The following is a 53,680-nucleotide window of genomic DNA, read 5'->3' on the forward strand; positions in this document are numbered from 1 at the left end:
CTCAGCCCCGGCCTCTGCTTCCAGGGCAGCATGCTTTTCCGCAAAGGCGTCCGAGATGTACTTGAGGAACAGAAGTCCGAGGACGACGTGCTTGTACTCCGCCGCGTCCATGTGGCCGCGCATCTTGTCGGCAGCGGCCCACAGCTTCTCCTCGAACCCAAGGGCTTGAGCAGGCGCAGGATCGCTGGTAGACACCTTCCTTCCACGGGCCACGGGCACTTCTCCTGACAACCAACTGCTCTCGCTGAGCAGGCAACCTCACGTGATTATCATAGCAGCCCAGGCAAGATCGAGACCAGGGCACAGCCACGGCTATCCGCTCCTGGCCCGGAAGGCTCCACTACCGACCATATGGACACAACAACGTCAGCGAAAAGCCGTATGCCATCGCTTGGACACCAGTCGCTCAGCAATGAGACCCACGAGGGCTCGCCAGCTGACCTCCCAACCCCGCAGACCGCTTGTTGTGGACGACAGGGAAAGAGTTGGCCACCGTGTAGATCCCCCGGCGAGGACGACTCACAAAACCGTCGGCGATCAAGTCAGCAAGCACTCTTCTGACCCACTGTGGTTGCTGAGAAATGATACTTCCAATGGTCGCAATAGTGGACTGGCCGCCCAGCTTGATGAGGAGGTTGAAGACATCCCGCATGGCATGGGCACGCTTCCGGTAGCGCCCAGAAGCCCGAAAAGACTGGACTCCAAGCCTGGGATGGGCTGCCGAGGAGCCACTCGCAACAGGATTGAGAGGCTCGACATTCGGCGTGTCTAGGATCGAGATTTCATCGGGGTGTGTAACTCCTCCCTCCAACACATGTCCATGGCCAACCCCATGCTGGAAACCTCCCAGGTCAACACCATGAGCTTGATCATCCGTCAGTGCTCCCAACCCCATAGTGTCTGGACCGTGACCAGGACCGCCAGCCCCCGCCTGGCCGCTTGGGAAAGCCTCATGCCGCCGGTCGGCGATCGCCGGATCGTCTTCAGCGCGGAGCGTGTGGATCACCACCAACCGCAGCAAGCCCTCCCCCTGGTTGATGCGATCGATCACCCAGTCGTCGATCAACCCGCTCTCGATCCGGACCCCTGCCCCAGCAGGGTCAATGTCCTTATGGACGAGGAGATGATCGCCCCTGCTGAGCACCAGCAAAGCCGAGAAAAGGTTGTTGAAGATCTGCAACGACAGGTGGTGGACCTCCCGCCAGTACTTACTGGGTGTCCCGCGCTTGTTCTTCAGATACTGCCGGGCCAGCGCCATGATGAGCCGGTGCAAGCGGATGTACCGCATGTCCATATAGGTGCTCGCGAGCTTGCGGGTCTGAGTTGCCTTTCTGACACCAACCACGTGCAGATAGGGGGCGCGTCCATAGTTGCCCCGCATGGCGATGACCGAGAAGATTTCGGCACTGGGATGCCGATCGACCAAGTCCTTGACCTCCTCGGATCGGACCAGGAAGACCTGAACCCACCGCATCCGCAGAAGCTCCCCAAGGACGAGGCCGAACCAAGCCTTCAGCCATTCGATTAGTTCGTCGTCTGAGGCGCTCGGGTCCAGGGCTGGAGGCCGAGAACTCCCCAGGGCTGCGACGGCTTTACGGCCCTGCTCGATCGCATACTGAACGACGTCGGCGTTCGGAGGGCGGCCAAGCCCGATGCAGTTCTGGACCGCGATGGTCCGGTAGATCTCCGGGACCTCGGTCGGCGCCAAGGTGTTGGGGTTGCAGGAATTGGCGGCCACGTCCACGCTCTCCGTACAGACGCCTCTCCCACGAGGGGCGCTTTACTTCGTAGACGTTCGCTGAGGAGCAAACGGGGCGGAGAATGTTGAAGACGAGAGGGGCTGGATGGTGCCGGATGCAGGGAGGCGGACTGTTGGGCACCCCACGTGGGCCTTGTTGACCGCTGCGTATGTCCAGGCGTTACCCAGAGAGGTAGGCAAGGGGCTGGCCACCGATGCCGACCGTACCCACGATATGAGGACGTCATCAAGCGACTAGGCACCAGGGACCAATAGAATCAATCAACCAGGCTACTGACGCGCCTGTACTGCTCCTACGGCTCTTGTCATCGGCCTGGCTGCCCCGGGGCGTTGCTCCAGACGGACTTGCCCTGCGTCCAGGCCATCCTCCGGCTCGAAATGACGACCAAGTGAAGCGGAGGGTGCTGTGGAACCTGCTGCCCGTTTACACCTACCTGATGAGCGTCATAGAGGCCGAACGCATGGGGCAGGTCGTAGGGTGGTGCAGGAGGCTGAACCGAGCCTCTGTCCTTAGCATGGCAGATCATGATCTGGCTCCTGGACGGGGGGCCTCTGATGCCTCGGGAGGTGTTGCCAAATCAGAACAATAGTTCGACATACTGCTGGCGTTCAGGCTTAAACGAGGGTTGGGAGGGAGTTCGAGCGAAACCATGCGCGAGTATGCGGAAGACTTGGGGGAGATCTGCCTTCATGCAACCCGTGATTCTGACTGAGCCATCTGAAGCTCGGCCTCAGCCTCAAATGCTCTGCCGCATTTCCGTGTTGTACAGCGCCTCGTTAGTTGGCTCACAGGATGAACTCAACCGCTACCGGTCATTCAGCAAGCAGAGCCTTCGACACCACCTCCATGAGATTCTCAAATAGGCTTGCATGAACCTGAGCAACCGTGTACACTTGGCTGCTGACTTGAATGGCGTTTTTTCACGGGGCGGAGCAATCCGCCCCGTTTTTGCTGTCTGGAGCGTCTACGTGATGAGGCCCCTCATTCACCTGAAAAAGGAGGATCATCATGATGAAGCCCAATGGTCACAAGTCCCTGGCTGTTCCCAGGCCCATGGCTGTTCCCACGCCGCCCGTTATCGGCCTGCGCCATCCCACGCAGCGTTATGAACAGAGCGTCCCTGAAAAGCTTCGCCCCTTTGCCTACTTCCAAGTGGTCATTCCGGAGCAGGTCTATGGCTGGATGGGGCGGCATCCGGACCCGCGAACGGCTTACGCTTCAGAGGCGATGCTCGCCTTCGTCGAGGCGATCGTCCTCCGCACTTTGCCCATGCGCGGCAACGTGCTGGTGGTCGTTGAAAACGTTGCCACTGCTTGGAAGTTGGACGGGCTGCTCCGGCTGCATGGGGCCGATAGTGCCGTTTCTCTCCATAGCGTCCTGCATACGGGTCTCAACCCCAATCCGAAACTTGACCGTGAGTCCTGGTTGGCCGAGGGGGAGAAAGTTGTTGTCGTTCCTCTGCGGAGTCGTGATGATGACATGCTGGAGCACCCTGGAATCGGAACCATCCTGTTCGCCATGGGCGGGCAGGCCCCTGAGACCTTCCAACAGCGGATCACCCAGGCCAGGAACCCCGAGAAGCATGACGGCGTCATCGTGGTGCTGGACCTCCATGACGAGGGCATCAGTCGGACGCCCTGGCTTCGCCGACTGGATGATGCCTCGGCCATGATGCCCTTCAAGGCTAACGTCTGTTCCTTTGACAGCCTGCAAACGCTGCTTTCTCAGTGCAACTAGGCGCCAGCCATCGCCATCAGGTGACGATGTGCGTGTCGTTTGAGTCGGCGATGATCGGTTAATCGGCCTGCAACTCACACGACGGAGAGGTCCTCAGCGATTTTCGAGGACCTCTCCGCCAATAGCATGCCAGGATGGCGATGAAGTGGTCTGGCCTGCCTCGATCACACGGATGTGCCTGCACCAGGTCGAATGTGACGCCGACGCCCTGGAGAGCGTCCTCATTACCAGATTCGCCCGCTGCCAATTATGGTCCACTCATTGGGCCGATCGTACTGAACCCGTCCCAGCCGAACGCGTGTACGGGAATCCCAGCCACCTTAACATCGTGGGCTACCTTTGCGATCTTCTGCTCCTGGAAGGCCAGTATGGGAAAGTGGACCACCAGGTCCGGAGGTGGATCGAGCGGAGCCTCTACGATCTCGACGTCGAGCTTTCCATAGGCCCTGTCCAGCGTTTCCAAGAGCGGCACGACAGACCAGGAGGCCAGAAGCCTTAGCAGGAGGGTTCCCCCGGTCGGACAAATCTGGAGTGTGATGTTGACATCGGGGTTTTGGCGAATCGCAAAGGCCACGAGCGTCGCCAGCACACGGGTAGGCGTCTCCAGCTCAGGAAACCGTTTGTCGCCGAGTATGAGTATGGTGAAGTTGGCGCCCACTCGACCCCTTGCCACCTCCTGCCACCAGTCATTCCAGGGGGATTCTGGGTCGGGGGCACCACATGGATCCTCGTAGGCTGAGGGATCGAGGTATGCGCCGTACTCGGCTTTCTCGAACTCGGGGTAGGTCATTGTTATCTCCGCATCAGGCTCGCCGCCGGCAGCCTGATGATTGCCGTTACCGCTGGTCGATGACTGGGAGTTGCTCCCACTTGAGACCGGGCACGGGGTATCGGGCAAAGCTTTTTAGACCTTTTTGGTCCCCCGAATATCGGTAGATCCAGTTGCCCTCCGGTAGCAGGAGGACCTCGCCCAAGTCGAAGTCAGCCGTCAACCAACGGTGACGGTCTTGGCCCTCAGTCATATAGCCCGCTAGCCCATGCGTCCATGCCGACAGACCCGACGGGGGCTCCCGATCGCCTTGGTAGATGGAGTTGCGATCGCTGGCAGCCATCCGGTTCTCCAAGGCCCAGGCATGGATGATCGAACGAGCCTGGTCTGGGGTGAGTTGCAGGTTTAAGCGCATATTGATACCTCCAGTCAGGGAATCGGAACACAATGGGTCAACGAGAGGTAACTATTGCGTCGGTCAAAGCAAGAGGGTAAGTTGCCCGGCCCCCTTGCTACTTCTTCGATGATACCCGTCTACCTCGACACAGGGACGATTACGGGGGAGATGGCATTTCGGACGCTCACGCGGAGGGCATGGGTCGGGCTTTCGCCCTGAGAGGCCATGTGGCCCCGGACCAGGTATAACCCGGCCTCGGTCTCGGTTGCAGTTGTCACCGATTGCCAGTTATCGCCCGTGACCCAGAAGTTCCCGGCCTTGAGCCCCGAGATTGGTTTCCCGTCCGAGCCCTTCACCCGGACGGCTAGGTCGACCGCAAACATCGTCGAAGGGGGGCTGTCATACTGGTCGAAAGTCCTGGTTCTGGTCGCGGGGAAGGTGTAGTAGTCGGTTTGGGTCACAGGGTCGTACTGGTTGGTACCGGAAAGCAGGAAACCCTCGGCCCCGTATTCGACTGGGGCGGTCGCAGTGTTCTCCGGGAAGAGGAGGGTGACCGAGTCGCTATAATTTCCCTCTTGGTACTCATACTTGACTACGCCGACGCTCTCGACTGACCCCATCTTTCCCTTTATCGCCTCCAGGGAGCCTTCAGGCTGGTAGGTGGCGACCGTGGCCTCGGCTCGGGGGCAGCGAACGTACCGGTCCTCGACCCCGCTCACGTGGGGCTTGTAGAAGTTAACGTTGGAAGCATTTGTGGGTAGCTCTTGGACCGGGACGCGCTTCACAGGGTAGCCTGCGATTGAGACCCCCACATACCTCCCTGCAACGCTCGCCGACACGACGGTGGCATTGGCGACCCCAAGAACGCTGAGGACAATGCCGTTGGAAGGGGGCGAGGGCTCGGTGGTAGAGGCCTGGGACGCGACCTTGGGGTCGAGGCTCGTGGGAGCCTGATCGCAACCCGTGAGGGGGAGGGCGACCAGTGAGGTCAGGGCGGCAATGTACAAGGCTTTCATGGTGGTCATTGTCTGCTCTCTTTCTATGGTGTCAGATCGCGTAGCATCCTGACTTCTTCGTTTCACATCGAGCGCCATTGTGGTGTTTGCTTGCTTGTACCCTGCCGAACAAAAACTATTCCACATGAGCAATTAGCTATTCCTTTACCCTTGGTTTGGTTGTGAGCCAAACCTGGAAGGGGAAATGCAGTGGCGGACCTTGGTGCGCGCCTCAAGGAGCTTCGGGAGGCCCGTGGGCTGAGCCAAAGGGCAGCTGCACAGAAGCTCGGAATCAGTCACACGGCCCTACGGAGCTATGAAGTGGGCCGTACACCGGATGGTGCTTACGTGGCGATCCCGAAGAGGGAACTGCTCATTCGCATGGCCGAGCTGTACCAATTCCCGGCTCACACCCTGCTCGCGATCGCAGGTCGCCCTGTTGACTTGATTGGGCCGCAACCCGTTCCTTCCGGAGTCGAAGCAGAGGCTCAGGAGGTTGCCGAAGTTTACCGCCGCCTTCCTGAAGATCACCGACGGATGCTACTGAAGGTGGTACGGGCCTATAAGGATGAAATCCCGGAGGCCGACACACCGCCACCGAACGCTACAGATAAGTAGCTCATTTCGCCCTCAGGCGGCCAGACCAATATCGATTCGCCCGACGGCAGCAGGACGACAAGAGGTTCCTTGAGTGGCATGGCACCTCCATGTTGTTTCATCCAAATGCATTGTACCCAACTGATTGGATTTTGGGATATGCAATCAGGTGTCCTACCCTCAGCAAAGAGGGAGGGCAGGGCTATTACCTACTGGCGAAAACAGACTGAACGTGAGCGTTCGGAGCTGGCATCAAGGCTGCGCCAAGCGCGCCAAGAGGCTCAACTGGGCCAGCGTGAAGTCGCTAAGCGACTGGGCATCCCTCAGTCGATTGTCTCAGAACTAGAGAACGGCCAGAGGAAGATCGATGTGGCCGAACTGAAGTGCCTCGCAGCCATGTATTCAAAACCACCTGGCTGGTTCCTTTCAGATCTGCCCCGTGGGCTGTGCGAGCAATCGCCGATGGAGGCCGGACTGGACCTGCTGCGCTTGGCCTCTGTTGCCGACGCCACCCGCAAGTTCAACCGGACCACTCTCCTGCGACAGGAGGATGTGGAGGGGCTAGAGACAGTCGCCTTCCTGAGCAATATCTCGTCCGCTAAAGTCATGTGGCTAGGCGATGTCCACCTCCTCCACTCGACAGTTTTGATCCCGCTGGTGTTTCGATCAGGGACGATGAAGCAGGAGCTACTGGCTGCTCTCCAGCGGCAGAGCACACAGCCAAGCAAGGCCGCCTCAATGGAGGCTGATGGCATGCTCGTCGCAGAGGTTGTCGAGGTTCGCATTGAGCATTGCCAGGCCCAGGGCGACTACCTGAAGTTTGGAGGATGGATGATTCTCAGGCTTGATAGCCCTACCCAGGTTCCGCTTACCGACCGGAAATTTGAAGCACGCATGAGCAGGACTCGAGACATCGAGATCACCTGGCTAGAGGAGGCACTCCAACCGAGCCGCTCGAACTCTCGACGGTCGGGTAAGAAGGGGCAACTGAAGCCAGAAGAATAGCAGGGCCAAGTCATCAATCCTCGGCATGTTTGGTCATACAGCGCCCCTCACTGAATGGCTCCTAGACCGTGGGAGGTAAAGTGAACCAGAGCAACATCACGCAAAATTCGCTTGGGTATGCACCTAGGAATCGTGCTCGCTACGATGATGCCTGGAACAAGTGCTGGACCTATGCCAACGATCTGCTATCGCAGGGAAGAGACCCGGACAATGACCTGGCCGACAAGCTGCATGGGGGGCTCATAGCCTGGGGAATGGCAAGGGTGGGGGTAAGGCCCAAGGAAAAGCTGCGTGTGCTGCTGAGTGGTGCCTGGCCTTACCTTCGGCGTCTTCACCAAGTGGACCTCGACACTCTTAATCAGAATCACCGAGCCGATCTGGCAGCCGCCTATGACGCTCTACGCGAGGTCACGGCGGCGCCACTCGTCACCGGCACGAGCAAAGCCCTCTTGTTGGTTTGGGGTGGTGCGCCTGCTTTCGATGCGAAGGTTCGAGCAAACGCCAGGGCTTCCAGGTCTAGCGCAGGTGAGGTCATCTGGCCCTATGCGAAATCTCGCACCCGCCTGGCAGGCTCAGAGTTTGCGGATGCCATCCTCGCCCTTGCTCGTGCCTACCAGTCGACCGCTACTCCGGACTTACTAACTACTAGCCCAGACACGCACGGACGACGCTTGGATCGAGCACTCCACTATAACCCCGTCTAACCCCTCATAGAACAGGGTGAGCGAACGAGCCGGACGTAACCCCCCGGCCCGCTAACCACCGATGCAACACTAAACGTTGATAGGGTACCCTATCGAGCCAGTGGACGACGGTCAAATATCTGATTCTTAACAGCCTTTTATGTAACACATGCTTGAACGACCGTTCTTGATGATGTTACAGTTAATTCGGAAAGCCGGATGAGAGGTCACCGAATTGGCAGACGGTCGGTATGTTGCCTATTACCGGGTTAGCACCCAAGGCCAGGGCTCCTCAGGTCTTGGCCTAGAGGCCCAGCAGGAGGCTGTCGTCAGCTACCTGAACGGGGGTGGCTGGGAGCTGGTCGGTAAGTACACTGACGTCGAGAGCGGCACCCGCAAGGGGAACGACCGCCCCGAGTTGAAGAAGGCCCTCGCCCACGCCAAGCGCGAGAAGGCCACGCTGATCATCGCCAAGCTCGATCGGCTGGCGCGCAACGTTCACTTCATCACCGGACTCATGGAGAGCGGGGTCGACTTCGTCGCTGTGGACAACCCCACCGCCACCCGCTTCACGGTCCAGATCCTCGCCGTACTGGCCGAGGAGGAAGCGCGGCTGATCTCCGTGCGGACCAAGGCCGCCCTCCAAGCCGCTCGAAAGCGTGGCGCAAAGCTGGGCAAGCCAGAGAACTTGACTGACAGTGCCCGACGTAAGGGAGCCGAGGCGGCAGGCCAGAAGGCTTCCCGCACTGCTCGCGACGAGTACACTGCCATCGTCCCTACGATCATGCGGTTGCGCGCTCAGGGCCTGAGCCTGCGTGCGATCGCCCAACATCTCAACCAGGCCGGTGAGGTCACCCGCCACAACAAGCCCTTCGAGGCCATGACCGTCCAGCGGATCATCAAGCGCCTCGGGCCTAACGCATAGAGCACTCTGCTAACCAGTACCTGGAGCGGTTAACCAAGATTTAACTGCATAGGCCGCCCCGTTCTCGCCCCGACGATCGTTTACGGGGTGAAGAGGATGAATGTGGGAGGTGCCTATGAAAGTGATGAAATTCGTGGACCAGGAGTTCCGCACGGTCCAGCAGGTGGCAGAGCAGCTCGCCGTCTCCCAGAACCTGATCTACAAGCTGATTGCCGAAGGGAAGATCGGTCACTCCCGGATCGGCACTTCGATTCGTATTCCGAGTGAGGCGCTGCGCGAGTATCTCGAACAGCAGTACACCGAGGCTGGCTAGGCAACGGCCTTCCCGGCCTCACTTCCACGGAAAGGAGGTTCCTATGGCACGGCGAGGCCGCAACGAAGGCCACATCACGAAGCGGCAAGACGGGCGCTGGATGGGGGTCTTGCATCTCGGGTACGAGGGCGGGAAACGTCGTCGTAAGCACTTTTATGGCAAGACTCGTGCCGAGGTGAGTGCCCAGTTGGTCAAGGCTCAGCGGGACCTTCAACTCGGTATTAAGCCCGCCGATGGCACCACGACGGTCGAGCAGTTCCTCGATCGATGGCTCGCTACGACAGCCAAGCCAAAGGTAAGGCCCTCGACATTTGCTCGTTATGCCGCACTGGTCCGTTTGCACATCGCTCCGCAGCTTGGGAACGTCAAGCTGGCCAAGCTCACCGCCGAGCAAGTTCAGCGATTCATGAACGACAAGCAAGCTGCTGGCTTGTCTCCTCGGACCGTCCAGTACATCCGAGCGGTGCTCTTCCAGGCCCTGAAGCAGGCCGTCGATTGGGACGTGATCGGGCGCAACGTCGTTGAGCGTACCAAGTCCCCGAAGCTTCCCCACAAGGAAGTGACCCCCCTGAGCAAGAGCCAGGTCCTCACATTCCTGGAGAGCATCAAGGGCGATCGCCTTGAGGTCCTGTACTCCCTAGTCGTTGCGACCGGGCTCCGCCAAGGCGAGGCGCTCGGATTGACTTGGGATGACGTCGATTTCCAAGCGGGTGTTATCCGGATTCGGAACAACCTCCAGTGGATCGAAGGCCAGTTTAAGCTGGTGGACGTGAAGACCGCCCGATCCCGGCGAACGCTGGCGGTCCCGGATGTCATCATGAAGAGCCTCAAACAGCACCGAGCCAAGCAAGCAGCCGAGAAGCTACGGTCAGGTGCTGCGTGGAAAGACACGCTGAAGCTGGTCTTCACCACACCAACCGGGGCGCCCATCCACGCCAGTAACATCACTCACCACTTCCAGCGATTGCTGGCCGACCTTGGCCTCCCTCGTCAGCGGTTCCATGATCTGCGCCACTGCTGTGCGAGCCTCCTGATAGCCGAGAATACCAACATGAAATTGGTGTCAGACCATCTCGGCCACAGCCAGATCGGGATCACCATGGATCTGTATGCGCACGTCCTTCCTGACACGAAGCGTGAGGTGGCCAAGACCATGAACTCGATCTTGACCGGGAACCACTGAGATCGACTTGGTCAGTCAGTTGGGCAGTCAGGCCCCAAAATGACGAGACCCCGGCGACCCTGAGATCGCCGGGAACCCACATAAAACCTAGATTTTAAGAGTGGAGGCACTGGGATTCGAACCCAGAACCAAGGGATTATGAGTCCCCTGCTCTGACCGTTGAGCTATACCTCCGGAAACTATGATTTAGTCTAGCATACCAGACTGCGAGCGACCCTTGGAGCGGCTATTCCTCCGGCTTTCCCAGCGGGACCTCGAACCAGAAGGTGCTGCCCTGGCCCGGCAGGCTGCGAACCCCGATTCGCCCCCCGTGAGCCTCGACGAAGGCCTTGGCCAGGCTGAGCCCGAGCCCCGTCCCGCCGGCCCGGCGCGTCGCGCTCATGTCGAGCTGCCTGAAGGGGTGAAAGAGCTTGCGGATGTCCCCGGGCGAAATCCCGATCCCCGTGTCCTGCACCTCGGTCACCAGCTCCCCTCGCCGCTCGAAGGCACGCACGCGAATAGCGCCGCTCGCGGGCGTGAACTTGATGGCGTTGTCGACCAGGTTGACCAGGACCTCGTGGATGCGTTGCCCGTCCAGGTGAAGCTCGCCCGCGAGATCCACCCGCGCCTCGAGGTGAAGGCCCTTGGCCTCGGCCAGCGGCCGCAGCTCGGCGAGGACCTGCTCGACCAGCGCCGCGTAGTCCACCCAGGAGGGAGAAAGCTCGAATCGCCCCGCCACGATCTCGGCCATGTCGATCAGGTTGTTGGCGATGCCGAGCAGGCGCTGGCCGCCCTCGAGGATCCGCTTCACCTCCTCGTGCTGATCCGGAGTGAGGCTCCCTTCCACCTCCTCGTCCAGCATGCTCGCGAAGCCCAGGACGAAGTTCAGCGGCGTCTTGAGCTCGTGGCTGATGACCGACAGGAACTCGTCCTTGTAGCGATCGGCTTCCCTGAGCTCCCGGACGGCGTCCTCCAGGTCGGCCGTCTTGCGCGACAGCTCGCCCAGCAGGCGGCGGCGCGCCGAGATGTCCCGGACGATCGCCATCACCAGAAGCCCGCGATCCGTCCTGATCGGGCTGAGGCTGGCATCGATCGGAAACTCGCTGCCGTCCTTGCGGCGCCCGTTCGGCTCGAGCCCCGCGCCCATCGGCCGGGCGGCCGGATGGGAGAAGTAGCCGCGGCGGTACTCGGGGTGGATGCTGCGGAAGCGCTCGGGCACCAGCAGCTCGATGGGCTTTCCCAGCAGCTCCTCGCGACCGTAGCCGAAGTAAAGCTCGGTCTGGCGATTCACGAAGACGATGGCCCCCGACTCTTCGATGACGACCACCGCGTCGGGCGCATGCTCCAGCATGGCCTGCAGGATGCCGGGCTCCAGGCTCGAACCGCCAGCCATGGCCTAGCCCCCCACCACCAGCAGGCCGAAGGCACCCTGGTCGCCGTGACCGACGTCGTGGTTCACGAACGGGAAGGTGCCCGGCTGCTCGGCCAGGATCTCGAAGACCGCCCCGCCGCCCGGCGGCACGGCGTAGGTCTGGACGCCGTGCAGCGCCCCTTGCGGCGGAGCCGCGGGGTAGAGCGTGTCGAACTGCTGGCCGATCACGTGAAAGGCGCACTCGCGGCGCGGGCCCGCGTTGACCAGGTAGATCCGGACCAGCTCCCCGACGCGCGCGCGCAGCGGGGACTCTCGGTACCGGAAAGCCCGGCCGTTGAAGGCCGTGTAATCGGCCTGGCCCATGAGCATCCGCGGGTAATCGGGGCGCCAGCTGGAGCCTGCCTTCCGGATGTAGAATTCACTGTAGACCAGCACGAATTCGCGCGCCGGCGCAAGCGGCTCGCTCGGATCGACGACCAGGGCCCCGTACATGCCGCTGCCCATGTGCAGCAGCACGGGCGGCGTCCCGCAGTGGTAGAGGAAGGCGCCCGCATAACGCGGCTTGAAGGTGAACTCCAGGCTCTGGCCCGGGGCGATGGTGCGAAAGGCGGTCTTCCAGTCGATGCGCGCCGCGTGGAAATCGACCGAATGAGGCATGGAGCCGCGGTTGATGAACGTGACGTGCACCGTGTCGCCGACCCGCGCGCGCAGCGTCGGAGCAGGCACCGTGCCGTTGAAGGTCCAGGCGCGCATGCGCACGCCTCCCGCGATCGCGACCTCGGCGTCCCGAGCCACCACGCGAAAGTGGACCGTGCGCCCCGCGGACCGGGGCGGCAGGCGCGGATTCACGACCCCGGCGTCGGGCGTGGCCGAGGGGACGCGCTCGGCCTCGGCCGGAAGGATCGACGCCCCGATCACGGCCAGGGTCACCGCCGCGATCCTCATGGACATCCCGACCTGCCAAGCAATCTCCGCCCGTCGCGCTTCGAGGCCATGAGGCGCCACCACCCTTCACTGTGAAGAGATGTTACGACGCAGCAAATCTATCAGGCCCGAGCGGCGAGGTCAAGCCTTCCCGCACGCCGGAAGGCCAGCGGGGAATAATCCCCGCTGGCCTTCCGCTGACTTGCTAGAGCTAGTTCTTACCGATCGAGATCCGCCACTCGACGGGGCCTTCCTCGAGCGCCGTCCACGTGAACTGCCCGGGGCGCTCCGCCTGGAACTGGTACAGGAGCGGAGTGGGGCTGTGGTCGTTGACGAGGATCAAGCTCTCGCCCGAGGCGAGGCCATCGAACGTCCCGAAGATGGCGGGGTGCTTCTCGCGAGGGGGGATGGGGCGGACGTCCACGACGACGGGGTTATCTTGACTCATGATCGTTCCTCTCTTGACGCTGCGCGCTCGGGCGCAAGCCCTTTAAAGCTTCTCGAGCTCCGCGACGACGGCCTCCAGGGAAGCGTTCGCTTCCTTGGCGTTCTGCGCGAGGGTGCGGTGCTCCCCGCAGCAGGTGTCCAGCAGGTGGGCGTTCAGGACGCCGATCGCCCTGGGGTTCTGCTTCATGATCTCGTGGAGCGTGAGCTCGGCGAGTGGCTTGGTGGTCATCGATCCTCCTTGACCCATGGTCAATCCATGGTTCTCCACAGGTTGTAAATGAACATCCCCGCCGCGACGACCTGGAGCGATCCGAACACGGCGAGCGCATAGCCTCCCGCCCGTCCCGCCGTGTAGACGAGGGGAAAGGACCCCGCCATCCCGACCAGCGCGACGTTCGAGAGGATCAAGTGAGTGCGGGCGAGGGCCTGGCTGTGCAGGACCTTCCCCTTGAAGCGGGGCACCACGTGGTAGGCCACGCCGAAGATGAACATGGATGCGAACCCCAGCAGGTTGAGGTGCGCATGGACCGGCCGCAGGTAGCCGACCCACGCGGGCTGAAGGGCCATCGTGAGGCCCAGGATGACCCCGAGACCAAAATAGATGAGCCCGGCTCGGATGAACCAGATCGTTTCGAAGCTCATGGACGCCTCACCTGCGCAATCTCCTCATGATGGGCCCGGAAATCACCGGGCGGCCGCCCTCCTGGGCGGTTCATTAACCAGGTTAACAAACCAGCGCCGGGCGGGATATGAGGTAGCTCAGACAGGCGCATGGAAAACAGGCCGTCGCTTGATGCGGCGGCCTGTTTTCCTGAGCGCGCGGCGTCGGTGTTTAGTCGACGATGGTGAAGATCTTGGCGGCAGCGGCGCCCTGGAGGTTGGGGGTCTGCTCGTAGCGGTTGGCCTTGATGCCGGCGACGGTGGCCTTGTGCCAGTCGGCGTAGGTCATCGCGTTGCCGCCCTTCTTGTAGGCGTCGACCAGGTAGTAGGTCAGCGCACCGTTGTAGGTGCTGTTGATGTAGGCGTCGGCCGAGGTCTGGTCGTCCTGGCAGCCCGAGATCAGGGTGTAGGCACCGCTGTTGGCGCGAGCCGCGAAGGTCTGCATCGCCTTGGCGTTGACGCTGACCGCGTCGAGGTTCTTGGCGTTGTTGGCGAGGGTCAGGCCGCGGACGCGCTTGTTGCGGTCAACGGTGCCCGAGTTGCAGGAGTCCGAGACGAACAGCATCGAGGCGCCGGCGGGAAGCTGACCGAGGATGCTCTGGAGCTCGTCGTCGAGGATGGCGTTCTTGAAGCCGCCCGCGCCCTGGGCCAGGTCGGTGGGGCAGATGATCTCGTCCATGCCGTCCGGCTCGTCGCCGTTCACGTCGCGGACCTGGGCGCCGTGACCCGAGTAGTGGAAGTAGAGGAAGTCGCCCTTCTTGGTGGCGGCGACCGCGGCCTTGAGGCCGGCGAGGATGTTGGCGCGGGTGGCCTGCTGGTCCAGGACGACGGTCATGTCGCCGGCCTTGAAGCCCTCGGCGGGAAGCATGTTGGCCTGGACGTTCTTGATGTCGTTGACGCAGCCGCGCAGGTCGGCGCCCTGCAGCTGGTAGTCGTTGATGCCCACCAGGAAGGCGCGCTTGGTGCCGGTGACGGCGCTCATCCCCTTGAAGGAACCGTTCGTGCCGTCGACCATCGAGGCGCCGGGGAGGCCGCAACCAACGAGGGCGCTCGCGGCGGCAACCGAGGACAGCATCAAGGCGACGAGGTTCTTCTTCACGGGTGGCTCCTTGCATCGGTGGGGCGTCTTCGGCCCAGCAACGTATCGACAAGATTCAGAATAGATTAATCCGTCTTAACTGTCAATAACCCCACCTTAACTATTTAACCTATTCTTAACTATGCACTCAAAACAAGACAGCAGGCGGCTTCCAGGCAATAAAAGGCGTCCACCAGCCCCCCAAGGCAGAAAGAATCCCCGAAAAATTTTCGGGGATTCTCTCAAAAAACAGGGAAGGTTAAACCCGCAAGCATTCATGGAACCGGAATTTGCCGAGCCTTCATCAGGGCGCCGCGGAAGCCATGGGCAGGGCGAGCGCCCGGCGCAGGCGCAGAGTGGCGATCTGGTGGTGCGCGATGCGCAGTGCCTCGTCGGCGGCGGCCAGGGCTTGGCGTGCCGATTGGAGCCTGGTGCTCGCCTGGTCTCGCGTGAGGCGCTGCTGACGCTGCTCATCACGCCGCTGGTGTTCGTAGCGCGGGACAAGCTTCAACCGCGAAAGACGGCCCAGGCTCACCACGCGGAGATGGAGCCTTCCGTGTAGAAAAGCGAATGGGTCCTGAGTCCCCTTCCGGCGCAAAAAAGCAATCGGGCGAGTGCTTCTGCACTCACCCGATTGCTTGGAACTTAAGCGGCCCGACTAGTCGACGATCGAGAAGATCGTGGCGTTGGCAGCACCCTGCAGGTTGGGGGTCTGCGAGTAGCGGTTGGCCTTGATGCCGGCGACGGTGGCCTTGTGCCAGTCGGCATAGGTCATCGCGTTGCCGCCCTTCTTGTAGGCGTCGACGAGGTAGTAGGTCAGCGCGCCGTTGTAGGTGCTGTTGATGTAGGCGTCGGCCGAGGTCTGGTCGTCCTGGCAGCCCGAGATCAGGGTGTAGGCGCCGCTGTTGGCGCGCTGGGCGAACTTCTTCATCGCGGTCGTGTTGACGTTGACGGTGTCGAGGTTGCGGAGGTTCGAGCCGAGGTCGAGGCCGCGGACGCGCTTGTTGCGATCGACGGTGCCCGAGTTGCAGGAATCCGAGACGAACAGCATCGAGGCGCCGGCGGGAAGCTGACCGAGGATGCTCTGGATCTCGTCATCCAGGATGGCGTTCTTGAAGGTGCCGTTGCCGCGGGCGAGGTCGGTGGGGCAGATGATCTCGTCCTTGCCGTCCGGCTCGTCGCCGTTGGTGTCGGGCACCTGGGCGCCGTGACCCGAGTAGTGGAAGTAGAGGAAGTCGCCCTTCTTGGTGGCGGCGACCGCGGCCTTGAGGCCGGCGAGGATGTTCTCGCGGGTGGCCTGCTGGTCGAGGACGACGGTCATGTCGCCGGCCTTGAAGCCCTCGGCGGGAAGCATGTTGGCCTGGACGTTCTTGATGTCGTTGACGCAGCCGCGCAGGTCGGCGCCCTCCAGCTGGTAGTCGTTGATGCCCACCAGGAAGGCGCGCTTGGTGCCGGTGACGGCGCTCATCCCCTTGAAGGAACCGTTCGTGCCGTCGACCATCGAGGCGCTGGGGAGGCCGCAACCAACGAGGGCGCTCGCGGCGGCAACCGAGGACAACATCAAGGCGACGAGGTTCTTCTTCACGGGTGACTCCTTCGCTTCGGTGGGGCGTCTTTGGCCCAGCAACGTATCGACAAGATTCAGAATAGATTAATCCGTCTTAACTGTCAATAACCACACCTTAACTATTTAACCTTATCTTAATCTAAGCATCAAATCAAGGCGCCATCTCGATCGGAGGCAGCCTCACGCGAGCGTCCGGGCGATTCTCGCCAAAAAAATCTCGAAAAAATTCAGGCCAGGCCCCGGAAAACGGTGAGCAACCCGATCCCGATCAGCACGAGCGCGCCAAGCTGCTGCAGGCGCTGCCGGATCGTCACCCCGAGGCGATAGGCGATGAGGCCGAGCAGCAGCATCGCGGGCAGGGTGCCCAGCCCGAAGCTCGCCATGGTGAGGCCGCCCGCGACGGCCGAGCCGGTGGTGGCCGCGATCGCCGCCCCGCTGTAGACCATGCCGCAGGGCAGCCAGCCGTTCAGCACCCCGACCCCGAAGGCCCGCGCGCGCGGATCGAGCGCCATCGCCCGGCGAAAGAGCGCCTTGAACCAGGCGGCCTCGGCCAGGGAGGGCAGGGACTCCGGGCTCAGGCGACGCCAGCCCAGAAGCCCCAGGCCCAACAGGACCATCAGGATGCCGGCCGCGATGCTCAGGGCGCCCTGCACCCCCGCCAGCCGGCCGCCGAGCGCGACGGCGGAGCCGAGGGCCCCCGCGAAGAGCCCGATCACGGCATAGGAGCAGGTCCGGCCCAGGTTGTACAGGAGATGGACGCCCCAGTCGCCGCGCCCGCCCGCGGGCAGGGTCGCGGAGTAGGCGGCGACGATGCCGCCGCACATGCCCAGGCAGTGGGCGAAGCTGAAGAGAAAGCCCAGCGAGAAGGCCGCCCAGAGGGGGATCATCGGCCGCGGATCTCGACGTGCCGGCTCCCCACCCCGCTCTGCTCGCCACGGCGCGCGGTGGCCTCGATCAGCCAGTGGCCGCCCATGGTGAAGCTTCCCTCGCCCCGGTACAGACCCGGCCGGCCCGCCACCGGCCGGGCGGCGAAGCGGTTGAGGGGCATCGCCATCTCGGGCATGGTCAGGTCGAAGCGGACCTCGGCGCCCTCGAGCGGCAGGCCTTCCGCCGTCCGGACGGTGACCTCGAAGGGCATGGTCTTGAAGGGAACAAGGTCCTGGACCGGGGAGATCGAAAGGCGCAGCTCACCCGCAGGAGCCTGCGAGGCGCGCATCGCGCCGATCGCGTAGCGGGAGAGGATCACCCCCCCGACCAGGAGGATCACCAAAAGGACGAGCGCCCCGAGCCGGGCGCGGGGAGCGGGGAGAGAGGGCTTGATACCGGCCATTGCGACTCCTTGTTCAGCTGCGACCACCCTGGATCCTATGCCCAGGGGCATCTCGGGGGGTCCGGGTGAACTACTGATCTTGCGTGGTACACTCGCGGGAGGGGACTGACACCCGTAGATACTACGGATATCCCCTTCTTCGCGCTTCTTTATGATAAGGGCTGAACGACAGGGAAGCTCCTTGATCGTGAATCATTGGCGGAGATCGATCACGTGCGATCGCCGGCAAACATTGGAGGAGAGAAAACAACGATGCAACAAGCATTGGACAGCACGACCGGCAGGTCCGAGGCACCGCCGATCTACGACGACATCACCACCCGCAACTTCGCTCTGGCCGCCCTGATCTGGGGCATCGTCGGCATGCTGGTGGGCGTCATCATCGCCGCCCAGCTCGCCTGGCCCGTCCTGAACTTCAACCTGCCCTGGCTGTCGTTCGGCCGCCTGCGCCCGCTCCACACCAACGCGGTCATCTTCGCCTTCGGCGGCAACGTGCTGTTCGCCTCCATGTACTACACCGTGCAGCGCACCTGCCGGGTGCGCATGTTCAACGACACCCTCTCCAAGCTGAACTTCTGGCTGTGGCAGCTGGCCATCGTCCTGGCCGCGATCACCCTGCCTCTGGGAATGACCCGCGGCAAGGAGTACGCGGAGCTCGAGTGGCCCATCGCCCTGGTCGTCGGCGTGACCTGGATCCTCGCGGGGACCAACTTCTTCGGGACCCTCGCCCGCCGCAAGGAGCACCACATCTACGTGGCCAACTGGTTCACGGCGGCCCTGTTCATCGCGGTGCTGCTGCTGTACGTCTTCAACGGCCTCTCGTCGCTGCCCGTCAGCCTCACCAAGTCCTACTCGCTCTACGCCGGCGTCCAGGACGCCCTGATCCAGTGGTGGTGGGGCCACAACGCGGTGGGCTTCTTCCTGACCACCGGCTTCCTCGCCCTGATGTACTACTTCCTGCCCAAGCAGTCCGGCCGGCCGGTCTATAGCTACCGCCTGTCGATCCTGCACTTCTGGGCCCTGATCTTCATCTACGTCTGGGCCGGCCCCCACCACCTGCTCTTCACCGCCCTGCCCGAGTGGGCCCAGACGCTGGGCATGACCTTCTCGGTGATGCTGATCGCCCCCTCGTGGGCCGGCGCCCTCAACGGCATGCTGACCCTCAAGGGCGCGTGGGACCAGCTCCGCACCGATCCCATCATCAAGTTCATGTTCACCGCGGTGACCTTCTACGCCATGTCCACCACCGAAGGCTCGCTGCTCTCGGTCCGCACCCTCAACTCCCTGTCCCACTACACCGACTGGACGATCGGCCACGTCCACTCGGGCGCCCTCGGCTGGGTCGCGATGATCTCGTTCGGCGCCCTCTACTACATGATCCCCAAGCTCTGGGGCAAGGCCCAGTGGTACAGCTCCAAGCTGATCAACACCCACTTCTGGATGTCCACCGTGGGCATCATCCTCTACATCGCCGCCATGTGGATGGCGGGCGTCAGCCAGGGCCTCATGTGGCGCGCTACCAACGCCGACGGCAGCCTGACCTACACCTTCGCCGAGACGGTGGCGGCCATGCACCCCTTCTACGTGATCCGCACCCTGGGCGGTCTGCTGTTCCTCGCCGGCGTGGTCGTGATGGCCTACAACACCTACAAGACCCTCGCGCCCAGCGCCCACGCCACCTCGGCCAAGCCGAGCCTGGCTTCCTAGGAGAGACGCCCCATGTCCTTTTTGAAGAATCTCTACGAGAGCCCCCTCAAGCTGGGCGTCACGATCGCGTTCGTCGTGAGTATCGGCGGCCTGGTCGAAATCCTGCCCCTGTACTTCCTCAAGAGCGCGGTGCCCCCGGTGGAGGGCGTCAAGCCCTACTCCCCCCTGGCCCTCGAGGGGCGCGACCTCTACGTGAAGGAAGGCTGCTACAACTGCCACAGCCAGCAGATCCGGCCCTTCCGCGCCGAGACCGAGCGCTACGGCCACTACTCGCTGGCCGGTGAGTCGGTCTACGACCACCCCTTCCAGTGGGGCTCCAAGCGTACCGGCCCGGATCTCGCCCGCCTGGGCGGCAAGTACCCCGACTCGTGGCACGTCCAGCACATGCGCGATCCGCGCAGCATGGTCCCCGAGTCGGTGATGCCCGCGTACCCCTGGCTCGAGAAGACCGCCCTTCGGACCGACGGCATCCAGGCCAAGATGAAGGGCCTGCGCATGCTGGGCACCCCCTACACCGACGCCGAGATCGCAGCGGCCCCCGCCGAGCTCGAGGGCAAGACCGAGCTGGACGCGCTCGTCACCTACCTGCAGGGCCTCGGCACTGCAGTCAAGAGGTAAGCTAGCCATGTCCTTCGAAGCGCTCGCAACCGCCAGCAAGATCGTCTCGCTGCTGATGTTTCTCCCCATCTTCGTAGGGGTGGCCTTCTGGGCGTACCGACGCCAGAACAAAGAGCGCCTGGAATCCTACGCCCATCTCCCCCTGCAAGAGGACTAAGTGATGCACGAACCCAAGATCCTGCATACCATCGACGGCATCTCCGAGTACGACAACCCGAGCCCCCCCTGGATCATCGGGGTCTTCCTCGCGACCCTGGCCTTCGCCCTGGTCTACCAGGTGCTCTTCCCCAGCTGGTTCGGCCCCGGCCTGCTAAAGTGGAGCCAGGTGAAGATGCACGCGGAGGAAGTGCAGGCCGCCTCGGCGCTCGCCGCCAAGGTCGCCTCCACCCAGGCCGACGCCGGCATCGACGCCGTAGTCAAGGACCCCGCGGCCATCGAGGCGGGCAAGGCCGTCTTCGCGGCCAACTGTGCCGCCTGCCACGGCGCCACCGCCGAGGGCGGCATCGGCCCCAACCTCGTGAAGCCGCCCTACTGGGTGTCGGGCACCGGTACCCCCGCCGACATCGAGCACATCGTCAACACCGGCACCGCCAAGGGCATGCCCGCCTGGGGCGGCGTCCTCGGCAAGACCAAGGTCCAGCAAGTCACGGCCTTCGTGTACAGCCTGGAGCACCCGGTTAAGTAACACCCGAAAGAAGAACCGTCATGGCCGAACCCGCCGACACCAAGCTCAACACCGAGATGTTCAAGGGCAAGATCTTCGTCAAGAACATCTGGGGCAAGTTCCAGGCCCAGCGCTGGAAGGTCTTCCTCTTCCTGCTCGCGGGCTGGTACATCCTGCCCTGGCTGAGGATCGGCGATCGGCCGGCGGTCCTTCTGGACATCCCCGCCCGCAAGTTCCACATCCTGTGGATCACCTTCTGGCCCCAGGACGTCTACCTGCTCACCCTCGCCCTCATCACCTGCGCCCTGTTGCTGTTCGGCGCCACCATGCTCGTCGGCCGCGCCTGGTGCGGCTACACCTGCCCCCAGACCGTGGGCACCAGCCTCTACCTCGAGATCGAGCGCTGGATCGACGGCGATCGCCCGCAGCAGCTGCGGCTCGCCAAGGCCCCCTGGGGCCCCGACAAGATCAAGAAGCGCCTCTTCAAGCACGGCCTCTGGGTCCTGCTCTCGTTCGCGCTGAGCCTCAATTTGCTCTTCTACTTCGTCCCGGCCGCCGAGGCCCTGCACCGCCTGGCGACCCTGAGCCTCAGCCCCACCAACCTCTTCTTCCTCTGCTTCTTCGCGGTTCTGGCCTACGCCGACTTCGGCCACGCCCGCGACTGGGTCTGCAAGTTCCCCTGCCCCTACGGCCGCTTCCAGGGGATCATGACCGATCCCGACTCGCTGGTGGTCACCTTCGACGTGAAGCGCGGCGAGCCCCGGCAGTTCTTCCGCAAGGGCGAGGAGCGCACGGCCGGCGACTGCGTCAGCTGCAACCTGTGCGTGGACGTGTGCCCCACGGGCATCGACATCCGCAACGGCCTCCAGTACGAGTGCATCTCGTGCATGCGCTGCGTGGACGCCTGCGACCACGTCATGGGCAAGGTCGGCTTCGAAGCGGGGCTCATCCGCCTCTCCAGCGAGCGCGAGGTGTCGGGCCAGCCCAAGGCCAAGTTCCGGCCGCGCCTGGCCTTCTACGGGGTGGTGCTGACCGCGGTGCTCGGCACCATGGTCGCCTCCATCGCCCTGCGCCCCACCACCGAGCTGGACGTGGTGCGCAACCGCAGCTTCGTCTACCAGCAGCTGAGCGACGGCCGCATCAGCAACGTCTACATGGTCAAGGCCCTCAACAAGGACGACACGAATCACCACTACCGCCTGGAGATCGAGGGCCTCGACGCCCAGGTGATCGGCGGCTCGAAGGACATCGAGGCCCGCTCGGGCGAGGTGGTGCAGCAGAGCGTGGCCCTGGCCCTCAGTCCCGATCGCGACGCGAAGAGCGTCGGCAGGTTCACCTTCGTCCTGGTGGACGCCGAGAGCGGCAAGAAGGTCGCCCGGCGCAGCAGCACCTTCATCCTGCCCGAGCGGGAAGCCCACGAAGCCCACAAGGAAACCGAAGAGTAGAGGAGACCCCCGTGAAGTTCACCTACGCCCAGAAGTTCGTCGCCGGCATGGTCGGCATCCTCGTCTTCACCTTCGCCCTCGACATCGGCTTCATCGTGGTGGGGGCCATGGGCGACGACGGGCTGGTGGTCGAGAACTACTACAAGCACGGCCTCAACTACGACGCCGATCGCGCGACGCGCGAGAACAAGCAGGGCTGGCAGGTCGCGCTCGACGCGCCCAAGATGGCCCAGCGCGCCGAAAGCGCGATCGTGACCCTCAAGGACCGCGACAGCCGCCCGCTGGCGGGCGCCACCGTCACCCTCCAGCTCTTCAGGCCGACCAAGGCGGGCTACGACCAGCGCATCACCCTCGCCGAGGTGGGAGCCGGGCGCTTCGAGGCCCCCGTCACCGTCCCGCTCGAGGGGCTCTGGGACGCCACGGTCGAGATCCAGCAGGGCGCGGTGCGCTACGATTACCGCGAGCGCCTGCGGCTTGAAGCCCCGCGCTCATGACCACGCTCGCGCCGAGCGCCTGCTTCCATTGCGGGCTCGACGCCAGGGACCCCGTCACCGGCCGGATCGGCGACCAGACGCGATCGTTCTGCTGTAAAGCCTGCAAGCTCGCCGCCGAGCTGATCGGCGGCGAGGGGCTCGACGGCTTCTACGCCCGGCGCGAGGGTTTCGGCCTGAAGCCGAAGGCGGCGCACGACTTCCCCTTCGACGATCCCCACTTCCAGGAGAGCATCTCAAGATCCGAGGGCTGCTCCATGCGCGAGGTCGTCCTGGAGCTCGAGGGCCTTCACTGCTCGGCCTGCGTCTGGCTGATCGAGCGCATCCTCGGCAAGACCCCGGGGGTCGAGTCGGTGAGGGTCAACTTCACCGCCCGGCGCGTCGTCATCCGCTGGGATCCCGCCACCGTCCGCCTCGGAGCCCTGGCCGACACGCTCGGCGCCCTGGGCTACCCCCCCTCTCCCTACGACCCCACCGGCTCCGACCGCCGGGCCCGCACGCGCCAGCGCGCCATGCTGATCCGGCTCTCGGTCGCTGCCCTGGCCGCCCTCGGGGCCATGTTCGTGGGCGAGGGCCTCAACTGGGGCGGGTTCGACGCGAGCGAGCACCACCTGCGCGGGATGCTGTCGTGGGTGGGGCTTGCGATCGCGACGCCGGCGGCCCTGTACGTGGGCTGGCCCTTCTTCAAGAGCGCCTGGACCGGGCTGCGCGCGGGCGCGCTCACCATGGACGCCACGATCACCCTCGCCTCGCTGATGGCCTACCTCGCGAGCGTCTGGGCGACGGTCACCGGCCGCGGCGCGGTCTACTTCGATTGCCTGCTGGCGCTGCTGTTCTTCCTGCTGGTCGGGCGCGCCCTCGAGGGGGCGGTGCGGCGCCGGGTGCTCGGGCTGGCCGAGCGGAACTGGCGGCTGGCCGCCCCCAGCGCGACCCGGCTCAAGGACGACGGCGAGGAGACGGTGGCGACCTCGGCCATCCGGACAGGCGATCGCCTGCTGGTGCGCCCGGGCGAGACGATCCCGGTCGACGGCCGCGTGGAGTCGGGCACCGGCCACGTGGACGAGGCCATGCTCAGCGGCGAGTCGCTCCCGGTCTCGAAGGCTCCCGAGAGTCCCGTCACGGCAGGCACCCTCAACCTGGAAGGGGCGCTCGTGGTGCGCGCCGAGCGGGTGGGCGCCGAGACCACGCTCGCCCAGATCGTGCGCTGGGTGAGCGAGGCGGACGCCGCGCGCTCTCCCTCCCAGCTGCTCGCGGACAAGGCGGCGACGGTCTTCTTGCCCCTGCTCGTCCTGGTGGCGGGCCTGACGTTCTGGCTCAACCTGCCGCTCGGGCTGGACCATGCGATCCGCAACACCGTGTCGGTGCTGATCGTGACCTGCCCGTGCGCGCTGGGGCTCGCGACGCCGGCGGCGATCGCCGTGGCCATGGCCCGCGGGGTCCGCGAGGGGATCCTGTTCAAGGGCGGCCTGGAGCTCGAGCGCCTGCGCGGGGTGACCCACCTGATCCTGGACAAGACGGGGACGGTGACGGCGGGCCGGATGCGCGTGACGCGCGTCGAGGGCGAGGGCCTTGAACTCGCGGCCTCGCTCGAGGCCCTCTCGGAGCACCCGATGGCCCGGGCGGTGACGGCCCATGCCCAGGAGCAAGGGCTGGCTCCGCTTCCGGTCGAGGGCTTCAAGGCGATCCCCGGGTGCGGGGTGGAAGGCACGGTCGCGGGGCACCAGGTGCGGATCGGGAAGCCGGGATGGCTCGACTCCATGGAACTTGATTTTATCCCCCCACCCCCCACCCCGAGCCGCTCTCGGGCATCCGTGCCCTTCGCGGCATCAGCGCATCCTGCGCAAGTCCACCAGGGGGCGGGGAGTCCCGGACCGGAGACGGACAGCCGTATCCTGATCGCGCGGGACGGGAGGGTCGTGGGCTCCGTCTCGATCGCGGACACCCTGCGCCCCGACGCGGCCGAGACCCTCGGTGCGCTCAAGGCGCGCGGGATCGAGGGGATGCTGCTGTCGGGCGATCGCAGGCATGTGGTCGAGGCGATCGCCGGCAAGCTCGGCCTCGCGCGCTTCTTCTCCGACGTCCTTCCCGACGGCAAGCGCGCGGTGATACAATCCGAGCGCGGACACGGGCGCGTGGTGGCCATGGTGGGCGACGGCGTGAACGACGCCCCGGCGCTGGCGAGCGCCGACGTGGGCATCGCCATGGGGCAGGGGGCCGCGATCGCGGCGTCGGCCGCGGGGGTCGTGCTGCTGGGCGATCGCCTCGGCCAGCTGCTCGACGCCTTGCGCCTCTCGGAGGCGACGGTCGCCACGATCCGCGCCAACTTCGCCCTCTCGGCGCTCTACAACGTGGTGGCGGTGCCGGTCGCGGCGATGGGCTGGGTCTCGCCCCAGTGGGCCGCGGTGCTGATGCCCGCGAGCTCGCTCTTGGTCCTCTTCAACTCCCTACGTCTGTCGAGGTGACGCCTTGGAAGCCATGTTCATCATCCTGCCCATCACCTTCCTGGCCGCCGCCTACCTCCTGTACGCGCTGATCAAGGGAATCCGGGCAGGGGAGTACGACGACGTGGAGGGCGAGAAGTACCGCATCCTCCACGACGAAGAGTGACGATCGAGCCGGACGCTTCGGCGCCTCCCCTCACGCTGGGGCAAGGATCGCAAGGGACTCACCGATAATAAGCAGGTGCACCCCCGGTTCGTCAGGAGGAGAGGATGATCGTCACCCAGCGCGTGGGAATCCCCGTCGTCGACATGGACGACTATCGCTCGGGCTCGCCCGAGGCCCGCGAGAACTTCGTCAAGACGCTCGGCGACGGGCTCAAGGAGTTCGGCTTCATCACCGTCGGACACCACGGCATCGACCAGGAGCTGATCCGCAAGGCCTATCGCCTTTACCAGGACTTCTTCGCCCTGGACCTCGAGACCAAGCGCAAGTACGGCAAGCGCCACGGCGGCCAGCGCGGCTACACCGAGTTCGGCTCGGAGAACGCCAAGGGCAACCCCGTCCCCGACCTCAAGGAGTTCTGGCACGTGGGCCGCGAGCTCGCCGCAGGCCATCCCTTGCGCTCCGAGTACCCCGACAACGTCTGGCCCGCAGAGATCGCCGAGTTCAAGCAGACCGTCCTCGCGCTCTACGGCCAGCTCGATAGCTGCGTCGACACCTTCCTCTTCGCCCTGGCCGACTACTTCGAGCTGCCCCGGACCACCTTCTCCGACATGGTCAAGGACGGCAACAGCATCCTGCGCACCATCCACTACCCGCCGCTCTCGCCCGACGCCGATCCCCGCGCGGTGCGCGCCGCCGCCCACGAGGACATCAACATGATCACCATCCTCTGCGAGGCGACCTCGTCGGGGCTGGAGCTGCTCACCCGCTCGGGCGAGTGGCTGGCCATCGACGCCCTCGAGGGCCAGATCGTCGTGGACGCGGGCGACATGCTGCAGCGGGTCACCAACCACGTGATCCCCTCGACCACCCACCGCGTCGTCAACCCCGAGGGCCCGAACACCGCCCGCTACTCGATGCCCTTCTTCGTCCACCCCTACAGCGCGTGCGACCTCACGGCCCTCGACCGGTTCGTGACCGACGAGAGCCCGCGCAAGGATCCCCCCATCACCGCCGGCGCCTTCCTCGAGCAGCGCCTGCGCGAGATCGGCCTGATCAAGTAAGACGCCCCTTTAAGCCAAAGGTCACCCGAACGCAACACGATCCGGCCTACGATGAGGGCCGGATCGTGTTGTTTCTGCTTGAGGAGTGAGGTCATGCTCGAGAAAGCCACCGCCCTGGTCGCCAGCTATAACGCCATGGTCATGGTCGCGATCGCCGCCTTCGGCATCGCGTCGGCCACCGTCTGGACGCTGGCCATGCGCCAGCGCAAGTCCCGCGGCGAATCGTAACCCCTTTCGCCGAGATCGACCGGGGGCAGGCTGAGCCTGCCCCCGGTTTCGCATGGGGAGCAGGCATTGACGCCCACCGAGGAAGGGAAGTAGCATACCCCTACCCCGTATAGCTTACCTTTCGTGAGGCTCACCCATGACCATCCTGCTGCTCGCCATCGGCTTCGTCGGCGCCTTCATCTCGGGCCTGCTCGGCGTGGGGGGGGCCATCGTCCTGATCCCCATGCTGCTGTACCTTCCCCCGCTCCTGGGGCTGGGGCGGCTCGGCATCGTCGAGATCGGCGGCATGTCGATCGTCCAGGTGCTCGTCGCCTCCTTGCTCGGCCTGCTCTCCCACCGCCGGGCGGGGCACTTCTCGAGGCGCGTGGCCCTGCCCATGGGGATCGCCATGGCCGTGGCCTCGGCCCTCGGCGCCGGCCTCTCGAGCGTCTTCTCGGGCGAGGTCCTGAGGGCGCTGTTCGCGCTTCTCGCCGGCGCGGCCGCCCTGCTGATGGTCCTGCCGGCCCCGGCCTCGGCGGACGGCGAGGAGCTGCCCGAGGGCTTCAGCCCCGCGCTGGCCTCGGCGATCGCCTCGTTGGTGGGCCTGCTGTCGGGCCTGCTCGGGGCGGGCGGCGCCTTCATGCTCACCCCTCTGATGCGCTCGGTGCTGGGGCTGCCCATGCGCCTGATCATCGGCAACTCGCTGGCCATCGTCTTCATCTCGGCCCTCTCGGCCAGCGCGACCAAGGCCCTCACCGCCCAGATCCCGTATCAGCACGCCGCCCTCCTGGTGGCGGGCGCGCTCGCGGGATCCCCGCTCGGCGCCCGGGCCTCGCTGCGCGCGCCGGTGAAGGCCCTGCGCTGGATCATGGCGATCGTGATCGGTTCGACCGCCGTCAAGATGACGCTCGACCTCCTGAGGTGAACGACCGACAGTTGACTCCTCGGAGGCGATCTCTTACCATTGGTAACGAACATACCCTAGAGGGGTATGGTAATCGAAGATCTCGCGACGGATAAGCGACCGATAAACAACCATGGAGGTCCCCATGTTCGAACTTTCCCCCGCTGAACTCAAGGCCCGGCTCGACCGCCAGGAGGCGATCGCCCTGCTGGACGTGCGCAACGCCGAGGAGTTCGAGGCCTGGCGCATCGAGAGCAAGCACGATTTCCCCGTGGCCCACGTGGCCTACTTCGACTTCATCGAGGATCCCGAGGCGGCGATCGCGGCCCTTCCCTTCTCGCAAGAGCAGGAGGTGGTGGTGGTCTGCGCCAAGGGCGGCTCCTCCGAGTTCGTGGCGAACTTGATGAACGAGGCGGGCTACAACGCCCTCAACATGACCGGCGGCATGCAGGCCTGGGGCGACCTCTACGAGGTCCGCGAGGTGGTGCCCTCGAGCGCTCGCCTCACCCTGCTGCAGTTCAACCGGGTCGGAAAGGGCTGCCTCTCCTACCTGATCGCATCGGGCAAGGAGGCGATCGTGGTCGACCCGGGCCGGCACGTCGCCCAGTACGTGGAGGAGGCCAAGAGGCGCGGGCTGAGCATCGCCCACGTGGTGGACACCCACGTCCACGCCGATCACGTCTCGGGCGCTCCTGAGCTCGTCGAGCTGACGGGGGCCCCCTACCACCTTCACGAGGGTGACGCCTCCTTCGGCAAGCTGAACGTCGCCTCCGGCGAGGGCCAGATCCGGCTGGGCGAGCTGGTGGTGGACGTGCTCCAGGAGCACACCCCGGGCCACACCCCGGGCAGCACCAGCCTGGTGGTGGACGGTCGCTTCTTCATCTCGGGCGACACCCTCTTCGTCAAGTCGGTCGGCCGTCCCGACCTGGGCGGCCACGCGGTGGAGTGGGCGCACGACCTCTACCGGACCCTGAGCGAGAAGATCCGCCGGCTCTCGGACGACACGACGGTGCTTCCCGGCCACTTCGCGAGCCTGGACGAGATCCGCGAGGACGGGGTCGTGGCGGGGGTCCTCGGCGAGATCCGCAAGAGCAACCCGGCCCTTGCCATCGAGGATGCGGGCGCCTTCGTCGCCTTCATCCAGGAGAACATGCGCCCCCAGCCCGAGCTCTACGGCGAGATCCGCCGGGTGAACCTGGGCCTGGTGAGCGCCTGCGAGGACCAGCGCACCGCCCTCGAGATCGGCAAGAACGAGTGCGCCGCCAGCAAGGCCCTCGCCTGACCCCGCCTGCATGCCCGCTTAGATAGAGAGGATCATCCCCATGCAAAACCACGACGCCACCAAGACCCTCGACGTGAAGGGCCTCAAGTGCCCCATGCCCATCGTCAAGGCCAAGAAGGAGCTGGACGCCATGGCCCCCGGCGAGACCCTCGCGGTGCTCGCGACGGACAGGGGCTCGGTGCTGGATTTCCAGGGCTGGGCCAAGACCAACAAGACGGCCCGCCTGGTCGAGCAGCAGACCGTGACGAGTGACGACGGCCGCGAGGTGTACGTCCACGTCATCGAGCGCCAGGGCTAAGGAGTAAACACGATGGATTCCACCGCAACGATCTCGGCCCTCGAGGCGCGCGTCGCGCGCCTCGAGGGCGACCTCGCCGGGCTCAAGGAGAACGTCCCCGAGGACCGCGTCTCGATGATCGTCTTCTCGGGCGACCTGGACAAGACCCTCGCGGCCTTCATCATCGCCACGGGTGCTGCCACCATGGGCATGGAGGTCTCCATGTTCTTCACCTTCTGGGGGCTCTCGGCCATCAAGGAGCGCCGGCTCTTCGACGCCAAGTCGCTCAGCGAGCGGATGATGGCCATGATGACCCCTTCGAGCTCCAAGGAGCTGAACCCCTCGAAGATGGCCTTCATGGGGGCCGGGGCGGCCCTCTTGCGCCAGATGATGAAGGACAAGGACGTGGCCTCGCTGGAGGACCTCATCTCCCTGGCCCGGGAGATGGGCGTCACCTTCACCGCCTGCGAGATGAGCATGGACGTGATGGGCGTCAAGCGCGAGGAGCTGCTCGCCGACGCGCAGCTGGGCGGGGTGGCGACCTTCATGGCGGACGCGCTGAAGAGCCGCGTCTCGCTCTTCATCTAGGAAGGATCGCCCCATGACCAGCACGACCGTCCCCCCCCTCAAGGCGAACCCGGCGATCGGCGTCGCCATGGCGCTGGCGATCGCCACCCTCAGCTACTATCTCGCCACCCTCCCGGGCCTCAAGGTCATCGGGGCGCTGACGGTGGCCCTCATCGTCGGCATCCTCTGGCGCGCCGCGGCGGGGTTGCCGAGCGCCGCGCTGAGCGGCACCAGGTTCACGGCCCGGACCGTCCTGCGCGCCGGGATCGTCCTGATGGGGGCGCGGCTCGACTTCGCCATCGTCGCCCAGGCGGGCCCCAAGATCCTCCTGCTCGACCTGGTCATGATCGGGCTCGGCATCGCGGGCATCTTCTGGATCACCCGGCGCTTCGGGGTCGAGCGCAAGCTCGGGCTGCTCGTCGCGGTGGGCACCAGCATCTGCGGGGCGAGCGCCGTGGCCGCAGCCGCCGGCGTCACCAAGGCCGACGAGGACCAGACCACCCTCGCCGTCGCCCTCATGGGCATCCTCGGCACGATCGGGGTGCTGCTCTACGTGTTCGGAGGGCGCTTCATCGGGCTCAGCGACCACCAGCTCGCGATCCTCTCGGGCTCGACCCTGCACGAGGTCGCCCAGGTCATGGCCGCGGCCTTCTCGTTCGGCCCCGCAGCCGGCGAGATGGGCACCCTGGTCAAGCTCACCCGGGTGGTGCTGCTCGCCCCCGCCCTGGTGCTGGTCGGGTTCTTCATGGGAGGCGAGCGCCTGCGCTACACCTGGAAGGAGCCGCCCATCCCCTGGTTCGTCATCGGCTTTTTGGCGATGGGGGTCGCCGGCACCGTCGGGATCCTGAGCCCCGCCGCGCGCAGCGCCCTCTCGAACGCGAGCATCTTCCTGATGGTGATGGCCATGGCGGCGATGGGCCTCAACACCCCGCTCGCCATGATCCGCAAGGCCGGCATGAAGGTCATCTACGCGGGGCTCACGGGCTTCGCCCTGCTCGCGGCCACGAGCTACCTGCTGATCAGGGTCCTCGACATCCAGTAAGGAGAACGCCATGCCCTCCGCTTCCACCTCCGAGGCCGAGCCTCGCTTCGGCCGCCTCGGCGTCGGGTTCGGGCTCCTGGGCGCGGCGTCCATCGCCCTCTTCGGGCCGATCGGCGTCTCGACCACCTACCCCAGGGCCGTCGGCGCGATGCTCGAGCGCCTCTTTCCCTCCTTCGCGGCCTCCCAGCCCTACCTCGTGCAGATCGGGGGCCTGGTGCGCCCCGAGACCGCGATCGTGCTCGGGCTCGTGATCGGGGGGCTCCTCGCAAGTCGCCTCTCGGGGGAGCGAGCACCCGGCGTCGAGCTGGTCCATGCGCACGAGCGCTCCCGCGCGCTGCGCTACCTCACGGCCTTCATCGGGGGCTTCCTGCTGCTCTTCGGAGCCCGCCTCGCCGGGGGGTGCACCAGCGGGCACGTCATCTCGGGGATCATGCAGCTCTCGGTGAGCGGGCTGATCTTCGGCGCCGGGGTCTTCGCCACCGGCATCCCCACCGCCAAGCTCTTGCAGAAAGGACGCTGAGATGGACCTCGCCTTCGGCCTCTTGATCGGGATCGGCATGGGCGCCTTGATCCAGCGCGTCCGCGCCTCGAGCCCGGGCATGATCGCCCGCAACCTGCGGCTCGAGAACCTTTCGATCATCAAGTTCATGGCCCTTGCGATCGCCGTGGGGGCCGTCGCCTCCTATGTGCTCGCCGGCTTCGTCCCGATGCACTTCTCGATCAAGCCCACCTACGTGCTCGGGGTCCTGGCCGGAGGCCTGGTCTTCGGGCTGGGCTTCGGCCTGGCGGGCTATTGCCCCGGCACGTGCGTGGTGGGTGCCGCCGAGGGGCGCAAGGACGCCCTCTTCACCCTCGCCGGCGGCCTCGGGGGAGCCCTCGCCTTCACCCTCGCCTTCCCCGCCCTGGAGCGGAGCTTGATCACTCCCTTCAACTACGGGAAAATCACCCTGGCGGATCTCATCCACCTGCCGCCGCTCGGGATCGCCGTCGGCCTCGCCCTGATCCTGGCGGCCTTCGCGTTCCTGGCCCCCACCCAGCTCAGGCGCCCTTCGTGATCCGATGACATTCGACAAAGGAGCTTCGACGCCACGATGACAGCCATCTTCTGGAACGAGCGCTTCAAGCAGGAAGCCTACGTCTACGGGGAGGCCCCCAACGACTTCGTCGCCACCCACGGCCACCTGTTGCCTCCAGGCAGCCGGGTCCTGAGCCTCGGCGAGGGAGAGGGGCGCAACGCCACCCACCTGGCGGCCCGAGGATCCCTCGTGACGGCCCTGGACAGCTCGGAGGAAGGCTTCGAGAAGCTCAAGCGCCTGGCTGAAAAGCGGGGGGTGACGGTCGAGACCGTGCTCGGTGACGTCACCACGAGCGACATGGGCACCGACCGGTGGGATGCCATCCTCGACATCTACTGCCACCTGCCGGGAGCGGTGCGAGGCCGGCTTTACGAGAACATCCGGCGGGCCCTCAAGCCCGGCGGGATGTTCATGACCGAGCAGTTCGCCCCCGGCCAGCTCGCCTATCAGAGCGGGGGGCCCAAGGACCTCGACATGCTGCTGCCCCTCTCGGAGCTCACGGCCGCCTTCGACGGCTGGGAAGTCCTGGTCGCAAGCGAGGAGGTCGTCCAGCTGGACGAGGGACCGTTCCACCAGGGGGCGGCGGCCGTCACCCGGTTCATCGCGCGGAAGCCTTAGAGGAGATCACACATGCAATTCGCCATCGAGACCTACGGGCTGGGCGGCAAGGTCCAGCTCGACCACGCCACCGCCCTCGAAAGGACCAAGGAGGCCCTGAAGGCCAACGGCTTCGGCGTCCTGTCCGAGATCGACGTGCAGGCGATCTTCAAGGCCAAGCTCGGGGTCGATCGGCCGCCGTACGTGATCCTGGGGGCGTGCAACCCCGGCCTCGCCCACCAGGCCCTCGGCATCGAGCCCGACCTCGGGCTGCTCCTGCCGTGCAACGTGGTGGTCTACGAGGACGCGCAGGGGGTCTGGGTCAAGGCCATCGAGCCGGCCAAGATGCTCTCGGTGGTCGAGAACCCCGCCGTCGAGCCGATCGCCACGCAGGTGCGCGCCCTGCTGGAGCGCGTCCTCCTGGCGATCGAAGGCTAAGCGGAGACCTCGATCTCGCCGGTGCCCTCGCAGCGCGAGCAATCGACCTCGCGATCGCCGTCGCAGGCGTCGCACATGGTCTCGCCGTAGCCGGCGGGGTGGTCCATCTTGCCGGTGCCGAAGCACTTGCGGCAGCTCACGACTCCCTTGCCGGTGCAGGTCGAACAGGTGGTGGCCATGGTATCTCCTCGTGAAAGGGGGGGCGCCCCCATCATACCTCCGGCTGCGGCGAACCGGCAGGCCTGGCAACGGTCGCGAGCGTCGCCTGCACCATGCGCACCAGGTCCGAGGGCGCAAGCAGGATCTGGGTCCCCCGCACCCCCGCGCTGATGCTGATCGTGGCATGATCGAGGGCGCTTCGGTCCAGGTAGACCGGAAAGCGCTTCTTGGTGCCGATGGGCGAGACGCCGCCCCGGATGTAGCCGGTCACGGGCTGAACGTCCTTGAGGGGCAGCATCTCGCAGCGCTTGTTGCCGCTCGCGCCGGCAGCCGCCTTGAGGTCCAGCTCGGTGCCCGCCGGCACCAGCACCAGCAGCACGCCGGTCTTGTCGCCCTTGAGGGCGAGGGTCTTGAAGACCTCCTCCTCGCGCATGCCGATCTTGCGCGCGACCGACTCGGCCGACAGGTCCGCCTCGTCCACCTCGTAGTCGACGAGGCGGTAGGGCACCTTGGCCTGGTCCAGCAGGCGAACGGCGTTGGTCTTCACGAGGCTCTCCTCACGTGGAAAGGCCGCGAGGCCGCCCGTCGAAACGGGCGACCTCGCAGGAAACGGGAGCGGACTAGTTGCTCCAGGCGGTGCCCCAGGGGCCCCAGGCACCGTTCGCGCCCTTGGCGTGGACGTAGACGACCTGGCGCGACGCCGAGCGGACGGCAGCCACGGCCTTGCGGTCCGCGACGCGCATGGCGGTCCCGGTGCCGGCGGCGCCGGGGCGGCCGACGAAGTACTCGGCCTGGGTGACGGCGTCCTCGGCCTCGAGGCTGATCGTGCCGGTGGTGCCGGCGGCCTCGACCTTGGGCCCGAAGATCGCGTCGGGGTTGTCGGCGATCTTGAGGGCGAAGAGCATCATGGGGCGGTTCTCGTCCCAGAACCTGGAGACCCGCGAGAAGGGGGGATCGAAGCCGTCGTTGTAGCTGCCGACCTCGACGGTGTAGGCGAGGGTTCCAAGCTTCTCGAAGGCCCAGTCCACGTCGTCGCCGCTGTTGACGTACATCTTGCTGCCCTGGTAGGCGTCGTAGCCCGAGAGCTTGCCCATGGCCTGGCCGATGGGCGCGAGGCGCTTGTCCGGGGCCGGCTCGTCCTTCTTGTCCCAGGACCACATGACCGCGTTGCTGAAGGAGTGGAAGGTCAGGTACACGACCGGCTTGATGCGGAGCATCAGGTCGCGCATGGTCTGGGTCTCGGGCTCCGAGAAGGCCTTGGCGCCGCGGAAGGTGTCGGACTCGGGGTTGCTCGAGTCGCCCGCGGTGCCCCACGACGCGTCGTAGTTGCGGTTGAGGTCCACGCCCAGGCGGCTCTTGCCGCCGGTGACGTTGTTGGTGTTCTTGCGCTGGTTGCCGCCCTTGGCCGCGAGCGCGTGACCGTCCGGGTTGACCATGGGCACCAGCCAGATGTCGCGGTTGTCGACGGCGGCGGTCACCTCGGCGTCCTTGCCGTAGCCGTCGGCCAGGTGATGGACCATGCCGAGCACCATCTCGGGGGTCACCAGCTCGCGGGCGTGGTGGCAGCCGGCGAAGAGCACGGTGGGCTTGCCGGTGCCGGCCTTCTTGAAGTGGATCGCCCAGATGTCGCGGCTGCCCTTGCCCTGGTTCTTCTCCCAGCCGTCGCCGATGTCCTGCAGCTCGACCAGCTGGGGGTACTTGGCCGCGACGTCCTTGAGCTCGGCGAGCATGGTGTCGTAGGTGTGGTAACCCTTGTCGAAGGTGTTGTTGAGGTAGCGATCGCTGCGGCGGGTGACCTTGAAGCCGAGCTGCTTGGCCTTCTCGTACTGCGCCTGGTTGAGCGCGCCCTTGAGGCGCATGGCCTTGCGATCGACCGACCAGATGTCCGCGCCGGCGTTGACCAGGGCGTTGAGCTGGTCGCGCTGCTTGTAGGTCATCTCGACGGCGACGATCTGGTCCTTCGAGCTGAAGGCGATGGGCGCACCCTCGCCGTCGCCGCCCAGGGGGCCTGACATGAGACCGCAGCCCGCGATCGTGGACGCGGCAAGGAGCGAGAGGGCGGTGCGGAGCGAGCGCTTGAACAAGGTGAATACCTCGCGAGATCGAGGGGGCGACGTTGCTTAGGTTAATACTAGCTTAAATATAGCTTAACTCACAAGCGATCTTGCGTGATCTCCGAAAAAAAGATCGGCGCCTGGGCCGGGCGGGGAAATTCCGCTACCATGAGGCCCGAGTCGCAGGAAAGGAGCCGCCATGACGCCCTCATCCCAACCCGATCCCACCGGCCCGGACGGCGCCGAGGAGGTGGAGCGCATGGAGAAGGAAGCGATCACGCTCGAGGACGGCCGCACGCTGATCTACTACCGCTTCGTGCCGGAGGAGCGCTGATGTCCGAGCTGCGCTGGAACCCCATCAACGAGGAGTGGGTCGTCACCGCCACCCACCGGCAGGACCGCACCTTCATGCCGCCCGCGGACTACTGCCCGATCTGCCCGACCAGGCCCGGCGGCTTCCCCACCGAGGTGCCCGCCGCCGACTACGAGTACGTGGTCTTCGAGAACAAGTTCCCCTCCTTCCGGCCCCACCCCGACGCCCCCGCGATCGAGGGGACCGACCTGATGCCGGTGCGCAGCGCCGTGGGCGCCTGCGAGGTGGTGCTGTACACCCCCAGGCACGAGGGCACGCTCGCGGATCGCACCGTCCTCGAGATCGAGCGCCTCGTTAGGGTCTGGCAGGACCGCTACCGGGTGCTCGGGGCGCGCAGCGAGATCGCCTACGTCTTCATCTTCGAGAACAAGGGGGAGGCCATCGGGGTGACGCTCCCCCACCCCCACGGCCAGATCTACGCCTTCGGCTACCTGCCCCCCAAGATCGAACGCGAGCTTTCAAGCCAGGCCAAGTACCACGCCAAAACGGGCCGCTGCCTGCACTGCGACGTGCTCGATGAGGAGCGCAGGGACGCGCGCCGGATCGTCGCCGAGAACGCCCACTTCGTCGCCCTCGTCCCCTTCTACGCCCGCTACCCCTACGAGGTGCACCTCTACGCCAAGGGGCACGTCGAGGCGATCGACGAATTCGACCGGGAGGCCCGGCTGGATCTCGCGGCCATGCTCAAGACGGTGATGCTCAAGTACGACGGCCTCTTCGGCTTCAGCCTGCCCTACATGATGGTCATGCACCAGCGGCCCACCGACGGCGAGGATCACCCGGGCTGTCACTTCCACGTCGAGTTCTACCCGCCCAACCGGACCGCCCAGAAGCTCAAGTACCTGGCCGGCTGCGAGTCGGGAGCGGGCACCTTCATCAACGACACCTTGCCCGAAGAGAAGGCCGCCGAGCTCAGGGCGATCCCGGCGGATAACATTCGCTAGGACGCTCACAACGGCTTTCGTGGCCCTGACCGAGGCGCCGGGACCCGTAGCAAGCTATGCTCCCCTCCAACACCCGCCAGCCTCCCCCGCGCGGGGGACGGCCCGATAGAGGAGGATGCTCCCGCATGCGTAAGAGTTTGCTCGCGCTTTCGCTCTGCCTGGGACTGACCGGGGTCATGATGAGCGGCTGCGCCGGGATGATGCACGGCAAGTCCGCGACGGCCTACGACCAGAAGGTGGGCACCCGCACCGTCGCCTTCGAGAACAAGATCTTCCAGACCCGCGGCGAGGCGCTGCCCCTCAAGGACGACCAGGTCGTCTCGCTCGGCATCGTCGAGGGGCTGGAGGTCTTCCAGCTCAAGGGCGGCGGCGGCGGCCAGGGCCAGGCCGACCTGATCTACGTCAAGACCGTCGACGGGCGCTACCAGCCCCTCGTCCGGATCATGTAAGGGCCACGAGACCCCGGACCCCCCTGTTCACAGGGGGGTCCTTTCGTTTCCCTGCGAAACCGCTTAAAATCGGCAGATGGCGCGATCGCGCACCGGAAAGGGAAGAACGTGGAAGCCACCGGAGTCCTGCTCATCAACCTGGGCACCCCCAACGCCCCCGTGACCGCCGAGGTCCGGGACTACCTGGCCGAGTTCCTGGGGGATTCGCGCGTCCTCGACATGCCCGCCCCGGTGCGCAAGCTGCTCCTGAACCTCGTCATCCTGCCCTTCAGGCCCAGGAAGTCCGCCGCGGCCTACCGCGAGATCTGGACCGAAGGGGGCTCGCCTTTGCGCTGTCACAGCGACGACCTGCTCGCACGGGTGCGCGAGGCCCTGGGCCCCGAAGTGCCGGTGGAGTTCGCCATGCGCTACGGCACCCCCTCGATCGAGTCGGCGCTGCACGTCCTGCGCCGGCAGGGCGTCAACCGGCTGGTGGTGCTGCCCCTGTACCCGCAGCAGGCCTCGTCCACCGGCGGCTCGTCGCTCCAGGAGGTCTACCGGGTCGCGGGCACCTGCTACAACGTCCCTTCCCTGCACGTGGTGGCGCCGTTCTACGAGCACCCGGCCTACGTGCGGGCCTCGGCCGCGGTCGCCCGGCCCGTCGTGGCCGACTTCGAACCCGATCACGTCCTCTTCAGCTTCCACGGCCTGCCCGAGCGCCAGATCCGCAAGGGGGACGACGCCGGCAGCCACTGCCTGGTGAGCGAGGGCTGCTGCGCGCGCATCACCGAGGCCAACCGCAACTGCTACCGGGCCCAGTGCTACGCGAGCGCCCGGGCGATCGCTGGCGCCCTTTCGCTGAGCCCCGAGCGCTACAGCGTCTCGTTCCAGTCCCGGCTGGGGCGCATCCCCTGGATCCAGCCCCACACCGAGGAGATGCTCGTGCGCCTGGCCGAGAAGGGCGTCAAGCGCCTCGCCGTCGTGTGCCCCGCCTTCACCGCGGACTGCCTGGAGACGCTCGAGGAGATCGGCATCCGAGCGAGGGCCACCTTCGTTTCGGCGGGCGGCGAGGACCTGCGTCTGGTGCCGTCGCTCAACGCGCACCCCGAGTGGGTGGAGGCCATCAAGGAGCTGCTGACGCCCTACCTGACGACGCGCCAAGCCGCTCCCGCTCTGCCTTCTTCAGGCTCCTGACGACCAGCTCGTAGGAGTGGTCGACGAGCTGTCGCACCAGCTCGTCCGAGAGGCTGCCGTCCAGCGTCAGGGTGTTCCAGTGGCGCTTGTTCAGGTGGTAGCCCGGCTGGATGGCGGGGTGGGTCTCGCGCAGGATCAAGGCGCGCTCGGGGTCGCACTTGAGGCTGACATGCAAAGGCGCGCTTCCCACCGCGACCAGCGCGAACATCTTGTCCAGGACCTTGAAGACGTGGGCGTCCGGCCCGAACGGGTAGGAGGCACTCACCCCGGCCTTGGGCGCGCAGAGGGCCTCGAAGGTGCTCGTGTCCATGGCTAGTACCCCTGGGCGAAGCGCACGAACCAGGCCCCGTAAGGGATCGCCTGGGGCGAGGCCAATAGCGAGTCGCCCGAGACCGTGCGCAGCAGGTAGGCGGCATTCTGCCCGCCCCGGTAGCCCAGCTCGATCACGCTGGTGCCGAAGCTGGTGTGGAGGCCCGCCTCGTAGAGGTCCGCGGCCCGGTTGAGGCCGTAGACGTAGTGGCCGTAGGCGTTCACGTTGTGCCAGTCCATCAGCTTGTAGCGGGCACCGACCATCGGCCCGACGGTCATGCCGAGGCCGTAGGTGCCGTCCTTGGTGGCGGTGTAGCCGGCGGCCGTCCCCAACCCGATGGCCAGGGAGGTGCGATCGCCCAGGCTCCACAGGGGCTCCAGCTCGCGGCTCCGGCTCCGGACGCCCACCAGGTTGTAGCCCAGAAGGGCGCTGGCGATGGGCATGAGGGTGTTGCCCTGCGCCTGGGGGTTCTGCGGGTCCCGCGAGATGCCCAGGAGCCGGGGGCTGACCATGACCCCGCCGAGGGCGGCGGCGGCGTAGAAGCGGCGATCCCAGTACGACCACCCGGCCAGATCGAGGGCGTAGGCGTCCTCGCCCTGGACCTGGCCGATGCCGACCAGGCCGAGGGCGTGCGTCGCCTGCATCCGGTGCCGCAGCTCGGGGTGCACCTCGAGCATGTAGGGGTCCAGGTCCTCGGAGCCGGGGCGGGTGTCCGCGGCCTGCGCCCCGAGCGCCGTGAGCAGGACGAGAAGGGCCGCGAGCGGCAGCGAGGCCCTCATCGGGTCACCTCCTCGACGACCCAGGGCAGATCGTCGCTCACCGTCGCGCGCAGGCTCGCCCCCAGGCGATCCAGGGCCTCGTCCATCCGGGCGGCCTCGGCGCGCGTCCGCAGGTCGCTCGCGCGCCGCATGAGGTAGGCGGGCGTGGCGTCGGCGCTGCCGGTCGCGTCGTAGGCCGAAAGCCAGTCGGCCTTGAAGGGCGAGCGAATGATGCGGCTGGTGACCTCGAAGCGCGTCAGCGCCCTGGCCTCCCAGCGCACCTTCACGAAGACCGGCAGGACCGCGCCCTGGTAGTAGGCCTCGTTCTCGCTCGAGGCGCTCGGCGGAACGAAGGGCAGCGAGGCCATCAGGAGCACCGAGTCCGACGAAGGGGCGCTCACGACGCGGACGTCCTGGAGGCCGAAGGGCTTCTCCTTGAGGCCGATCAGCGCCCCGGCCGCCGCCTGGCGCGCCTTGGCGTCGCTCACGTTCTTGAAGATGAGCCCCTCGTGGGGGATCCCCTCCTGCCAGCCACCCCAGGCCAGCCGCCAGGGCACCAGGACGGCGCAGCCGCTCGTCGCGGCCAGCAGGACGGCGAGCATCAGCGCTCTCGGGCCAGAAGGGTGGTTCATCGCGGTTCCTTGCATCGAGCGGATCGAGGAGGTCGGAAGGATTATATCAGGCGATCAGGTGAAAACGACTCGCGCGTCGTGCGCCTTCACGATGACTTGACGGCCCTCGAAGGCCACGGCCTGGTCGTAGTCCCCCGCGTTGACGGCAACCAGGGCGCGCGCGGTCGCATCCTCCCGGACGAAGGCCACCGTCCTGGCCCGGTTCGAGGCGTGGACCCAGCGCAAGCCCCCCTCGGCGAAGACCGGATGCTCCCTGCGCAGGCCCAGGAACTCCCGGTACGCCTCGAGGACGGCGCGGTCCCACCTGCGGGGCTCCCAGACCATGGGGGCGCGCGACTCGTGGGAGTTGCGCGCGGTCATGCCGATCTCGTCGCCGTAGTAGAGGTGCGGGGTGCCGGGCAGGAGGGTCTGGAGGGCGAGAGCCGGGCGCAGGCGCTGCGCGTCGCGGGCGAAATTGCCGAAGAAGCGCTCGGTGTCGTGGTTGTCGAGCAGGTTCCAGCAGTGGCGCAGGGCCGCGCCCGGGTAGGTCTCGAGGTAGACCGAGAGCCTGCGCACCATGGCCTCGGCACCGATCTCGCCGCGGAAGAAGTCCACCACCGGCCGCCGGAACTGGAAGTTGAGCACCCCGTCGTAGAGCCCGTCGCGCAGCTGGGAGGCGACGGCCTCCCACTCCTCGGCGATGACGATCGCCTCGGGGTTGCGGGCCTTGAGGCGCGCGCGGAAGCGCCGAAGGAAGCTCTCGGGCAGGTGCTGGGCCGCATCCAGCCGCCACGCGTCCACGCCCTTCCAGCGGTCGATCACCTCGAGCAGCTTGTCCTGGGTCTCGGGGTCGTCGGTGTCGAGCTTGGGCAGCACGCCCCAGCCGAGCCACGTCTCGGCGGTGCCGTCCGGCCTCAGGCGGTAGTGCTTCCTGCGCAGGGCCGGGTCGCGGTACCAGGGGTGCTCGAAGCTGGTGTGGCCGAAGACCCCGTCGAGGGCGAGCTTCATCCCGCGCCGGTGGAGGTCGTCCACCAGGCCCTCGAAGTCGGCGTCGGTGCCCACGTGCGGATCCAGCCGCAGGTAGTCGTCGGTGTCGTAGCGGTGGGTGGAGCGGCTCGCGAAGATGGGCGTGAGCAAGAGCACCGTGACGCCCAGGTCCTGCAGGTAGGGCAGGGCGTCGCGGATCCCTTTGAGGTCGCCGTTGTAGAAGGTGTGCTGGTGGGTGCGATCGCCCGTGAGGGCGCGCTTGCTCTTGGAGGTGGCGACGGGCCGGCCGTGGAAGGCGAAGGCGCCGGGCCGCACGTCGAGCTCCGGGTCGCCGTTCCGGAAGCGGTCCACGAAGAGGTGATAGACGACCTCGTTGCCCCAGGGGCGACTCACGGCGAGGAACGGCCGGTGGGGCTAGCCGAGGATTTCCGCGAGCAGCTCGACCAGGCGGTGGATGTCGATCGCCTTCTTCATGTAGTGGGTGTGCGGCTTGGCGACGAGGTCCGAGACGTCGCCCCCCTGGTCCGCGGTGATGAAGACGATGGGGAGGTTCTTGTACTTGGCCTGCTTGCGCAGGGCCTCGTAGATCTCGCGGCCGGTCAGCTGGGGGACGTTGACGTCCAGGAGCAGCGCGTCGAGCTTGTTGGCCTGGGCGAGATCGAGGCCCTTGCGGCCGTTCTCGGCGGTCAGGACCTGGTAGCCATGCTCCTCGAGCACCTCTTCGAAGAACTCGAGGGCGTCCGGGTGGTCTTCAACGATCAAGATAGTCTTCTTCATGGCTTCCTCCTGCCCCTATGCTACCCGAGGAACCGAGAAACGAACAAGGGGAAGGTCGTCACGGCGCCTCGCTCGCCTTGACGCTGTCCAGGTTGGCGTGGACGAAGGCCTCGAGCTGGAGCAAGCGCGCGGAGATCTCGGCGAGCTGGGCGGCGAGCGCGGCGCTCGGCGCGACCTCGACCTGCGTGCGCGCCGCGCGCAACAGGCCCTGGGTCTCCTCGAGCAGGCGGCAGATCTGGCTGGAGGCCATCCAGGTGAGGCGGTGCTGAAGGTCGCGCTGGGCCTTGGCCTGGGCGCTCTCCATCTCGGCGGCCAGCGCCTGCTCGGCAAGCAGGGCGTTCTGGATCGCGACCGCCCCGTAGGCGAGGGCGCGGCCCCAGCGATCGCGCGGCGCGAGGCCGGGGCCGTGGAAGGAGGCCTCCCCGAGGGCGATCCCGGCCGCGACGAGCGCCTGCGTCTCTCGCGCGGGGATGCGCACCTCGCCGTGGCGGACGTTGATGGCCCGATGCTCGGGCCCCGCGTGGACCCGGACCGAGACGCCCGCGGCCCCCGACAGCCTCACCAGGTGCACCGCGAGCACCAGGGCCACCTGGGCGGCGCTGCTCTGGGCCGCGAGCTCCGCGCGCAGGCGATCCAGCCCGCCGTCGACGGGACGGGGGACGCGCGCCAGGTGGGCAGGAAGGAAGCGACGCCACATGACCTCTAGCCTACGACAGAGGCGAGCGTGGGTACAAGTCAGTCATGTGGAGTTTGCCCCGCCTACGCAACCACCGTCGCCTCCAGGCCGTGCTCGCCACCCTCGAGGGGCTGCCCGGCGAGGAGGCCGTGCTGCTCCAGGCCCTGGTCGATCACCTGGGGTTCGAGCAAGCGGGCCTCTACCGGCGCGAGCCGCGCTCGCAGGCGCTCGTCTGGGTCGCGGGCACCCCCGCCGAGGCCTCCCCCGAGCACCGCTCGCTTCCCATGGACGCCATGGAGAGCGGTCTTGCGCTCGTCGACGGCTTCGTGGCGGGCCTCCCCCTCAAGGGCCGCCTCCAGACCGTCGGCCTCCTGGTGCTCGGGCGACGAAGGCAAGGCGTTCGCCTCTCGGAGGTGGAGCGGCAGACCCTCGCCCAGGCCTGCGGCGTCTTCGCCCTGGGGCTCGAGAACCAGTGGCTCGGCCGCGCCAAGATCGACCAGCGCCTCGCCACCCTCAGGGCCCAGGAGGAGAGCGAGCTGCAGAAGCGGCTCAGCGCGGTGGTCTCCCACCAGCTCAAGACGCCGCTGCTGTTGGGACAGGGCATGCTCAAGGACGCCATCGACGCCATCGACGACCGCGCGCGGGTCGCCAAGCGCCTCGACAAGCTCATCACCTCGCTGACGCGCTTCGAGCGCAACGTCATGCAGAACTTCGACCGCAACGGCATCGCCCTCGATCGCTACCGGCTCGACGTGCGCCCCGTGCCGCTCGCGCCGCTCATCGGGCGCTGCCTGGACGAGCTGCGCTACCCGCTCAAGAAGCGCGAGGCCGAGCTCGTGATCGAGGCGCCCGGCGACATCGAGGTGCTCGCGGACTGCGCCCGGCTCGAGATCGTCTTCGACAACCTGCTCTCCAACGCCCTCAAGGTCCTGCCGACCGGAGGCGCGCTCGCCGTCCTCGCCCGGGTCGCGGGCGAGCACGCGGAGATCCTGGTGCGCGACACCGGCCCCGGCATCTGCGAGGCGAGGCGAGGCGCGCTCTTCGAGCAGCAGCCCCCCAACCCCGCGGACCCCACCTCGACCGGGGTCGGGCTCTCCATCTGCCGCGAGTACATGGGGGCCATGCAGGGCGCGATCGCCCTCGACTCCACCGGCCCGGAGGGGACGACCTTCCGCCTGACGCTCAGGATCGCGCGAAAAAGCGCCGCCTCCACTCTGGAGGCGGCGCCCGAAGGTCGTCGAAGCTAGTTTGCGGGGGTCATCGGGAACATCAGGCTGGTCTTCTTGCCCTTGACCACGCCGATCCCGCTCTGCGAGACGCCCTTGAAGCCGCCGAGGCCGACCGTCAGCGAGTAGGTGTCGGGCTCGAGGCCGGAGAACGAGAAGTTGCCCTGGCGGTCGGTCTGAGTCCGGTACAGGTAGCCGGTGGTGCCGGCCTTGGCGACGACCAGCGCGCCGACGAGGCCCTGGTTGTTGCTCGCGATGTAGACGGTGCCCGCGAGACGGCCCTTGAAGAAGAGGTCCGTGACCGACTTGAAGGTCGGGATGGTGATGATGTGCTCGACCATCAGCTGGCCGTTGGCCATGGCGATGCCGCGCAGCACGACCTTGCGGTTGAGGTAGCCCTCGATGCGGCGATCGCGCTTGCCGTCGCTGCCGGTGACCGAGATCTTGGTCGTTTCCTTCTTGAGGGTCAGCAGGTACTTGCCGTCCTCGATCGAGCGCACGTAGCCGATCTTGGTGGTGCGCTTGACCGAGAAGACGCCGCCGGCCGAATCGAAGAGGCCCGAGGTCTGGCGCTCGGCGGCCGTCAGCGCGGTCGCCGTACGGCCGAGCGCCGATTCGAACTCGCCGAACTCCTTGGTGTCGAGATCGCCGCTGCTGTTGAGGCTGGATGCCTTGACGGCCTCCTCGTCGGTGAAGTCCTGGGCGCTGGAGTCGACCGCGTCCGACGCGCTCTGGTGGATCGCGCTGGGCGCAACCTGGGAGGTCATCCCGCACGCGCTGAGGGCGATCGCCATCACGAGCGAGAGGGCCGGGATCAAGAGCCTGCGAGCTTGCAGCATCCGATTCATTCTCCTTGTAGGAAGGCCGAGCGGTTCCGTCAGGAGATCTTATAACCGATCCTCAGACTTTAATCAATATTTAACTTCGCTTTGGAAAAGCTTAATCTTCATCCCCCCGGAGCGAACGAAGCCCCCTCGGTGGAGGGGGCTTCGTCGCGATGGATCCGGGAAGAACCGTCTAGGCGCCGCGGCGCGAGGCCTCGGGCTCGAAGCCGACGTAGCTCTTGAACTTGCTGTCGCGGTGCTTCTCGAGGTAGCGCAGGCCATCCTCGGTGAGCTGGAGCGCCTCGTCCTCGGTCGGCTGGATCAGCCCCTGGTCGAGCATCCAGCGCTCGGCGCTGTGGACGCGATCGCCGAAGACCTTGCGACCCAGGCGATCGGCCGTGCGACGCCCGACGATGCCGCTGGCCATGACCATCACGTCGAGGAAGCCCACCAGCTGCTTGCGGTTCTCGGCTTCGTTGAGGGGGGGGACGTAGCTGGGCATCGGCTCGCGGGCCGGGGTGAGGGGGGCGCGCCGACCGGGCTGGCGAGCAGGGGCCGCCGAAGGGGCGCCGCCACCCAGCTCGCGCAGGGTTTCCTCGAGGACTTCGCGAACGCGCTCGGGGCTCTCGGTGAGGGCCGCCTGCATCGCGCGGCTCAGCACCAGGGCGAGCCGTTCCCGTTGAGATTGATTCATGGAATGCCTCTGGATAGGGGGTACGACGTCCCCATTATGCCGATGATCGCTGCGAAGGGCAACCATGCCTCTCTGCCCCCCGCGGGCAGCCGGCTGGACGAAGGCCCGGTGGCATGGGTAGCATGGGGAGGTTGCCCGCCCCGTGACGAGGTCCAGCTGATGCCCATCGCCCCGATGCCCCCCGCGCTCCCATCCGTCGAAAGCGCCCAGTCCACCCACCTGGTGCTCGGCCTGGCCAACCCCGAGTGGCTGCACCTGGGGGTCGAGGGCCGCCGCGGCCGCCTGGGCTACTCGCTCTCGGCGGGCTCCCTGGTGCTCGCCCACGACGTGACGGGCACCGCCCGCTACTTCTGGAGCGACCAGGCTGGCGGCTTCTTCGCCGAGGCGGGCGTCACGGCGCTGCGCATGGCCACGATCAGCGACCAGACCCCCCAGGACTGGTTCGCCATGGGAATGGTGGGCGTCGGCTACCAGGTGGTGGTGGGCCGCATGGTCACCAACCTCGGGATCGGCCTCAACCCTCTGCCCCTGCCCCCTTCCAACAACCAGCCGATGTTCTCGTCGAACGCAGCCTCCCTGCCCCGCATCCTGCTGCAGGCAGGCTTCGCCCTCTAGGAGAGTTGACCATGCGCCGCCTCACCTTCGCCCTCCTCCCGGCCACCCTCGCCGCCCTCACCGGCTGCCCGGCCGCCTTCGAGATCCGCAACGGGGACCTGGACGGCGGGCTCGTCTCGGACGCGAGCATCAAGGCCGATCTCGTCAGCGCCGCGGTCCCCACCCCCACCGAGGAGCAGAAGGCCACCCCGGTGGTCATCGCGGTCCACGGCTTCACGGCGACCCCCTACGAGGTGCAGGACGCGGCCACCTACCTGCGGGGCCAGGGCCTCCTCGTCTCCAAGGTGCTGCTCGGCGGCCACGGCACGAGCCTTTCGAAGTTCGAGCAGTCCACCTGGAAGGACTGGCAGGCCCCCGTCATCGAGGAGTACAAGGCCCTCAAGGCCAAGGGCTTCCAGAAGATCACCTTCCTCACGGTCTCGACCGGCGGCACCCTCTTGCTCGAGGCGCTCAGCCGGGACGTCTTCTCGCCCCAGCCCCCGCGCGTGGTGATGATCTCGCCCATCGCGGAGTTCAAGGACAAGCGCGCCGGCTACCTGGTGCCCCTCAGCTGGCTGGGCGTCAGCGCCGCCCAGAAGGTGACGGGTACCGCCATCGGTCACTGGTACCGCAACCGGCCCGTGTCGACCATCTCCTCGCTCATCGACCTGACCGAGATCGTCAAGGACCGGCTGCGCAAGCGGATCGCGCTCGCCTCCGACACCAGGGTGCTGATCCTCCAGCCCGAGGGCGACCAGACGGTGGATCCCGTGAGCGCCCCTCTGATCGACGAGGGTCTCAAGGGCGGCACCCACAAGGTGGAGATGGTCAAGTCGGACCTGCACGTCCCCATCCGGCCCGACGGGGTTGACGAGCACACCTTCACCGCCGAGGAGAAGGCGACCAAGGACGCGCTGCTCCAGAAGATCCACGACTACATCCGGAACTGACCCCCGTGAAAAAAGCCGCCGCGAGGACCCGAGGTCGTCGCGGCGGGCTTTTTTCAGAAGGGCGCTCAGGCGCGCGCCAGGGCGGGATCGGCCACTTGGGCCTCGGCGAAGCCCTTCGCGCGCAAGAGGCACGAATCGCAAGCGCCGCATGGGACCTCGGCGCCCTGGTAGCAGGACCAGGTCAGGCCGTAGTCGGTGCCGACCGCGAGGCCGTGCCGGATGATCTCGGCCTTGGACCAGTGCAAGAGCGGCGTCTCGATCCGGATCGGATGGCCCTCGACGCCCGCCTTGGTGCCGAGGCGCATGGCTTCCTGGTAGGCCTGGATGAACGCGGGGCGGCAGTCGGGGTAACCCGAGTAGTCGAGGGCGTTGACCCCGATGAAGATGGCCTCGGCCCCCTTGGCCTCGGCGTACGAGGCCCCGAAGCTCAGAAACAGGATGTTGCGGCCCGGCACGTAGGTGACGGGGATGCTCTCCTCCATCTCGGCCACGTCGCGGCCGGTGGGCACGTCGAGATCCGCCTGGGTCAGGGCGGAGCCTCCCCAGCGGGTGAGGTCGAACTTCATGACGATGTGCTCGGCGGCTCCCACGGCCTTGGCGACGGCCCTGGCCGAGTCCAGCTCGCGCGCCAGGCGCTGACCGTAGTCGAAGGAGAGGGCGTAGATCTCGTAGCCCTGGGCCTTGGCCAGATAGGCGCAGGTGGTGCTGTCCAGCCCACCCGAGAGGAGAACGACGGCTTTCTTCATGACTAGATTCCTCGCTTGTCGCCCCAGAGGAGGCGATGGAACTGGGGCAGGGCGCGCCACTGGTACGCAGCCCAGAAGGGATCGGCGAGCAGGTGGTCCTCGACCATGGAGCGCATGCCCTCCAGGTAGTCGCCCGCGCCCTGCTCGGAGTTTCCGACCGGCTGGAGGATCACCGGCACCTTGCGCTCGGAGACCTGCGGGAACTCGGAAAGCAGCTCCTTGACCACCGCCAGGTCCTCCGCGCCGTTCACCACGAACTTGAGCTGGAGCTTGCCAGGGTAGTGGGCGAGGAACTCGCCGATGACGCGCCTGTTGGGCTTGTGGCCGCTCGAGCCCAGCTTGGGGCTGATGCTCCAGAGGTCCACCCGGTCGTAGGGCTTGAAGATGGTGCCGTTGGTCTCGACGGTGACGTGGCGATCACCGACCAGGGCGAGCACCGGCGAAAGGTCCTGCATCATGGGCTCGCCGCCCGTGAAGACCACGTCGTTGGCGTGGACCTCTTCGAGGATCCGCGCGGGGGACATCTCGATCCCCTCGACCCTCTCGCCTTCCTTCCAGGAGTAGGTCGTGTCGCACCAGGCGCACGACAGGTTGCAGCCGAGGAAGCGCACGAAGGTGCTGGGCACGCCGATCCGGGTGCCCTCGCCCTGGATGCTGGTGAAGATCTCGCAGATCGGGTAGGTGGCGCTCGCCACGGTCATGGGACTAGGCCTCCTCGAAGCGGCACCAGGAGTTGGGCCCTTCGTGGACGGTCACGGCGCACACCTCGGGGATCTCGGCCTTGAAGCGCTCGAAGAAGTGGCGCGAGAGGCCCTCGGCGGTGGTCTGGATGCCGGGCAGCTCGTCGTTGAGGTAGGTGTGGTCGGGCAGGAGGGCTTCGAGGGCCTTGAGGGCGTTGAAGTCGATCAGGATGCCCAGGGCGTCGAGGTCGGCGCCCTTGACCTCGACGTCCACGAAGTAGGTGTGGCCGTGCAGGCGATCGCACTTGCCCGGGTGACCCGGGATGCGGTGCGCGGCTTCGAATTTGAGGCGTTTGGTCAGCTTGTACATGCCTCCCATCTTATCAGATGAGAGGATGAAACCCCAGTACTGGCCTGGATCTCCGGGGGACGCTCGCTAGTATCCGAGCGCCTTGCCGCCCTTGCGGGGGTCCGCCCACCCCTCGAGGGTGCCGTCCGGCTTGCGCACGATGGCCTGGGCATCCCCCAGCGGCCGCACCTTGATGGTGTGCCCCATGGCCATCAGCTCCGAGAGGACCTTGGGGTCGAAGCCGTCCGGCTCCACGTCGATCTGATCCGGCAGGCCCTGGTGGTGGAAACGGGGCGCGACCACCGCCTGGCGGGCGTTCATGCCGTAGTCGAGGACGTTGAGCATGACCTGGAGGGTGGTGGTGGGGATGGTCGAGCCGCCCGGCGAGCCGACCGCCATGAGGAAGCGGCCCTTCTCGTCCAGGACCAGGGTGGGGGACATGGAGCTGAGCATGCGCTTGCCCGGCGCCACCGCGTTGCGCTCGCCCTGCACCAGGCCGTAGAGGTTGGGGGTGCCGGGCTTGGCGGCGAAGTCGTCCATCTCGTTGTTGTAGAGGACGCCCGTGCCCTTGGCGACGATGGCGTTGCCGTAGGCGCCGTTCAGGGTGTAGGTGTTGCTCACCACGTTGCCCTGGCTGTCTGCGACGACGAAGTGGGTCGTCTCGGGATGTTCGGCGAGGCCCGGCATGCGCGAGTACTCGGGGGTCGCTCGCGCGGGGTCGATGGTGGCGCGGCGGGCCTTGAGGTAGCTGGGGGCCATGAGCTGCTTGAGGGGGTTCTTCACGAAGTCGGGATCGCCGAGGTATTCGTTGCGGTCCGCGTAGGCCCGGCGCTCCACCTCGGTGACCAGGTGCATCATGGGCGCGGTGTGGTAGCCCAGGCCCTTGAGGTCGTCGCCTTCGAGCATCTGGAGGATCTCGGCGAGCAGGATCCCGCCGGAGCTCGGAGGCGGCATGCTGATCACACGCTTGCCCTTGTAGGTGAAGGCGATGGGCTCGCGCCACTTGGCCTTGTACGCCGAGAGGTCCGCCTCGGTCATGATGCCGCCGTTCGCCGCCATGTCCTTGGCGATCGCCTTGGCCACCGGCCCGGCGTAAAAGCCGGCGGGGCCCGCTTCGGCGATCCGGCGCAGGGTGGCGGCCAGGTCCTTCTGAACGAGGCGATCGCCCACCGCCAGGGGGTTGCCGTCCTTGAGGAAGATGCGCGTCGCCTCGGGGTCGCGCCACAGATCCGCCTGGTACTTGGTCAGCGAGATGGCGAGGCCCTGATCGACGGCGAAGCCCTTCTCGGCCAGGGCGATCGCGGGCTGGATCAGCTGCTTCCAGGGCAGGTGCCCCAGCTTGCGGTGGGCCTCGTACAGGCCGCGCACCGTGCCCGGCGTGCCGGTGCCCAGCCGATGGGTGAGGCTGAGTTCGGTCAGGTTGCCCTGGGCGTCGAGGTACATGTCGCGGTGGGCCTTGGCCGGGGCCGTCTCGCGGTAGTCGAGGGCGTAGGTCTTGCCCTTGGCGTCGCGAGCGACCATGAAGCCGCCGCCCCCGATGTTGCCCGCCTCGGGCCAGGTCACGGCCATGGCCATGGCCACCGCGACCGCCGCGTCGAAGGCGTTGCCGCCCTTCTTCATGACGTCGATGCCGACCTGGCTTGCGATCGCCGACACGCTGGAGACCAGGCCGTGCGCGGCCCGGACCGGCTCGCCCGTCGCCTGGTAACGCCAGGCGCTGGGGATCGGCGTCGGACTCGCGGCGAGGGTGGCGCCGGGGGCGCTTGCCAGGGCGACGAGGACCAGGGAGGCAGCGATGAGGGCGCGTGACACGGGAGCGTCTCCTTCAAAAGCAAGCAGGGCTCCAACATCCTACCCGGACTTTTCAAGCACGGCCAGGCATGGTAAATTAATTACGATGAATCGTTACTGAATCAAAATCCTCGTCGACGCAATCCCCTCATCGCCTTCAGGAGGTCGCGCCATGACGCAGCCCACCCTCAGAGCCCTCGCCTGCCTGCTGGTCGCCGTCGCCGGGGCCTCGTGCGCCACGCCGGCCCAGAGCACCAACCCCGCCCGCACGTCCCAGTCGCGCCTGAGCGCGCAGGGGACGACGAGCGGGGTTCACGACTTCAGCCCCGACAACTGGAGCCTCTCGGTCAAGCGCAAGGATCGCCTGCAGGTCTACATCGCCGAGACGCCGGACTGGTACGAGGTGGTGGAGCAGGAGCTGCCGCGCTCCCAGAAGGACTTCAACACCCTGAAGGAGGCGATCGCCTATGCCAACCGGCAGTACGCCGACTGGCCGCTCATCTCGCTCGATCAGTAGGGAGGGGGCGCCTAGCGGCAGGTCAGCATCAGGAACTCGGTGCGGCGATCGCTCTTGGCGAACTCGCCCTCGAAGGCGGTGGTGATCATGGTCGAGCCTTCCTTGCGGACGCCCCGGCAGGTCATGCAGCCGTGGACGCCCTCGACCAGCACCGCGGCCCCCCGGGCGCCCAGGTGGGTCATCAGGGCCTGGGCGATGTGCTGGGTCATGCGCTCCTGGATCTGGAGGCGGCGCGCGAAGCAATCGACCAGGCGCGCCAGCTTGGAGAGGCCCACCACCCGGTCGGCGGGCAGGTAGGCGATGTGCGCGATCCCGTCGAAGGGGAGCATGTGGTGCTCGCAGGTCGAGTCGAAGGGGATGTCCTTGAGCAGGACGAACTCCTGGTAGCCCTCGACCTCCTCGAACGTCGTCGAGAGGATCTCGGCGGGATCCTGGTGGTAGCCGGCATAGATCTCGCCCCAGCTGCGCAGGACCCGGTCGGGAGTGTCCTTGAGGCCTTCGCGATCGGGATCCTCGCCGATGGCCTCGAGCAGCGTCCGAAGCGCTTGACGTGCGCGCTCCTCTCGACTCATCGGGACTTGGGTTTCGATCGCCACGTCGGCCTCCTGTTCTGACCCTGTTCTTGCGCCTTGGCGCTGGATTCCGAGCCCATGAGCGGGCGCCGGGCCCATTATACCTCGATTCACACGAGAGGAGGCGCCAGGTGATCACCCTTCAAACCCTCGCAAGGACCTTCGCTTCGCACCGGGACGCGCGCAGGCTCGACCTGCTCGAGGCGCGCTGCCGCGCACGCCTCACCGGCCGCCCCTACCTGCTCGGCGAGCGGGCGCTCTTGGCCCTCTGCCTGAGCGAGGCCGGATCCGAGACGGCCGCGCTGGTGGAGTGGGACGAGAGCATCTGGTGGGCCGAGCGCTTCGGCCACTGGAGCCTGCTCGCCAGTTGCCTGGGCCTGATGGCCCCCTACTTCCCGCGCGAGGCGCTCGCCATCCTGGACGGCAGCAAAGGCGCGTTCCCGCTCGGAGCGCGCCGCTACTGGAGATCGCGCCTTCTCGGCGCGATCCGGCGCCACGCCGAGGCCCGGGCCGCCATGCCGAATGTGATCAGGGCCACCGACAAGCGGTAAGATCGGTTGCTAGTTTGAGGCTCGGGAAATAGCCCCCAGGAGGAACTGATGGAACCATCAAACCATGGAACTCCCCAAGGGCGTTCAGGACGGTCGATCTTCGACATGGCCGAGATCCGCAGCGGTAGCGGCTTGGGCACCGGCCGCGCGGCGGCCCGCGGCGGCTCCGCCGAGCGTGCCCCCGAGGCTCCCCAGGATCGCCCCCTGGAGCGTCCCATCGAGCGCTCCACCGAACGCCAGCCGGATCCGCGCACCAAGTCGGTCTCCCTCACCGATCGCCAGCTCGCGCTGACCATCGGGGCCATCGAGCACGTCATCGGCGAGATGCGCCGCCTGCCCGGCACCGAGGCCACGCTCAAGGAGTTCGAAAGCTGCCTGTACCCGCTTCGCCAGGCCCTCGCGATCCTGCCGCCGGCCCCGTCCAAGTAGGACCGAGCGGCAAATCGATCCAGGCCAAGCAGCAGCTCGGGCAATTCTTCACCCCTGCCTCCCTCGCGGGTTTCGCGTGGGAGGTCGTCGCGTTGCTGCAATCGAACGGCGCCTCGCGCCGCCCCTCCCTGTCGCGCGGCGGGCTCGAGCCCGCCATGGGCGCGGGGGTCTTCCTGCGCGAGGGGCTTTCGCGCGGCCTCGAGGCCTCGCGCCTGGTCGGCGTGGACATCGACCCGGAGCTCGCCCCGCACTGGGAGACCCTTTCCCGGGAGCATCCCGGCCTGCGCCTGGTGAGGGCGGATGCGCTCCTGCCCCACGAGGCCCTCTCGGGCCCCTTCGACGTGGTCATCGGCAACCCGCCCTACGGATCGGCGGGGCTCGAAGCGATCGCCTCGCCCGCCACCCCCCTGGATCGAGCGCTGGCGCGCAGCATCCAGGAGGCGTACGACATCCACCGCAAGCCGGGCAAGCCCGTGCGCGCCGGGCGGCTCCACACCTTCCCCATCGAGTGCCTCTTCGTCGAGCGCAGCCTGCGCCTTTGCGCCGAGGGAGGCTTCGTCGCCCTGGTCCTGCCCGAGGGGATCCTGAGCAACCAGCGCCTCCAGCACGTCCGCGACTGGGTGGAGCGCCACGGCTCGGTCCGCGTGGTCGTCTCGCTGCCCCCGGGGGCGTTCCGCGCCGAGGGGACGGCGGCCCGCACCGCCCTGGTCGTGTTCGAGAAGACCACCGACCACCGGCCCGCCATGCTGTTCGAGGCCCCGCGCGCCTCCGCGCTCGGTGGCATCCTCGACGCCATCCAGGCCAGGCTCGGCGGACGCGAGGCCTCGGCGACCCTGGTCCCGTCTCTATCGGGACAGCGCTGGGACCCCGGCTTCTGGAACCCCGCCGTCTCGAGCCCCCTTTCCGCGCTCGAAGAGCGCCATGCCCTCGCTCCATTGGGGGATTTCCTCGCCTTCATGACCTACGGCCCCATCGTCACGGGAAAGCGGCGCGAGGCGCCCCCCGGCGAGGTGGTGATCCTCAACCAGGGCGAGCTCGGCTTTTCGGGCCTGGACTGGCGAAGCGCGCGGCGCTTCGCGGCGGGCTCCGCCCACGACCCGCCGCGCAGCCGCCCGCTGCCGGGGGACCTTTTGTTCGCGCGATCGGGGGCGGGCTCGCTCGGCAAGGGCCGCATGGCGGTGCTGGACGAGGCGATCCGGGCGAACGTGGGGTGCTTCGTGGACATCCTGCGCTTCGACGGGCTCGATCCCCATTTCGCGTGGCTGTATCTCGCCTCGCGCTTCGGGCAGGGGCAGATCCGGCGCCTGATCAACGGGGTGGCCACCCCGAACCTCTCCTTCAGGGCGATAAGGAGCCTGCGGGTGCCGGTGCTGCCCCTCGAGGACCAGGAAACCCTGGGGCGGCTCTACCGCGAGGGGGTCCTGCCGCTGCACCGGGCCATGGTGCTGCCGGGCGCCGGGACGCTCCAGCGCAAGGCCGCGGAGGATGCCATGCGCGAGGCGATCGCCGAGTTCGAGGCCCGCCTCTGCCATGAATAGGTCGGAGTGATCCGCCCTCTCGCGGAGATTAGACCAGAAGCAGGTCGAACAGCTCGCGACGCCCCGGCGTGCCCTCCACGTCGGTGAACTCGCTGAGGATGAGGCCCGCCTTCGGGTGGTAGGTGTGGCTGCTCGAGCCGTTCTCGTTGACGGTCGAGAGGCGCAGGCAGCCATGGAAGCGCCCCGCCTCGACCTCCACCGGCCCCTCGACGAAGTAGAGCTGGAAGCTCACGGTGGTCTCGTC

At 66.5% G+C, this 53,680-nt stretch carries 67 protein-coding genes and 1 tRNA gene (1 of these 68 cut by a window edge); 37 read left to right on the plus strand and 31 right to left on the minus strand.

Features of this window, described 5'->3' with window-relative positions:
- Both V6D00_08395 and V6D00_08400 read right to left on the minus strand, forming a co-directional pair.
- On the minus strand, positions 1-213 hold a 213-nt coding region (locus V6D00_08395), incomplete at its 3' end, for a type I restriction-modification system subunit M N-terminal domain-containing protein (protein HEY9899185.1).
- 193 nt (positions 214-406) lie between these two features.
- Positions 407-1,738, minus strand: coding sequence for a hypothetical protein (locus tag V6D00_08400; GenBank protein ID HEY9899186.1), 1,332 nt, complete (start codon positions 1,736-1,738; stop codon positions 407-409).
- 1,030 nt (positions 1,739-2,768) lie between these two features.
- On the opposite strand from V6D00_08400, the gene V6D00_08405 reads away from it, so the two are divergent.
- On the plus strand, positions 2,769-3,497 hold the full coding sequence (locus V6D00_08405; GenBank protein HEY9899187.1) for a hypothetical protein: 729 nt from the start codon (positions 2,769-2,771) through the stop codon (positions 3,495-3,497).
- Between the two features lie 247 nt (positions 3,498-3,744).
- Here the strand turns inward: V6D00_08405 and V6D00_08410 are convergent, their stop codons facing one another.
- A complete protein-coding gene (locus V6D00_08410) occupies positions 3,745-4,287 on the minus strand; it encodes a hypothetical protein (protein HEY9899188.1) in 543 nt (180 codons plus the stop codon).
- 513 nt (positions 4,288-4,800) lie between these two features.
- Positions 4,801-5,688 (minus strand): hypothetical protein, encoded by an 888-nt coding sequence (locus tag V6D00_08415; GenBank protein HEY9899189.1) that lies wholly within the window; start codon positions 5,686-5,688, stop codon positions 4,801-4,803.
- A gap of 180 nt (positions 5,689-5,868) precedes the next feature.
- On the opposite strand from V6D00_08415, the gene V6D00_08420 reads away from it, so the two are divergent.
- From V6D00_08420 to V6D00_08440, 5 genes are all read left to right on the plus strand, one after another.
- A complete protein-coding gene (locus tag V6D00_08420; GenBank protein ID HEY9899190.1) occupies positions 5,869-6,276 on the plus strand; it encodes a helix-turn-helix transcriptional regulator in 408 nt (135 codons plus the stop codon).
- 138 nt (positions 6,277-6,414) lie between these two features.
- Complete coding sequence (locus V6D00_08425) at positions 6,415-7,260, plus strand: helix-turn-helix transcriptional regulator (GenBank protein HEY9899191.1); 846 nt, start codon at positions 6,415-6,417, stop codon at positions 7,258-7,260.
- Between the two features lie 918 nt (positions 7,261-8,178).
- Positions 8,179-8,868 carry a recombinase family protein gene (locus V6D00_08430; protein HEY9899192.1) on the plus strand — a complete coding sequence of 230 codons (690 nt, stop codon included), beginning with the start codon at positions 8,179-8,181 and terminating at the stop codon, positions 8,866-8,868.
- A 115-nt stretch (positions 8,869-8,983) separates the two neighbouring features.
- Positions 8,984-9,181: a helix-turn-helix domain-containing protein gene (locus tag V6D00_08435; GenBank protein HEY9899193.1), complete on the plus strand. Its 198-nt coding sequence runs from the start codon at positions 8,984-8,986 to the stop codon at positions 9,179-9,181.
- 43 nt (positions 9,182-9,224) lie between these two features.
- Positions 9,225-10,364, plus strand: coding sequence for a site-specific integrase (locus V6D00_08440; protein ID HEY9899194.1), 1,140 nt, complete (start codon positions 9,225-9,227; stop codon positions 10,362-10,364).
- Between the two features lie 101 nt (positions 10,365-10,465).
- Here V6D00_08440 and V6D00_08445 read toward each other — a convergent pair.
- The 7 genes from V6D00_08445 to V6D00_08475 all read right to left on the minus strand — a co-directional run bounded on the left by V6D00_08445 (position 10,466) and on the right by V6D00_08475 (position 14,845).
- Positions 10,466-10,538, minus strand: a tRNA-Ile gene (locus V6D00_08445).
- A 52-nt stretch (positions 10,539-10,590) separates the two neighbouring features.
- A complete protein-coding gene (locus V6D00_08450; protein ID HEY9899195.1) occupies positions 10,591-11,736 on the minus strand; it encodes a PAS domain-containing sensor histidine kinase in 1,146 nt (381 codons plus the stop codon).
- A gap of 3 nt (positions 11,737-11,739) precedes the next feature.
- Positions 11,740-12,666, minus strand: coding sequence for a multicopper oxidase domain-containing protein (locus V6D00_08455; GenBank protein ID HEY9899196.1), 927 nt, complete (start codon positions 12,664-12,666; stop codon positions 11,740-11,742).
- 184 nt (positions 12,667-12,850) lie between these two features.
- Positions 12,851-13,087, minus strand: coding sequence for a DUF2249 domain-containing protein (locus tag V6D00_08460; protein HEY9899197.1), 237 nt, complete (start codon positions 13,085-13,087; stop codon positions 12,851-12,853).
- Between the two features lie 42 nt (positions 13,088-13,129).
- On the minus strand, positions 13,130-13,315 hold the full coding sequence (locus V6D00_08465) for a DUF542 domain-containing protein (GenBank protein ID HEY9899198.1): 186 nt from the start codon (positions 13,313-13,315) through the stop codon (positions 13,130-13,132).
- 20 nt (positions 13,316-13,335) lie between these two features.
- Positions 13,336-13,728, minus strand: coding sequence for a hypothetical protein (locus V6D00_08470; GenBank protein ID HEY9899199.1), 393 nt, complete (start codon positions 13,726-13,728; stop codon positions 13,336-13,338).
- A 190-nt stretch (positions 13,729-13,918) separates the two neighbouring features.
- Positions 13,919-14,845, minus strand: coding sequence for a caspase family protein (locus tag V6D00_08475; GenBank protein HEY9899200.1), 927 nt, complete (start codon positions 14,843-14,845; stop codon positions 13,919-13,921).
- A 256-nt stretch (positions 14,846-15,101) separates the two neighbouring features.
- On the opposite strand from V6D00_08475, the gene V6D00_08480 reads away from it, so the two are divergent.
- Complete coding sequence (locus V6D00_08480) at positions 15,102-15,386, plus strand: hypothetical protein (protein ID HEY9899201.1); 285 nt, start codon at positions 15,102-15,104, stop codon at positions 15,384-15,386.
- Positions 15,387-15,482: 96 nt separating this feature from the next.
- Here V6D00_08480 and V6D00_08485 read toward each other — a convergent pair whose 3' ends face one another.
- From V6D00_08485 to V6D00_08495, 3 genes are all read right to left on the minus strand, one after another.
- Positions 15,483-16,409 (minus strand): caspase family protein, encoded by a 927-nt coding sequence (locus V6D00_08485; protein ID HEY9899202.1) that lies wholly within the window; start codon positions 16,407-16,409, stop codon positions 15,483-15,485.
- A 209-nt stretch (positions 16,410-16,618) separates the two neighbouring features.
- Positions 16,619-17,278 (minus strand): sulfite exporter TauE/SafE family protein, encoded by a 660-nt coding sequence (locus V6D00_08490; GenBank protein HEY9899203.1) that lies wholly within the window; start codon positions 17,276-17,278, stop codon positions 16,619-16,621.
- Positions 17,275-17,721: a FixH family protein gene (locus V6D00_08495; GenBank protein ID HEY9899204.1), complete on the minus strand. Its 447-nt coding sequence runs from the start codon at positions 17,719-17,721 to the stop codon at positions 17,275-17,277. The genes V6D00_08490 and V6D00_08495 overlap by 4 nt, the downstream gene beginning before the upstream one ends.
- Positions 17,722-17,973: 252 nt before the next feature.
- On the opposite strand from V6D00_08495, the gene ccoN reads away from it, so the two are divergent.
- The 19 genes from ccoN to V6D00_08590 all read left to right on the plus strand — a co-directional run bounded on the left by ccoN (position 17,974) and on the right by V6D00_08590 (position 32,704).
- Positions 17,974-19,428, plus strand: a complete 1,455-nt coding sequence (gene ccoN / locus V6D00_08500) for a cytochrome-c oxidase, cbb3-type subunit I (protein ID HEY9899205.1) — start codon at positions 17,974-17,976, stop codon at positions 19,426-19,428.
- 12 nt (positions 19,429-19,440) lie between these two features.
- Complete coding sequence (gene ccoO / locus V6D00_08505) at positions 19,441-20,046, plus strand: cytochrome-c oxidase, cbb3-type subunit II (protein ID HEY9899206.1); 606 nt, start codon at positions 19,441-19,443, stop codon at positions 20,044-20,046.
- Positions 20,047-20,053: 7 nt separating this feature from the next.
- Positions 20,054-20,203, plus strand: coding sequence for a cbb3-type cytochrome c oxidase subunit 3 (locus V6D00_08510; protein ID HEY9899207.1), 150 nt, complete (start codon positions 20,054-20,056; stop codon positions 20,201-20,203).
- Positions 20,204-20,206: 3 nt separating this feature from the next.
- Positions 20,207-20,731 carry a c-type cytochrome gene (locus V6D00_08515; GenBank protein ID HEY9899208.1) on the plus strand — a complete coding sequence of 175 codons (525 nt, stop codon included), beginning with the start codon at positions 20,207-20,209 and terminating at the stop codon, positions 20,729-20,731.
- A gap of 20 nt (positions 20,732-20,751) precedes the next feature.
- A complete protein-coding gene (gene ccoG / locus V6D00_08520) occupies positions 20,752-22,155 on the plus strand; it encodes a cytochrome c oxidase accessory protein CcoG (protein HEY9899209.1) in 1,404 nt (467 codons plus the stop codon).
- An 11-nt stretch (positions 22,156-22,166) separates the two neighbouring features.
- Positions 22,167-22,649 (plus strand): FixH family protein, encoded by a 483-nt coding sequence (locus V6D00_08525; GenBank protein HEY9899210.1) that lies wholly within the window; start codon positions 22,167-22,169, stop codon positions 22,647-22,649.
- The gene (locus V6D00_08530) at positions 22,646-25,108 is read left to right on the plus strand and encodes a heavy metal translocating P-type ATPase (GenBank protein HEY9899211.1); all 2,463 of its coding nucleotides are present in this window, start codon (positions 22,646-22,648) and stop codon (positions 25,106-25,108) included. Before V6D00_08525 ends, V6D00_08530 begins: the two co-directional genes overlap by 4 nt.
- A gap of 13 nt (positions 25,109-25,121) precedes the next feature.
- On the plus strand, positions 25,122-25,253 hold the full coding sequence (ccoS, locus tag V6D00_08535) for a cbb3-type cytochrome oxidase assembly protein CcoS (GenBank protein HEY9899212.1): 132 nt from the start codon (positions 25,122-25,124) through the stop codon (positions 25,251-25,253).
- A 104-nt stretch (positions 25,254-25,357) separates the two neighbouring features.
- Positions 25,358-26,314 carry a 2-oxoglutarate and iron-dependent oxygenase domain-containing protein gene (locus V6D00_08540; protein HEY9899213.1) on the plus strand — a complete coding sequence of 319 codons (957 nt, stop codon included), beginning with the start codon at positions 25,358-25,360 and terminating at the stop codon, positions 26,312-26,314.
- A 93-nt stretch (positions 26,315-26,407) separates the two neighbouring features.
- Positions 26,408-26,542, plus strand: a complete 135-nt coding sequence (locus V6D00_08545) for a hypothetical protein (GenBank protein ID HEY9899214.1) — start codon at positions 26,408-26,410, stop codon at positions 26,540-26,542.
- Positions 26,543-26,678: 136 nt separating this feature from the next.
- Positions 26,679-27,446 carry a sulfite exporter TauE/SafE family protein gene (locus V6D00_08550; GenBank protein HEY9899215.1) on the plus strand — a complete coding sequence of 256 codons (768 nt, stop codon included), beginning with the start codon at positions 26,679-26,681 and terminating at the stop codon, positions 27,444-27,446.
- Between the two features lie 124 nt (positions 27,447-27,570).
- Positions 27,571-28,707 carry an MBL fold metallo-hydrolase gene (locus V6D00_08555; GenBank protein HEY9899216.1) on the plus strand — a complete coding sequence of 379 codons (1,137 nt, stop codon included), beginning with the start codon at positions 27,571-27,573 and terminating at the stop codon, positions 28,705-28,707.
- 40 nt (positions 28,708-28,747) lie between these two features.
- A complete protein-coding gene (locus tag V6D00_08560) occupies positions 28,748-29,005 on the plus strand; it encodes a sulfurtransferase TusA family protein (protein HEY9899217.1) in 258 nt (85 codons plus the stop codon).
- A gap of 12 nt (positions 29,006-29,017) precedes the next feature.
- On the plus strand, positions 29,018-29,572 hold the full coding sequence (locus V6D00_08565; GenBank protein ID HEY9899218.1) for a DsrE/DsrF/DrsH-like family protein: 555 nt from the start codon (positions 29,018-29,020) through the stop codon (positions 29,570-29,572).
- A 13-nt stretch (positions 29,573-29,585) separates the two neighbouring features.
- Entirely contained in the window at positions 29,586-30,593 is a 1,008-nt protein-coding gene (locus V6D00_08570; protein ID HEY9899219.1) for a putative sulfate exporter family transporter, read from the plus strand.
- A gap of 10 nt (positions 30,594-30,603) precedes the next feature.
- Positions 30,604-31,113: a YeeE/YedE thiosulfate transporter family protein gene (locus V6D00_08575; GenBank protein ID HEY9899220.1), complete on the plus strand. Its 510-nt coding sequence runs from the start codon at positions 30,604-30,606 to the stop codon at positions 31,111-31,113.
- Position 31,114: 1 nt separating this feature from the next.
- Positions 31,115-31,648 (plus strand): YeeE/YedE thiosulfate transporter family protein, encoded by a 534-nt coding sequence (locus tag V6D00_08580; protein HEY9899221.1) that lies wholly within the window; start codon positions 31,115-31,117, stop codon positions 31,646-31,648.
- Between the two features lie 36 nt (positions 31,649-31,684).
- Positions 31,685-32,287, plus strand: a complete 603-nt coding sequence (locus V6D00_08585; GenBank protein HEY9899222.1) for a class I SAM-dependent methyltransferase — start codon at positions 31,685-31,687, stop codon at positions 32,285-32,287.
- Between the two features lie 12 nt (positions 32,288-32,299).
- The gene (locus V6D00_08590) at positions 32,300-32,704 is read left to right on the plus strand and encodes a DUF302 domain-containing protein (protein HEY9899223.1); all 405 of its coding nucleotides are present in this window, start codon (positions 32,300-32,302) and stop codon (positions 32,702-32,704) included.
- On the opposite strand, the gene V6D00_08595 is transcribed toward V6D00_08590, so the two are convergent.
- The 3 genes from V6D00_08595 to V6D00_08605 all read right to left on the minus strand — a co-directional run bounded on the left by V6D00_08595 (position 32,701) and on the right by V6D00_08605 (position 34,947).
- The gene (locus V6D00_08595; GenBank protein HEY9899224.1) at positions 32,701-32,883 is read right to left on the minus strand and encodes a hypothetical protein; all 183 of its coding nucleotides are present in this window, start codon (positions 32,881-32,883) and stop codon (positions 32,701-32,703) included. The two genes, V6D00_08590 and V6D00_08595, sit on opposite strands and share 4 nt — an antisense overlap.
- 32 nt (positions 32,884-32,915) lie before the next feature.
- The gene (ybaK, locus tag V6D00_08600) at positions 32,916-33,410 is read right to left on the minus strand and encodes a Cys-tRNA(Pro) deacylase (protein HEY9899225.1); all 495 of its coding nucleotides are present in this window, start codon (positions 33,408-33,410) and stop codon (positions 32,916-32,918) included.
- A 73-nt stretch (positions 33,411-33,483) separates the two neighbouring features.
- Positions 33,484-34,947, minus strand: a complete 1,464-nt coding sequence (locus tag V6D00_08605; protein ID HEY9899226.1) for a M14 family metallopeptidase — start codon at positions 34,945-34,947, stop codon at positions 33,484-33,486.
- Positions 34,948-35,116: 169 nt separating this feature from the next.
- On the opposite strand from V6D00_08605, the gene V6D00_08610 reads away from it, so the two are divergent.
- The 4 genes from V6D00_08610 (at position 35,117) to hemH (ending at position 37,856) form a co-directional block, all read left to right on the plus strand.
- Positions 35,117-35,251, plus strand: coding sequence for a hypothetical protein (locus V6D00_08610; protein ID HEY9899227.1), 135 nt, complete (start codon positions 35,117-35,119; stop codon positions 35,249-35,251).
- Entirely contained in the window at positions 35,251-36,234 is a 984-nt protein-coding gene (gene galT, locus V6D00_08615; protein ID HEY9899228.1) for a galactose-1-phosphate uridylyltransferase, read from the plus strand. The genes V6D00_08610 and galT overlap by 1 nt, the downstream gene beginning before the upstream one ends.
- A 125-nt stretch (positions 36,235-36,359) precedes the next feature.
- A complete protein-coding gene (locus V6D00_08620; GenBank protein HEY9899229.1) occupies positions 36,360-36,683 on the plus strand; it encodes a hypothetical protein in 324 nt (107 codons plus the stop codon).
- A gap of 108 nt (positions 36,684-36,791) precedes the next feature.
- Positions 36,792-37,856: a ferrochelatase gene (gene hemH / locus V6D00_08625; protein HEY9899230.1), complete on the plus strand. Its 1,065-nt coding sequence runs from the start codon at positions 36,792-36,794 to the stop codon at positions 37,854-37,856.
- Here the strand turns inward: hemH and V6D00_08630 are convergent.
- From V6D00_08630 to V6D00_08655, 6 genes are read right to left on the minus strand one after another with little or no spacing between them, the layout of a single operon-like run.
- A complete protein-coding gene (locus V6D00_08630) occupies positions 37,786-38,166 on the minus strand; it encodes an MmcQ/YjbR family DNA-binding protein (GenBank protein ID HEY9899231.1) in 381 nt (126 codons plus the stop codon). The genes hemH and V6D00_08630 overlap by 71 nt on opposite strands.
- A 2-nt stretch (positions 38,167-38,168) precedes the next feature.
- On the minus strand, positions 38,169-38,945 hold the full coding sequence (locus tag V6D00_08635; GenBank protein HEY9899232.1) for a hypothetical protein: 777 nt from the start codon (positions 38,943-38,945) through the stop codon (positions 38,169-38,171).
- Positions 38,942-39,571, minus strand: coding sequence for a hypothetical protein (locus tag V6D00_08640; protein ID HEY9899233.1), 630 nt, complete (start codon positions 39,569-39,571; stop codon positions 38,942-38,944). The genes V6D00_08635 and V6D00_08640 overlap by 4 nt, the downstream gene beginning before the upstream one ends.
- Positions 39,572-39,610: 39 nt before the next feature.
- The gene (locus V6D00_08645; protein HEY9899234.1) at positions 39,611-40,915 is read right to left on the minus strand and encodes a glycoside hydrolase family 13 protein; all 1,305 of its coding nucleotides are present in this window, start codon (positions 40,913-40,915) and stop codon (positions 39,611-39,613) included.
- Between the two features lie 21 nt (positions 40,916-40,936).
- Positions 40,937-41,299, minus strand: a complete 363-nt coding sequence (locus tag V6D00_08650; protein ID HEY9899235.1) for a response regulator — start codon at positions 41,297-41,299, stop codon at positions 40,937-40,939.
- 58 nt (positions 41,300-41,357) lie between these two features.
- Positions 41,358-41,996 carry a hypothetical protein gene (locus V6D00_08655; GenBank protein HEY9899236.1) on the minus strand — a complete coding sequence of 213 codons (639 nt, stop codon included), beginning with the start codon at positions 41,994-41,996 and terminating at the stop codon, positions 41,358-41,360.
- Positions 41,997-42,049: 53 nt separating this feature from the next.
- Between V6D00_08655 and V6D00_08660 the strand changes: the two genes are divergently transcribed.
- Positions 42,050-43,222, plus strand: a complete 1,173-nt coding sequence (locus V6D00_08660) for a HAMP domain-containing sensor histidine kinase (GenBank protein ID HEY9899237.1) — start codon at positions 42,050-42,052, stop codon at positions 43,220-43,222.
- On the opposite strand, the gene V6D00_08665 is transcribed toward V6D00_08660, so the two are convergent.
- The gene (locus tag V6D00_08665; protein ID HEY9899238.1) at positions 43,219-44,040 is read right to left on the minus strand and encodes a carboxypeptidase-like regulatory domain-containing protein; all 822 of its coding nucleotides are present in this window, start codon (positions 44,038-44,040) and stop codon (positions 43,219-43,221) included. The two genes, V6D00_08660 and V6D00_08665, sit on opposite strands and share 4 nt — an antisense overlap.
- A gap of 178 nt (positions 44,041-44,218) precedes the next feature.
- Positions 44,219-44,719 carry a hypothetical protein gene (locus tag V6D00_08670; protein HEY9899239.1) on the minus strand — a complete coding sequence of 167 codons (501 nt, stop codon included), beginning with the start codon at positions 44,717-44,719 and terminating at the stop codon, positions 44,219-44,221.
- Between the two features lie 42 nt (positions 44,720-44,761).
- On the opposite strand from V6D00_08670, the gene V6D00_08675 reads away from it, so the two are divergent.
- Entirely contained in the window at positions 44,762-45,334 is a 573-nt protein-coding gene (locus V6D00_08675; protein HEY9899240.1) for a hypothetical protein, read from the plus strand.
- An 11-nt stretch (positions 45,335-45,345) separates the two neighbouring features.
- Positions 45,346-46,263 carry a hypothetical protein gene (locus V6D00_08680; GenBank protein ID HEY9899241.1) on the plus strand — a complete coding sequence of 306 codons (918 nt, stop codon included), beginning with the start codon at positions 45,346-45,348 and terminating at the stop codon, positions 46,261-46,263.
- A 65-nt stretch (positions 46,264-46,328) separates the two neighbouring features.
- On the opposite strand, the gene queC is transcribed toward V6D00_08680, so the two are convergent.
- The 4 genes from queC to ggt all read right to left on the minus strand — a co-directional run bounded on the left by queC (position 46,329) and on the right by ggt (position 49,850).
- Positions 46,329-47,009, minus strand: a complete 681-nt coding sequence (gene queC, locus V6D00_08685) for a 7-cyano-7-deazaguanine synthase QueC (GenBank protein ID HEY9899242.1) — start codon at positions 47,007-47,009, stop codon at positions 46,329-46,331.
- A gap of 2 nt (positions 47,010-47,011) precedes the next feature.
- Positions 47,012-47,710, minus strand: coding sequence for a 7-carboxy-7-deazaguanine synthase QueE (locus tag V6D00_08690; GenBank protein ID HEY9899243.1), 699 nt, complete (start codon positions 47,708-47,710; stop codon positions 47,012-47,014).
- Positions 47,711-47,714: 4 nt separating this feature from the next.
- Positions 47,715-48,059 (minus strand): 6-carboxytetrahydropterin synthase, encoded by a 345-nt coding sequence (locus V6D00_08695; protein HEY9899244.1) that lies wholly within the window; start codon positions 48,057-48,059, stop codon positions 47,715-47,717.
- 66 nt (positions 48,060-48,125) lie between these two features.
- Positions 48,126-49,850 (minus strand): gamma-glutamyltransferase, encoded by a 1,725-nt coding sequence (gene ggt, locus V6D00_08700; GenBank protein HEY9899245.1) that lies wholly within the window; start codon positions 49,848-49,850, stop codon positions 48,126-48,128.
- Between the two features lie 151 nt (positions 49,851-50,001).
- Between ggt and V6D00_08705 the strand changes: the two genes are divergently transcribed.
- Complete coding sequence (locus V6D00_08705) at positions 50,002-50,346, plus strand: hypothetical protein (protein ID HEY9899246.1); 345 nt, start codon at positions 50,002-50,004, stop codon at positions 50,344-50,346.
- 11 nt (positions 50,347-50,357) lie between these two features.
- Here the strand turns inward: V6D00_08705 and folE are convergent, their stop codons facing one another.
- Positions 50,358-50,942, minus strand: a complete 585-nt coding sequence (folE, locus tag V6D00_08710) for a GTP cyclohydrolase I FolE (GenBank protein ID HEY9899247.1) — start codon at positions 50,940-50,942, stop codon at positions 50,358-50,360.
- 107 nt (positions 50,943-51,049) lie between these two features.
- Between folE and V6D00_08715 the strand changes: the two genes are divergently transcribed.
- From V6D00_08715 to V6D00_08725, 3 genes are read left to right on the plus strand one after another with little or no spacing between them, the layout of a single operon-like run.
- Positions 51,050-51,469, plus strand: a complete 420-nt coding sequence (locus V6D00_08715) for a hypothetical protein (protein ID HEY9899248.1) — start codon at positions 51,050-51,052, stop codon at positions 51,467-51,469.
- A 48-nt stretch (positions 51,470-51,517) separates the two neighbouring features.
- The gene (locus tag V6D00_08720) at positions 51,518-51,898 is read left to right on the plus strand and encodes a hypothetical protein (GenBank protein HEY9899249.1); all 381 of its coding nucleotides are present in this window, start codon (positions 51,518-51,520) and stop codon (positions 51,896-51,898) included.
- Between the two features lie 17 nt (positions 51,899-51,915).
- Positions 51,916-53,436 carry an N-6 DNA methylase gene (locus tag V6D00_08725; protein ID HEY9899250.1) on the plus strand — a complete coding sequence of 507 codons (1,521 nt, stop codon included), beginning with the start codon at positions 51,916-51,918 and terminating at the stop codon, positions 53,434-53,436.
- A 28-nt stretch (positions 53,437-53,464) separates the two neighbouring features.
- On the opposite strand, the gene V6D00_08730 is transcribed toward V6D00_08725, so the two are convergent.
- A protein-coding gene (locus tag V6D00_08730) for a hypothetical protein (protein HEY9899251.1) crosses the window boundary here: on the minus strand, positions 53,465-53,680 show its end. Its footprint extends 438 nt past the window's final position; the window shows 216 of its 654 coding nt (coding positions 439-654); its start codon lies beyond the right edge, outside the window; it ends in the stop codon at positions 53,465-53,467.

This window comes from Pantanalinema sp. (assembly GCA_036704125.1).
Taxonomy (GTDB): Bacteria; Cyanobacteriota; Sericytochromatia; order S15B-MN24; family UBA4093; genus JAGIBK01.

Bases quoted from the DNA above. Each gene is read 5' to 3' on its own strand.
- V6D00_08495 (HEY9899204.1), bottom strand. From the start codon at position 17,721: ATGGCCGGTATCAAGCCCTCTCTCCCCGCTCCCCGCGCCCGGCTCGGG.
- V6D00_08655 (HEY9899236.1), bottom strand. From the start codon at position 41,996: ATGTGGCGTCGCTTCCTTCCTGCCCACCTGGCGCGCGTCCCCCGTCCC.
- V6D00_08540 (HEY9899213.1), top strand. From the start codon at position 25,358: ATGATCGTCACCCAGCGCGTGGGAATCCCCGTCGTCGACATGGACGAC.
- V6D00_08490 (HEY9899203.1), bottom strand. From the start codon at position 17,278: ATGATCCCCCTCTGGGCGGCCTTCTCGCTGGGCTTTCTCTTCAGCTTC.
- V6D00_08570 (HEY9899219.1), top strand. From the start codon at position 29,586: ATGACCAGCACGACCGTCCCCCCCCTCAAGGCGAACCCGGCGATCGGC.
- V6D00_08480 (HEY9899201.1), top strand. From the start codon at position 15,102: ATGGAACCGGAATTTGCCGAGCCTTCATCAGGGCGCCGCGGAAGCCAT.
- V6D00_08595 (HEY9899224.1), bottom strand. From the start codon at position 32,883: ATGGCCACCACCTGTTCGACCTGCACCGGCAAGGGAGTCGTGAGCTGC.
- V6D00_08545 (HEY9899214.1), top strand. From the start codon at position 26,408: ATGCTCGAGAAAGCCACCGCCCTGGTCGCCAGCTATAACGCCATGGTC.
- V6D00_08670 (HEY9899239.1), bottom strand. From the start codon at position 44,719: ATGAATCAATCTCAACGGGAACGGCTCGCCCTGGTGCTGAGCCGCGCG.
- V6D00_08620 (HEY9899229.1), top strand. From the start codon at position 36,360: ATGCGTAAGAGTTTGCTCGCGCTTTCGCTCTGCCTGGGACTGACCGGG.
- V6D00_08635 (HEY9899232.1), bottom strand. From the start codon at position 38,945: ATGAGGGCCTCGCTGCCGCTCGCGGCCCTTCTCGTCCTGCTCACGGCG.
- V6D00_08470 (HEY9899199.1), bottom strand. From the start codon at position 13,728: ATGAGCTTCGAAACGATCTGGTTCATCCGAGCCGGGCTCATCTATTTT.
- ccoO (HEY9899206.1), top strand. From the start codon at position 19,441: ATGTCCTTTTTGAAGAATCTCTACGAGAGCCCCCTCAAGCTGGGCGTC.
- V6D00_08665 (HEY9899238.1), bottom strand. From the start codon at position 44,040: ATGCTGCAAGCTCGCAGGCTCTTGATCCCGGCCCTCTCGCTCGTGATG.
- V6D00_08410 (HEY9899188.1), bottom strand. From the start codon at position 4,287: ATGACCTACCCCGAGTTCGAGAAAGCCGAGTACGGCGCATACCTCGAT.
- V6D00_08705 (HEY9899246.1), top strand. From the start codon at position 50,002: ATGACGCAGCCCACCCTCAGAGCCCTCGCCTGCCTGCTGGTCGCCGTC.
- V6D00_08455 (HEY9899196.1), bottom strand. From the start codon at position 12,666: ATGTCCATGAGGATCGCGGCGGTGACCCTGGCCGTGATCGGGGCGTCG.
- V6D00_08675 (HEY9899240.1), top strand. From the start codon at position 44,762: ATGATCGCTGCGAAGGGCAACCATGCCTCTCTGCCCCCCGCGGGCAGC.
- queC (HEY9899242.1), bottom strand. From the start codon at position 47,009: ATGAAGAAAGCCGTCGTTCTCCTCTCGGGTGGGCTGGACAGCACCACC.
- ccoS (HEY9899212.1), top strand. From the start codon at position 25,122: ATGTTCATCATCCTGCCCATCACCTTCCTGGCCGCCGCCTACCTCCTG.
- V6D00_08510 (HEY9899207.1), top strand. From the start codon at position 20,054: ATGTCCTTCGAAGCGCTCGCAACCGCCAGCAAGATCGTCTCGCTGCTG.
- V6D00_08580 (HEY9899221.1), top strand. From the start codon at position 31,115: ATGGACCTCGCCTTCGGCCTCTTGATCGGGATCGGCATGGGCGCCTTG.
- V6D00_08585 (HEY9899222.1), top strand. From the start codon at position 31,685: ATGACAGCCATCTTCTGGAACGAGCGCTTCAAGCAGGAAGCCTACGTC.
- V6D00_08565 (HEY9899218.1), top strand. From the start codon at position 29,018: ATGGATTCCACCGCAACGATCTCGGCCCTCGAGGCGCGCGTCGCGCGC.
- V6D00_08690 (HEY9899243.1), bottom strand. From the start codon at position 47,710: ATGACCGTGGCGAGCGCCACCTACCCGATCTGCGAGATCTTCACCAGC.
- V6D00_08405 (HEY9899187.1), top strand. From the start codon at position 2,769: ATGATGAAGCCCAATGGTCACAAGTCCCTGGCTGTTCCCAGGCCCATG.
- V6D00_08555 (HEY9899216.1), top strand. From the start codon at position 27,571: ATGTTCGAACTTTCCCCCGCTGAACTCAAGGCCCGGCTCGACCGCCAG.
- V6D00_08650 (HEY9899235.1), bottom strand. From the start codon at position 41,299: ATGAAGAAGACTATCTTGATCGTTGAAGACCACCCGGACGCCCTCGAG.
- V6D00_08630 (HEY9899231.1), bottom strand. From the start codon at position 38,166: ATGGACACGAGCACCTTCGAGGCCCTCTGCGCGCCCAAGGCCGGGGTG.
- V6D00_08415 (HEY9899189.1), bottom strand. From the start codon at position 5,688: ATGACCACCATGAAAGCCTTGTACATTGCCGCCCTGACCTCACTGGTC.
- V6D00_08695 (HEY9899244.1), bottom strand. From the start codon at position 48,059: ATGTACAAGCTGACCAAACGCCTCAAATTCGAAGCCGCGCACCGCATC.
- V6D00_08590 (HEY9899223.1), top strand. From the start codon at position 32,300: ATGCAATTCGCCATCGAGACCTACGGGCTGGGCGGCAAGGTCCAGCTC.
- V6D00_08680 (HEY9899241.1), top strand. From the start codon at position 45,346: ATGCGCCGCCTCACCTTCGCCCTCCTCCCGGCCACCCTCGCCGCCCTC.
- V6D00_08435 (HEY9899193.1), top strand. From the start codon at position 8,984: ATGAAAGTGATGAAATTCGTGGACCAGGAGTTCCGCACGGTCCAGCAG.
- V6D00_08465 (HEY9899198.1), bottom strand. From the start codon at position 13,315: ATGACCACCAAGCCACTCGCCGAGCTCACGCTCCACGAGATCATGAAG.
- galT (HEY9899228.1), top strand. From the start codon at position 35,251: ATGTCCGAGCTGCGCTGGAACCCCATCAACGAGGAGTGGGTCGTCACC.
- V6D00_08515 (HEY9899208.1), top strand. From the start codon at position 20,207: ATGCACGAACCCAAGATCCTGCATACCATCGACGGCATCTCCGAGTAC.
- ccoN (HEY9899205.1), top strand. From the start codon at position 17,974: ATGCAACAAGCATTGGACAGCACGACCGGCAGGTCCGAGGCACCGCCG.
- V6D00_08640 (HEY9899233.1), bottom strand. From the start codon at position 39,571: ATGCAAGGAACCGCGATGAACCACCCTTCTGGCCCGAGAGCGCTGATG.
- V6D00_08575 (HEY9899220.1), top strand. From the start codon at position 30,604: ATGCCCTCCGCTTCCACCTCCGAGGCCGAGCCTCGCTTCGGCCGCCTC.
- V6D00_08560 (HEY9899217.1), top strand. From the start codon at position 28,748: ATGCAAAACCACGACGCCACCAAGACCCTCGACGTGAAGGGCCTCAAG.
- V6D00_08425 (HEY9899191.1), top strand. From the start codon at position 6,415: ATGCAATCAGGTGTCCTACCCTCAGCAAAGAGGGAGGGCAGGGCTATT.
- V6D00_08610 (HEY9899227.1), top strand. From the start codon at position 35,117: ATGACGCCCTCATCCCAACCCGATCCCACCGGCCCGGACGGCGCCGAG.
- V6D00_08460 (HEY9899197.1), bottom strand. From the start codon at position 13,087: ATGAGTCAAGATAACCCCGTCGTCGTGGACGTCCGCCCCATCCCCCCT.
- V6D00_08440 (HEY9899194.1), top strand. From the start codon at position 9,225: ATGGCACGGCGAGGCCGCAACGAAGGCCACATCACGAAGCGGCAAGAC.
- V6D00_08550 (HEY9899215.1), top strand. From the start codon at position 26,679: ATGACCATCCTGCTGCTCGCCATCGGCTTCGTCGGCGCCTTCATCTCG.
- V6D00_08450 (HEY9899195.1), bottom strand. From the start codon at position 11,736: ATGGCTGGCGGTTCGAGCCTGGAGCCCGGCATCCTGCAGGCCATGCTG.
- V6D00_08720 (HEY9899249.1), top strand. From the start codon at position 51,518: ATGGAACCATCAAACCATGGAACTCCCCAAGGGCGTTCAGGACGGTCG.
- V6D00_08530 (HEY9899211.1), top strand. From the start codon at position 22,646: ATGACCACGCTCGCGCCGAGCGCCTGCTTCCATTGCGGGCTCGACGCC.
- ccoG (HEY9899209.1), top strand. From the start codon at position 20,752: ATGGCCGAACCCGCCGACACCAAGCTCAACACCGAGATGTTCAAGGGC.